The organism is Sphingobacterium sp. HJSM2_6 (genome assembly GCF_049316305.1).
Classification (GTDB): Bacteria; Bacteroidota; Bacteroidia; order Sphingobacteriales; family Sphingobacteriaceae; genus Sphingobacterium.
Genome location: NZ_JBMOXB010000001.1, coordinates 576,714 through 625,916, shown reverse-complemented (window position 1 = coordinate 625,916; position 49,203 = coordinate 576,714). Strand labels below are relative to the sequence as shown.

Annotated in this window: 43 protein-coding genes, 1 tRNA gene and 1 rRNA gene (1 of these 45 cut by a window edge); 22 read left to right on the top strand and 23 right to left on the bottom strand. The window is 36.9% G+C overall.

Annotated elements, in window-relative coordinates; genetic code table 11:
* Positions 1-136 precede the first annotated feature (136 nt).
* Positions 137-248 (top strand): 5S ribosomal RNA (rrf, locus tag ACFRAE_RS02550).
* Positions 249-1,482: 1,234 nt separating this feature from the next.
* On the opposite strand, the gene rpsT is transcribed toward rrf, so the two are convergent.
* Complete coding sequence (gene rpsT, locus ACFRAE_RS02545; RefSeq protein ID WP_422795544.1) at positions 1,483-1,737, bottom strand: 30S ribosomal protein S20; 255 nt, start codon at positions 1,735-1,737, stop codon at positions 1,483-1,485.
* Between the two features lie 117 nt (positions 1,738-1,854).
* On the opposite strand from rpsT, the gene ACFRAE_RS02540 reads away from it, so the two are divergent.
* Together ACFRAE_RS02540 and sucD are read left to right on the top strand one after the other, a co-directional pair.
* Positions 1,855-2,394: an RNA methyltransferase gene (locus ACFRAE_RS02540; protein WP_422795543.1), complete on the top strand. Its 540-nt coding sequence runs from the start codon at positions 1,855-1,857 to the stop codon at positions 2,392-2,394.
* A 74-nt stretch (positions 2,395-2,468) separates the two neighbouring features.
* Entirely contained in the window at positions 2,469-3,341 is an 873-nt protein-coding gene (gene sucD, locus ACFRAE_RS02535) for a succinate--CoA ligase subunit alpha (protein ID WP_422795542.1), read from the top strand.
* Positions 3,342-3,425: 84 nt separating this feature from the next.
* Here sucD and ACFRAE_RS02530 read toward each other — a convergent pair whose 3' ends face one another.
* The 6 genes from ACFRAE_RS02530 to ACFRAE_RS02505 all read right to left on the bottom strand — a co-directional run bounded on the left by ACFRAE_RS02530 (position 3,426) and on the right by ACFRAE_RS02505 (position 8,150).
* Positions 3,426-3,953, bottom strand: a complete 528-nt coding sequence (locus ACFRAE_RS02530) for a DUF4252 domain-containing protein (protein ID WP_422795541.1) — start codon at positions 3,951-3,953, stop codon at positions 3,426-3,428.
* A gap of 3 nt (positions 3,954-3,956) precedes the next feature.
* Positions 3,957-4,430 (bottom strand): DUF4252 domain-containing protein, encoded by a 474-nt coding sequence (locus ACFRAE_RS02525; RefSeq protein WP_422795540.1) that lies wholly within the window; start codon positions 4,428-4,430, stop codon positions 3,957-3,959.
* Between the two features lie 10 nt (positions 4,431-4,440).
* Positions 4,441-5,076 (bottom strand): hypothetical protein, encoded by a 636-nt coding sequence (locus ACFRAE_RS02520; RefSeq protein WP_422795539.1) that lies wholly within the window; start codon positions 5,074-5,076, stop codon positions 4,441-4,443.
* Complete coding sequence (locus ACFRAE_RS02515) at positions 5,054-5,557, bottom strand: RNA polymerase sigma factor (protein ID WP_422795538.1); 504 nt, start codon at positions 5,555-5,557, stop codon at positions 5,054-5,056. The genes ACFRAE_RS02520 and ACFRAE_RS02515 overlap by 23 nt, the downstream gene beginning before the upstream one ends.
* A 165-nt stretch (positions 5,558-5,722) precedes the next feature.
* Positions 5,723-6,214 (bottom strand): DinB family protein, encoded by a 492-nt coding sequence (locus ACFRAE_RS02510; RefSeq protein ID WP_422795537.1) that lies wholly within the window; start codon positions 6,212-6,214, stop codon positions 5,723-5,725.
* A 31-nt stretch (positions 6,215-6,245) separates the two neighbouring features.
* Complete coding sequence (locus ACFRAE_RS02505) at positions 6,246-8,150, bottom strand: CocE/NonD family hydrolase (RefSeq protein ID WP_422795536.1); 1,905 nt, start codon at positions 8,148-8,150, stop codon at positions 6,246-6,248.
* Between the two features lie 105 nt (positions 8,151-8,255).
* Here ACFRAE_RS02505 and ACFRAE_RS02500 point away from each other — a divergent pair, with 105 nt between their 5' ends.
* Positions 8,256-9,101, top strand: coding sequence for a TraB/GumN family protein (locus ACFRAE_RS02500; RefSeq protein ID WP_422795535.1), 846 nt, complete (start codon positions 8,256-8,258; stop codon positions 9,099-9,101).
* Between the two features lie 137 nt (positions 9,102-9,238).
* On the opposite strand, the gene ACFRAE_RS02495 is transcribed toward ACFRAE_RS02500, so the two are convergent.
* The gene (locus ACFRAE_RS02495; RefSeq protein ID WP_422795534.1) at positions 9,239-10,093 is read right to left on the bottom strand and encodes a 3-keto-disaccharide hydrolase; all 855 of its coding nucleotides are present in this window, start codon (positions 10,091-10,093) and stop codon (positions 9,239-9,241) included.
* Positions 10,094-10,103: 10 nt separating this feature from the next.
* Positions 10,104-10,916, bottom strand: a complete 813-nt coding sequence (locus tag ACFRAE_RS02490; protein ID WP_422795533.1) for an AraC family transcriptional regulator — start codon at positions 10,914-10,916, stop codon at positions 10,104-10,106.
* 343 nt (positions 10,917-11,259) lie between these two features.
* Between ACFRAE_RS02490 and ACFRAE_RS02485 the strand changes: the two genes are divergently transcribed.
* The gene (locus tag ACFRAE_RS02485; protein ID WP_422795532.1) at positions 11,260-12,747 is read left to right on the top strand and encodes a succinate CoA transferase; all 1,488 of its coding nucleotides are present in this window, start codon (positions 11,260-11,262) and stop codon (positions 12,745-12,747) included.
* Positions 12,748-12,800: 53 nt separating this feature from the next.
* On the opposite strand, the gene gldG is transcribed toward ACFRAE_RS02485, so the two are convergent.
* The 7 genes from gldG to ACFRAE_RS02450 all read right to left on the bottom strand — a co-directional run bounded on the left by gldG (position 12,801) and on the right by ACFRAE_RS02450 (position 20,078).
* The gene (gene gldG, locus ACFRAE_RS02480; RefSeq protein WP_422795531.1) at positions 12,801-15,218 is read right to left on the bottom strand and encodes a gliding motility-associated ABC transporter substrate-binding protein GldG; all 2,418 of its coding nucleotides are present in this window, start codon (positions 15,216-15,218) and stop codon (positions 12,801-12,803) included.
* Positions 15,219-15,472: 254 nt separating this feature from the next.
* Positions 15,473-16,048, bottom strand: coding sequence for a hypothetical protein (locus ACFRAE_RS02475; RefSeq protein ID WP_422795530.1), 576 nt, complete (start codon positions 16,046-16,048; stop codon positions 15,473-15,475).
* A 90-nt stretch (positions 16,049-16,138) separates the two neighbouring features.
* Positions 16,139-16,846 (bottom strand): ATP-binding cassette domain-containing protein, encoded by a 708-nt coding sequence (locus tag ACFRAE_RS02470; RefSeq protein ID WP_422795529.1) that lies wholly within the window; start codon positions 16,844-16,846, stop codon positions 16,139-16,141.
* A gap of 3 nt (positions 16,847-16,849) precedes the next feature.
* Positions 16,850-17,803 (bottom strand): glycerophosphodiester phosphodiesterase family protein, encoded by a 954-nt coding sequence (locus ACFRAE_RS02465; RefSeq protein ID WP_422795528.1) that lies wholly within the window; start codon positions 17,801-17,803, stop codon positions 16,850-16,852.
* Positions 17,800-18,318, bottom strand: a complete 519-nt coding sequence (locus ACFRAE_RS02460) for a shikimate kinase (RefSeq protein ID WP_422795527.1) — start codon at positions 18,316-18,318, stop codon at positions 17,800-17,802. The genes ACFRAE_RS02465 and ACFRAE_RS02460 overlap by 4 nt, the downstream gene beginning before the upstream one ends.
* Entirely contained in the window at positions 18,318-19,526 is a 1,209-nt protein-coding gene (locus ACFRAE_RS02455) for a BT_3928 family protein (RefSeq protein ID WP_422795526.1), read from the bottom strand. The genes ACFRAE_RS02460 and ACFRAE_RS02455 overlap by 1 nt, the downstream gene beginning before the upstream one ends.
* Positions 19,527-19,538: 12 nt before the next feature.
* A complete protein-coding gene (locus ACFRAE_RS02450) occupies positions 19,539-20,078 on the bottom strand; it encodes a DUF1599 domain-containing protein (protein WP_422795525.1) in 540 nt (179 codons plus the stop codon).
* Between the two features lie 298 nt (positions 20,079-20,376).
* Between ACFRAE_RS02450 and ACFRAE_RS02445 the strand changes: the two genes are divergently transcribed.
* From ACFRAE_RS02445 to cysM, 4 genes are read left to right on the top strand one after another with little or no spacing between them, the layout of a single operon-like run.
* Positions 20,377-21,174 (top strand): HipA family kinase, encoded by a 798-nt coding sequence (locus ACFRAE_RS02445; protein WP_422795524.1) that lies wholly within the window; start codon positions 20,377-20,379, stop codon positions 21,172-21,174.
* The gene (locus ACFRAE_RS02440) at positions 21,152-21,535 is read left to right on the top strand and encodes a DUF3037 domain-containing protein (protein WP_422795523.1); all 384 of its coding nucleotides are present in this window, start codon (positions 21,152-21,154) and stop codon (positions 21,533-21,535) included. The genes ACFRAE_RS02445 and ACFRAE_RS02440 overlap by 23 nt, the downstream gene beginning before the upstream one ends.
* Positions 21,536-21,563: 28 nt before the next feature.
* Positions 21,564-22,373 carry a serine O-acetyltransferase gene (locus ACFRAE_RS02435; RefSeq protein ID WP_422795522.1) on the top strand — a complete coding sequence of 270 codons (810 nt, stop codon included), beginning with the start codon at positions 21,564-21,566 and terminating at the stop codon, positions 22,371-22,373.
* Positions 22,373-23,245 carry a cysteine synthase CysM gene (gene cysM, locus ACFRAE_RS02430; RefSeq protein ID WP_422795521.1) on the top strand — a complete coding sequence of 291 codons (873 nt, stop codon included), beginning with the start codon at positions 22,373-22,375 and terminating at the stop codon, positions 23,243-23,245. The genes ACFRAE_RS02435 and cysM overlap by 1 nt, the downstream gene beginning before the upstream one ends.
* A 69-nt stretch (positions 23,246-23,314) precedes the next feature.
* Here the strand turns inward: cysM and ACFRAE_RS02425 are convergent, their stop codons facing one another.
* Positions 23,315-24,010, bottom strand: a complete 696-nt coding sequence (locus ACFRAE_RS02425) for a hypothetical protein (RefSeq protein WP_422795520.1) — start codon at positions 24,008-24,010, stop codon at positions 23,315-23,317.
* 221 nt (positions 24,011-24,231) lie between these two features.
* Between ACFRAE_RS02425 and ACFRAE_RS02420 the strand changes: the two genes are divergently transcribed.
* On the top strand, positions 24,232-25,671 hold the full coding sequence (locus ACFRAE_RS02420; protein ID WP_422795519.1) for a DUF3943 domain-containing protein: 1,440 nt from the start codon (positions 24,232-24,234) through the stop codon (positions 25,669-25,671).
* A 116-nt stretch (positions 25,672-25,787) separates the two neighbouring features.
* Here the strand turns inward: ACFRAE_RS02420 and tig are convergent, their stop codons facing one another.
* Both tig and ACFRAE_RS02410 read right to left on the bottom strand, forming a co-directional pair.
* A complete protein-coding gene (tig, locus tag ACFRAE_RS02415; RefSeq protein ID WP_422795518.1) occupies positions 25,788-27,128 on the bottom strand; it encodes a trigger factor in 1,341 nt (446 codons plus the stop codon).
* Between the two features lie 69 nt (positions 27,129-27,197).
* Positions 27,198-27,279 (bottom strand) — tRNA-Leu (locus ACFRAE_RS02410).
* A gap of 645 nt (positions 27,280-27,924) precedes the next feature.
* Between ACFRAE_RS02410 and ACFRAE_RS02405 the strand changes: the two genes are divergently transcribed.
* The 5 genes from ACFRAE_RS02405 to ACFRAE_RS02385 all read left to right on the top strand — a co-directional run bounded on the left by ACFRAE_RS02405 (position 27,925) and on the right by ACFRAE_RS02385 (position 33,131).
* Positions 27,925-28,545, top strand: a complete 621-nt coding sequence (locus ACFRAE_RS02405; protein WP_422795517.1) for a hypothetical protein — start codon at positions 27,925-27,927, stop codon at positions 28,543-28,545.
* Entirely contained in the window at positions 28,542-28,844 is a 303-nt protein-coding gene (locus ACFRAE_RS02400) for a winged helix-turn-helix domain-containing protein (protein ID WP_422795516.1), read from the top strand. Before ACFRAE_RS02405 ends, ACFRAE_RS02400 begins: the two co-directional genes overlap by 4 nt.
* 52 nt (positions 28,845-28,896) lie before the next feature.
* Positions 28,897-29,406 (top strand): Coq4 family protein, encoded by a 510-nt coding sequence (locus ACFRAE_RS02395; RefSeq protein WP_422795515.1) that lies wholly within the window; start codon positions 28,897-28,899, stop codon positions 29,404-29,406.
* Positions 29,396-30,886, top strand: coding sequence for a cell envelope integrity protein CreD (gene creD, locus ACFRAE_RS02390; protein WP_422795514.1), 1,491 nt, complete (start codon positions 29,396-29,398; stop codon positions 30,884-30,886). The genes ACFRAE_RS02395 and creD overlap by 11 nt, the downstream gene beginning before the upstream one ends.
* 139 nt (positions 30,887-31,025) lie before the next feature.
* Entirely contained in the window at positions 31,026-33,131 is a 2,106-nt protein-coding gene (locus ACFRAE_RS02385; protein ID WP_422795513.1) for an alpha/beta fold hydrolase, read from the top strand.
* 74 nt (positions 33,132-33,205) lie between these two features.
* Here the strand turns inward: ACFRAE_RS02385 and ACFRAE_RS02380 are convergent, their stop codons facing one another.
* Genes ACFRAE_RS02380 through ACFRAE_RS02370 form a run of 3 tightly spaced genes read right to left on the bottom strand, consistent with a single transcriptional unit; the run spans position 33,206 to position 36,008 of the window.
* Complete coding sequence (locus ACFRAE_RS02380) at positions 33,206-34,153, bottom strand: MlaD family protein (protein ID WP_422795512.1); 948 nt, start codon at positions 34,151-34,153, stop codon at positions 33,206-33,208.
* Between the two features lie 54 nt (positions 34,154-34,207).
* Entirely contained in the window at positions 34,208-35,119 is a 912-nt protein-coding gene (locus ACFRAE_RS02375) for an N-acetylmuramoyl-L-alanine amidase family protein (RefSeq protein ID WP_422795511.1), read from the bottom strand.
* 4 nt (positions 35,120-35,123) lie between these two features.
* A complete protein-coding gene (locus ACFRAE_RS02370; RefSeq protein ID WP_422795510.1) occupies positions 35,124-36,008 on the bottom strand; it encodes an N-acetylmuramoyl-L-alanine amidase family protein in 885 nt (294 codons plus the stop codon).
* Positions 36,009-36,226: 218 nt separating this feature from the next.
* Here ACFRAE_RS02370 and ACFRAE_RS02365 point away from each other — a divergent pair, with 218 nt between their 5' ends.
* The 3 genes from ACFRAE_RS02365 to ACFRAE_RS02355 all read left to right on the top strand — a co-directional run bounded on the left by ACFRAE_RS02365 (position 36,227) and on the right by ACFRAE_RS02355 (position 41,592).
* Complete coding sequence (locus ACFRAE_RS02365) at positions 36,227-38,824, top strand: putative LPS assembly protein LptD (RefSeq protein WP_422795509.1); 2,598 nt, start codon at positions 36,227-36,229, stop codon at positions 38,822-38,824.
* Between the two features lie 24 nt (positions 38,825-38,848).
* On the top strand, positions 38,849-40,108 hold the full coding sequence (locus ACFRAE_RS02360; RefSeq protein ID WP_422795508.1) for a competence/damage-inducible protein A: 1,260 nt from the start codon (positions 38,849-38,851) through the stop codon (positions 40,106-40,108).
* A 98-nt stretch (positions 40,109-40,206) separates the two neighbouring features.
* Positions 40,207-41,592: a dihydrolipoamide acetyltransferase family protein gene (locus tag ACFRAE_RS02355; protein WP_422795507.1), complete on the top strand. Its 1,386-nt coding sequence runs from the start codon at positions 40,207-40,209 to the stop codon at positions 41,590-41,592.
* A gap of 97 nt (positions 41,593-41,689) precedes the next feature.
* Here the strand turns inward: ACFRAE_RS02355 and ACFRAE_RS02350 are convergent, their stop codons facing one another.
* Positions 41,690-43,045, bottom strand: a complete 1,356-nt coding sequence (locus ACFRAE_RS02350) for an MATE family efflux transporter (RefSeq protein WP_422795506.1) — start codon at positions 43,043-43,045, stop codon at positions 41,690-41,692.
* 153 nt (positions 43,046-43,198) lie between these two features.
* Here ACFRAE_RS02350 and ACFRAE_RS02345 point away from each other — a divergent pair, with 153 nt between their 5' ends.
* The 4 genes from ACFRAE_RS02345 to aspS form a co-directional block, all read left to right on the top strand.
* Positions 43,199-43,717, top strand: coding sequence for a Sec-independent protein translocase subunit TatA/TatB (locus tag ACFRAE_RS02345; RefSeq protein ID WP_422795505.1), 519 nt, complete (start codon positions 43,199-43,201; stop codon positions 43,715-43,717).
* A 68-nt stretch (positions 43,718-43,785) separates the two neighbouring features.
* Complete coding sequence (locus ACFRAE_RS02340; protein ID WP_422795551.1) at positions 43,786-46,008, top strand: Tex family protein; 2,223 nt, start codon at positions 43,786-43,788, stop codon at positions 46,006-46,008.
* 239 nt (positions 46,009-46,247) lie between these two features.
* A complete protein-coding gene (locus ACFRAE_RS02335) occupies positions 46,248-48,404 on the top strand; it encodes a DUF5722 domain-containing protein (RefSeq protein ID WP_422795504.1) in 2,157 nt (718 codons plus the stop codon).
* A 207-nt stretch (positions 48,405-48,611) separates the two neighbouring features.
* Positions 48,612-49,203, top strand: partial view of an aspartate--tRNA ligase gene (gene aspS, locus ACFRAE_RS02330; RefSeq protein ID WP_422795503.1) — the 5' end (the start) only. 1,163 nt of this gene lie beyond the right edge of the window; 592 of the gene's 1,755 nt are visible here — the first part of the coding sequence; its start codon is at positions 48,612-48,614; its stop codon lies beyond the right edge, outside the window.

Sequence of the window (49,203 nt, the reverse complement as noted above, 5' to 3'; positions counted from 1 at the left end):
TTGCAGATAGTTCTGTTGTCTTCGCTCTTTTTGTCCTTTTTTCTTCCAATTACATGTCAATTATGTAACTAATTGGTGTTTGCTAGTAGGTTTATTAACCTATGATTAGTATACTTCTTAGATTACTTAAAGATATTCAGGTGCCTATATCGGCGGTGTCCACCTCTTCCCATTCCGAACAGAGAAGTTAAGCCCGCCAGAGCCGATGGTATTGCCGTAACAGGTGGGAGAGTAGGTCGGTGCCTAATTTTATACGGAAAGCCCGTGATCATATGATCATGGGCTTTTTGCGTTTTATACCTTTATCGTTAAGACCTTAGTACATACTTGTGAACCTTGGGATGGGAGTTGTTAGACATAAAGTTAAAGGCTTAGGTATATTAAGTCTTGTAGATTCAATAAGTTGGGATTATATTCATTAATGGGTATATGCTCTCCACTTTTAGCAATTTATAGCGTGTCTAACATCGCTTTGACACCTTGGGGTTGGATTAGGCTACTGTTAATACTTATTGACTATGGAGCCTTATTTTAGCTCATAAAGTTGAATTGTAAAAAAAGTATTTTCTTAAATGAGTTATTGCTATTTATAATCAATTGGTTATAGATGGCGTATAATATTTTGGAGCTTATAAGTGACTCCATATTTGGATTTGCACCTAATTATAGAATTTTTATTAACGCTATACAGTGTTTCAAGCGCCGATTCATGAAGGTTTCTTTTTTATTTGTATACCCGATGCTTATTGTGCTGATTAGATGATTTGGATAATTTAAAGGCTATTGTACGGGAGATGATTCTATAGTCATATTACTCATGATTTGTAAATCATGGTCTAAGCTACTTACTCTCCTTGAATGAGTCTAGCATATGGATGAGTAATTATCAATTTGTACAACCTGTTGTTCAGAAATTATTTATTTGAAAGAGTTGATAAGATTTCAATTGCCTTTAATGGATGCTGGGAATATTGGAATTTATAGTAAGTACTTTTCTATCGCCCTATTGACACGTAAAATGGGATGCTTTTAAAGCGAGCAGGAGCGACGGAAGGATTGTGACGACAAGAGTACTGAAAGCAGTTCGATTCGTTGTTAAACAGCTTCTTTTGTTGTCTCATGGGGATTGACGGTGAAAGATGTCATCGGTGTTTCGGTCTTTCGGATAAAAACCTTGTTTTTTTGGGATCACTCAAGCAACCGAATGCTGCTTTATTTAAGGGGATCATCTATTGATATTCTATTCGACTTAGCGTATTTCCATAGTATTTTTATTCAATTCATAAATCTTTATCGAGTGCTTTTATTAATCTAATACCTAATGTATTCGAACAAAAGTTGATTTACTGGAATAATTATCCAAATAAAGCAAAGACACTATTGAAAGGAAATGCTAGTTGAAATTTAGGATTATCAGGTAGGTACAAACAAGAAAAGGGATGTGAAAACATCCCTTACATATCTTGAAGGAAAAGCTTTAAATTAAGCTAGTTTGTTAACAAACTTTGTTAGCTTAGATTTGTTGTTAGCTGCTTTTTTCTTGTGAATAACGTTCTTCTTTGCTAAACGATCAAGCATAGATACTACACGAGGTAATAATGCTTTTGCTTCTTCTGCAGAAGTTGTAGTACGTAATTTTTTGATTGCGTTACGCGTAGTTTTCGCTTGGTAACGGTTTCTTAGACGCTTCGCAGCGTTAGTTCTAATTCTTTTGATCGCTGATTTATGATTTGCCATTTCTCTTAGCTATATAATATTTTAATCTTTTATACTTAAATTCGGACTGCAAAAATAACATACATAATCTAATAATCAAAATCATTTTTAATTTTTCCAATTTCTTATCTTTGCAAAATGCATAAATTATCCATGGATCAACTGAATAGAGTTGACGTAGACACCTTCAAAACACAAGCTAAAACCCCTATAGTATTAGTTTTAGACAATGTTCGCAGCATGCACAATGTAGGATCAGCATTTAGAACGGCTGATGCATTTTCTATAGAAAAAATAGTTTTGTGTGGCATTACTGGTACCCCACCGCACCGTGAAATTGAAAAAACTGCCTTAGGAGCAACACAATCTGTTCAATGGGAATATCAAAAATCTACATTGGATGCAATTACTTCATTAAAAAATGAAGGATTTACTATTCTTTCTATTGAACAGGCCAAAAATAGTGTTTCTTTAGAATGCTACCAGCCCAAGGAAGACGCTAAGTTTGCATTAGTATTTGGTAATGAGGTGAATGGGGTGGAGGAAGAAGTGATTAAAGCCTCAGATCATACCTTAGAAATCCCTCAATTTGGCACAAAACATTCGTTCAATGTTTCCGTAACAATTGGAATTGTTCTTTGGGATTTTGTAAATAAAATTAAGTTTATCAAAAAATAACAAAAATACCTAGACTAATGATTTTTAGAAGTCAGTTCAAAATGGTAGATTTGCGTTGCAAAAAATAAGACAAAATGAGTGTATTAGTAAATAAAGATTCTAAAGTAATCGTTCAAGGTTTTACCGGAAACGAGGGTACTTATCATGCATCTCAAATGATTGAGTACGGAACAAACGTTGTAGGTGGAGTTACTCCAGGCAAAGGTGGACAAACTCACTTAGATCGCCCAGTATTCAATACAGTACAAGATGCTGTCGATGCTACTGCTGCTAACGTTTCTATTATTTTTGTTCCGCCAGCATTTGCTGCCGATGCTATTATGGAAGCTGCTGCTGCTGGAATCGCACTTATCGTGTGTATTACTGAAGGTATTCCTACCAAAGATATGATTCAAGTAAAATCTTACTTGAGCGATAAAAATTCCCGTTTAATTGGCCCTAACTGTCCAGGTATTATCACTGCTGAAGAAGCTAAAATTGGTATTATGCCAGGCTTTATCTTCAAAAAAGGTGAAGTAGGTGTGGTTTCTAAATCTGGAACCTTAACATACGAAGCTGTGGATCAAACGGTGAAAGCTGGATTAGGAATTACAACTGCTATTGGTATTGGTGGTGACCCAATTATCGGAACGACTACGAAAGAAGCGGTAGAGTTATTAATGAACGATCCAGAAACCAAAGCGATCATCATGATTGGTGAAATCGGTGGAGGAATGGAAGCTGAAGCTGCTCATTGGATTAAAGAAAATGGTACTAAGCCTGTAGTAGGTTTCATTGCTGGCCAAACAGCGCCTCCAGGACGTCGTATGGGACATGCTGGTGCTATTGTAGGTGGAGCTGATGATACAGCTGCTGCTAAGATGGCAATCATGCGTGCTTGTGGTATTCGCGTGGTTGAATCACCTGCTGAAATTGGAAAAGCTATTGCAGAAGAATTAGCAAAATAAGCTTTTTAAAATATACTAAGCGAAAGGCCGAAACAACTCTGTTTCGGCCTTTTCAGTTACTAAACAACAAACTACTAATTAATCTTAATCAGTTTTTGACTTTTTATTGCTTTGCTCCTCATAGTAGGTAGCAAGCTGACTTAATTCGTCTATATTTATATCTGTCTTTAAATCAACGAATACATAATCCTCCCCATCGTTGATGCCTAACATGACATTTCTTATTCGATCTTTTTTAGTTAGGGCATTGATTGTAATTTTAGATCCATTGCTATACAAGCTCATCATTTCTTCAAAATTATTTTTCACAAGGTAATTGCTGAAGTTTTGATGTATTTGATCATCTTTAGTTCCTTCTATGGTCATCATTTTCAAACCTTTGATTTTTTTTAAGGCCAAAGCCATCATTGGATCTTCTGCTTTTATTTCACGAATTTCTTTCCTAAGAAAACTTTTCAATAGAAAACTAGGGATTTTAATGGATACAACCTCCGACTGTTTGGAAAGATTTTTTTTATCTACAAAAGCCATGTTTGGTCTAGTTTTAATAAAGCAGCTTTGCAAGCTTAGCAAGAAGAAGGCAACAGCAAATAATTGGATTAAGCGTATCATAAATTAATTTTTAGTGTTAACAAGGGCATTTAAATCATCGTATTTTAAAGTTCCATCTAAGATCATAAAAATGGTATCTTCCTCCGAATTAATACTGAGCAACAGATTGGAAAGAAAATCGCCATCTACATTTTCTGCAAGAAATTTAATTTTATTTCCTTCAGAATTTATCACCATTAATTCTTCATAGTTCAATTTTCCAATGGCTTTACTCACTTCAGCTTGTAATTCTGGATTTTCACCTTCCATAATCAGCATTCTTATGGAATTGATTTTACCAAGTAGAGGTTTAATCACATCCACTTCAGAATCGTTTAATTTCATTTTATTCAACATCTTGAACATGGGTTTACCTATTTTGATGGAGGTGATTCCTTTTTGTTCTTTATAGGTTTCGAATATGTTATCCAACTTCGAAATTTGAGCCTGTGCCATACTCACTATAAGCAGAGACACAATTATTAGTACAGTTCTCATAAGCATCTATTTATATTTCAATATTTAAGTATTTTATTTTTTCTACACCTTTCATTCCAGCTTTCAAGTTGTTGGAGGCAAGGTGGATGGCTGTTTCCGTAATTTGTAAAGCTTCTTCCTCATCGTATATTTTGACTCCGTTTACTTCTACGTAAGCCTGTTCTGCTGGAACTTGCTCAACTGCAGGTTTAAGTTTACTTTTAATGCGGTGTTGCTTTCCTTCTATTATATTTTGATTCTCGTTTATAGAAGCAATAGCATCTGGTATTTCTATCGCAATTTCGCGAGCCTTCGGTTCCTCTATCGCACGATTATTTACATGGGCCATTTCCGGCTCTTGAACCCAATTTTCTTGATCTACAGTAGGCTTGAAAAAATAAAATCCTACTATTAAACTGGCAGCAATCGCGCTGATAACACTAACTTTTCTATTGAGTTTGAAGATTGGTTTATGGATTTGCGGTTCAGCCCTATGATCAGCTTTCTCGATAAAGTCTTCAAAATCCCAATCCATCGTCGTATCATCTTTTTTCAAATGATGGAAAAACGGTTCCCCCAATTGATCTTTTAAAATTTTCTCCTCCTCTAAAGAAGATTTTCCAGACCAATAGTTTTCTTTTAGCTTATCCAATTCTTCTTTTTTCATATTCAAATATTTTATTAAGCTGTATTTTTATCGTGTTTCGAGCTCTAGAGAGGTTAACACGAACTGCATTCTCTTCCATTTTTGTTAATTCGGCTATGTTTTCAATTTCATATTCTTCGATGTCTCTTAAATACATCACCGTACGTTGTTTTTCAGGTAAGCTATCAATCAACTTAAGGATTAATTCCCTTGTTAGCTCTGGGTATTTTTCCGATTGGCTATCATTAGGCAATTGTTCCAAATACGTTGCTTGTCTCTTGGCCTTATCAATTTTGTTAAAGGCCAAATTTCTCACCATGTTCATTGCATATCCCTCTATGCTCTTAATATTTTCCAGTTGATGACGTATTTCCCATAGTTTTAACATCACCTCTTGCACCACATCAAAAGCATCTTCCTGGTAAGCAAAAAACCTAGTGGCAAATCGGTACATCTTATCTTTATGGATAAATACCGTATGTTTAAAGGTCTCTTGATTCATAGTATTAATAGATGCTCAGTTATAAGGAAGACAAACTTACTGCTCCTTTTATTACATGTAAAATGAAAAAAAATCAAATTATCTTTTAAAGTGTTTAATTTCAGTGTATTAAAAAAAATGGTCAACGAAGTTTCGCTGACCATTTTTTTGTTTTAGAGCAGAAGACTATTGCTCATCTGCAGAAGGTCCATACAGACCAGGAAGTGGAATATTCAGAAGGCGCATATATACCGTTGCTTGGCCTCTATGGTGGATCAAATGATTGTTAATAACATATCTTAGGGTTCCCACTTTTGGCATCTGAGCAATCACATGGTCTCCTGCCTGCATAGACCAACCCGTAAACCAGTTGTTTTCATCAAAATTCTCCAAGAAGGATTTGTTTTTTATTAAACCCTCTTCTAATGCGTCTTTAAGCTCCTGTACCGTCGTCACTTTAAAAGGCGCGTAATCCTTATGGAAATCAAAAATATCCTTACCTAAGGCTTTATGCACCCAATTATGAAGCTCTACGATGTGCGCAAGAAGATCTCCTAAACTCATGGACTTTTCATGGGGTTTAAAAGACAAATGCTCATCACTTACTCGGTCCAATAATAACCTGCTGTTGTTGGTCTCCCGGTTTAATTCAAATAAATAACTCTCTTTAATACTCATATTTTAAATTGTATAGTTAATGCTCTTGTCATTATAGAATAGAAAAACGCATCTTACTGGGATGCTCTTTGCTGAAATATATTCTATGTTGGTTTTTTATATAGTCACTTGCTTTTGCTTGAAAGATGTCCATAAATTGATTCGGATTGCGATCCGTCAATGGAAACCAGCTATGCTGTATCTGAACCATGATTTTGTGGCCTTTCTTAAAAGTATGAGCTACATCAGGTAAAGATACTTTAATCGGAGTAATTTCGTTTGGAATAAATGGTTCAGGTTTACTGAAGCTATTTCTAAATTTCCCTCTTAGGATATCGGCTCTCACTAGCATTTGATAATTTTGCATCACCATAGTCGAATCCACTGCTGAAGAGATGTTCGTATTATTCGGAAACACATCAATTACTTTGACTATAAAATCAGCATCTGTACCTGACATGGAAATGGATAATAAGGCCTCAATGGGGCCAGCCATAGTTATATCTTCCGTTAAACTGTCGGATTCAAATACGATCACATCAGGTCTGTTTGCTACAAACCGTTGATCCGCTATCATGTATTCCCTGGATCGACTGCTGATAATTCCATCTTGAAAAGGGATTGGTTTTGCTGGGTCAACACTATATTCTACAAAATTCGCTTTAGAAGTTTCAGGACTAATGCTTAGTTTACCTCCAGCATTCAGATACCATTCTTGGCTCTTTATTTCTTTTGCTGGCCATTGATCAAAAGTTTTCCATTCATTACTTCCCGTAAAATAAACGGAAGCTTCTGCAGATTTAAAATCGCCTTTACCTTTCAAATAATATTCGAAAAAGGGCAACTCAAATTTCTCTTGGTAAGTTTTGCTCGTTTTTTCACCAAAACGAATATCACCAAAACTACTGCCATCCGAACGAACCCATCCCCCATGAAACCAGGGTCCCATCACTAAAATGGAATTATTCGCTGGGTTTCTTTTTTCAATCTGTTTATACGTTTCAAATGTTCCATAGGTATCTTCCGCATCGTATAGCCCACCGACCACCATCACAGCAGGTTTTACCTCGTTCAGGTGATGAGTGATAGTTCTATTCATCCAAAAAGTATCTAGCGTTTGGTGTTTTGCTAAATTATCCCAAAATTTTACCGTGTGATTTAAGTATTTGCTTTTAAGGTCGGCTAATGTGGGATTCTCCATAAAGAACCTATACCAGTCTTTTGAAGTTAATTCAAAACCTTTAGGACCTTCTAAATTGGTGATTGGTTTCGGTCTTGCAGCGTCAAAAGTATACATGAACCGAAAAGCATCCGCTAAAAACAATGCCCCACCATGTCGGAAATCATCTCCGATAAACCAGTCCGTCACTGGAGCTTGCGGGGATACTGCTTTCAATGCCGGATGTGAACCTATTAAACCAGCAGTAGCGTAAAAACCGGGATATGAAATACCGTACATGCCCACTTTTCCATTATTTCCTTCGATTTGATTCAATAACCAATCAATGGTATCGTAAGTATCGGTACTTTCATCGATCTGCTGTTTATTTTCTTTTGTTTTAGTCGGTCGAATATCTTCAAAAGTACCCTCACTCATCCATTTTCCCCGTACATCTTGGTACACGAAAATGTATCCAGCTTTCATCATTTCAGGAAAATTTCCTAAACTACTTTTATAGTTATCTTCCCCATAAGGTGCTACGGTGTAGGGTGTCCTATTTAATAAAATGGGGTATTTCTTCGATTGATCTTTAGGAATATAAATAGAGGTGAATAATTTGGTGCCATCACGCATCGGGATGTACCTTTCAATTTTGCTATAATGATCTTTTACATACGCCTCATTATACTCTTGAGATTTGCCCACACTTCCAGTGAGAAGTAAGATAAATAGGCATAGAAGGAACGATTTATTCATGATATATTGTACTAAAAATGGGAATTTAAATATACTCATTATCAATAAATCTTAATCAAAATTTGAAATGATATCATAAATTTTCAAACCAGTGTAACATTTTAACTGTTTATGATACTAATATCATACACTAAATCACAAAACATGAAGAAAATTACCTTGTCAATTTTTGCCGTATTACTCTCCATTGGCGTATTTGCACAGAACCAAAGTTTATTATGGAAAGTATCTGGAAAAGGACTAACCAAAGACTCATATGTATTAGGGACTATACATATGGCTTGTAAAGAAGATTTTATTTTAAAAGAAAAAGTGAAAAATGCAGTTCAAGCTGTAGATGCATTGGCTTTTGAAGTGGATTTATCAAAACCAGAGGCGATGCAAAAAATCCAACAATACATGAAACCAGATCCTGATTTCTTTAAAGGCTATGATCCTCAGAAGAAAAAAGTAATAGATAGTATCATGACAAGTTACAATCTTCCTCCAGCAGTTTTTGATCAAATCTCTCCTGTTGGTGTAATTTCCTTATTGACCATGCGTTCTTTTGCATGTAAAGGAATGGAAGATATTAAAATGATGGAGCGTGAGATTCAGACATTAGAAACGGCCTCCGGCAAACCAGTCGTGGAATTGGAAACTCCAGAATTCCAATTTGAATTGCTTAAAGAAATTTTTACACCCGAGGATTTTTATTCGTATTTAACACATGAAGGGGCTGAGTTGGAAATTAAAAAATTGGTGAAAGCATATTTTGCAGAAAATGTAGAAGAATTAGAAAAATTACTAATTAATACAAGCTACATGACCGCAGAAAATCAAGCTAAATTGTTAGATACAAGAAATCACGCTTGGTTGGAAAAAATGCCGAATTTGATGAAAGAAAAATCTTATTTATTTTCTGTTGGCGCTGCTCATTTACTAGGTGAACATGGCGTTCTAAAGTTGCTTAAAGATAAAGGGTATAAGCTTACCCCAGTTTTAGATTAATGTTGTTGAGCTTGAAGGTTCTCTTGCTGTTTAGCGGACCTTCAGTTTCTTAATCATTCCATTGGAATGAACAAACTAATCCATAAAAAAAGGTTGCCAAACTTCTGTTTAGCAACCTTTTTTTATGGCTATAGTTTTTATTTCTTGGTTATAGCATCCACAATTTCTTTAATTTTTTCAGGACTTGATTTTACCTTACTCAAATCATAGAGTTCCACTTTGCGGAAATCTATAGGATGACTTTCACTTTGAAGGTAAATAAATCCATTGCTCAATAATTTGCCATCTTGTTTTTGATTTGGATCATGATTATCTACATTTTCGGAACCAATTTGTGGCTTATTATATTCCAATACCACTTGACCTTCTAAAATATGCTGAATTAGAGAATCTCCTAATACTAAGAAGTCAGCAGTTACCCATTGATCTCCATGGTAAGTTTTAGATGTTGAGCTTAAACAATGTGGAGTAAATAACTTGTCTTTGATCACGACATTTGTACCAGGAGTACAAAGGTTGGATGTGGTACGCGCATTGGTCCCATCACCACCCAACAACTGACCTTCAATAGATATCGGGAAATCTTGATCTTTTAACATTGTTTTTGGATCTTGACCGTGCAACATTGCACCACTATTTCTCCATGCCCAGCCTTCTCCTCCTTTGGACTGCTCTCCAACAAAACGATATTCTACGCGTAACAAATAATAACTAAAGGCTTTTTTATAAGCGATATGTCCGTACTGTTGTTTGAAATCGTCGTATCCATCATATCGTACTTTCATCAAACCATCTTCGACACGAAACGTATTGGCATAGTTGTCTCCCACTTCATGAAGCCTTATTTTAGGGGTCCAATCTTTTAAATCTTTCCCGTTAAATAATTGGATTGGTTTGGGTACGGCTACAGATTTCTTTTTTACTTGTGATTGTACACTGCAAGAGAATAGTGTTCCCAAAGCTAGTGTGGCAATAAAAATGTTGAGTTTCATGAAATGAGGTTTATAATAATAAATTTCTGTTTTTAACGTATTCGCTTGGTCTTACACCAATGACCTTATTAAAGGTATTGCTGAATGTTGGAAGACTATTATATCCAACGCGTAAAGCAACTTCATTCACACTTAATTTTTCATCCAAAAGTAATTTTAAAGATGTAAGCATTCTTAAAATAGTGAAATACTGTATGTAAGACATGCTTAATTCTTTTTGGAAAAGCCTAGCTAATGTTCTTTCAGAAATATCAAAATGCTCCGCTAAACTTTTAAAACTGATGTTTTCAGAAATATTATGTTCTAGGTAGGTGATGATTTGCTTTAATTTATCATTTTTTGGGTAGGGTAGTGCCAAGGGTAACTCGGTTTGCGATAATTCTGGCAAAATGAGTTTAAATGCTTTTGCAATGGAATACTTAGGTTCCTCCTCAGGAAAGATATTTCCATTCCATCGATTGGTGAACATGATTAATTCAATTAATAAATCATTCACCGGATAAATATTGACTTTGTCAAAAAAATCCGTGTCCGTATCGAACTTTGGAAAATACAAATTTCGCATGATCACTTCAGGACTGCTCGGATGGATACTATGCTGTACATTGGACGGTATCCAAATGTAATGGCGTGCGGGTAAAAAGTAAGATTTTTCCGCAGTTTTTAAAAATACCACGCCCCCCTCTGTGTATAAAAATTGACCTTTCTTATGGGAATGTTCTGTGATATAATTTTCACCCATCACTGCGTGGTGGCAATAAATACTGGTATCAAAAGAATCTACTTCCGTGATATAATATTTGTCAACATATTCTTTTTGCATGCAATTTGACGTGTATGTGATTTATAAATTTCTATTTTTTATTTGATAAAAGCAAAATAACTGCCAAGCATTCCAACTTAATCACTTAAAATTTTATTTATATCTGCGTTTTCATTTGTATATTTAAGTGATTTGAAGGAAGATTAGGGGATATTTTGTGCTATTTAGCAGCTTAAAAGCCCTTAATTTTTATTTTTTAAAATAGTAAAATTTACTATAAGTAATCACTTACTTTTATTGATGCAAAATAGTAAGTAACTGTCTACTATGGATAATTTATATCCTAAAAAAATTGGTAATATTGCCTCGCTCTTTGGAGATTAATAAATAAAGTACGACTATTATGATGGATAGAGTTCGTCTTGAAAGACTGAAAGAAAAAATTACTACTGTTGAAGAAGCAGTAAAATTGATTGAAGATGGTATGGTGGTAGGCTCTAGTGGATTCACTAAAGCTGGCGATAGTAAGGTGATTTTACCGGCATTAGCTGAGCGGGCAAAAACTGAAAACATTAAGATTACCTTAATGACAGGCGCTTCCTTAGGTCATGGTACCGATGGTAAATTAGCCGAGGCAGGTGCATTAAAAAAAAGAATGCCTTTCCAAGTAGATCCCATATTAAGAAAGAAAATTAATAGTGGTGAAGTCTTATTTATAGACCAACACCTGAGTGAAAGTGCAGAATTATTGCACAATAAAAATCTACCTCCTGTGGATATTGCAGTACTTGAGGTCGCTTACATTGATCGAGACGGCAGTATAGTGCCTACAACATCGGTTGGGAATTCCGTAACCTTTGCTTCATTAGCAAAAAAGGTTATTTTGGAAATCAATACTTCAGTGAATGAAAATGTTTATGGAATACATGACATCTATCAAGCTGAGGATTACCCACACAGAAATGTTATTCCTATTGTCGCTCCTTGGAATAAAATAGGGAGAAGATCTATTCCTCTAGACCCCAATAAGGTAGCCGCAATTGTTTTTACAAATCAATTGGACAGTCCTGCGGACATTGCAGCACCTGATGAAAAAACAACCAATATTGCCAAGCATATATTAGCATTCTTTGAAGAAGAAGTTCGGTTAGGACATCTTACAGATAGGTTGTTACCTATTCAAGCAGGGATTGGTAAAGTTGCTAATGCCGTGTTAACGGGTTTTATGCATAGTAATTTCTATGATTTAACTATGTTTTCCGAAGTGCTACAAGACTCAGCATTTGACTTAATCGATGCTGGAAAATTAAGCTTTGCATCTGCATCTTCTGTCACGGTATCTAAAGAATGTTACGAGCGTGTGTTTGGAGATTTACAGCGATATCGTGATAAATTTGTTTTGCGCCCTCAGAATATTTCCAATACCCCTGGCTTAATCCGTCGATTAGGGATAATTGCTATAAATACCGCTATTGAATTTGATATTTATGGTAATGTCAACTCTACCCATATCGGAGGAACAAAAATCATGAATGGAATTGGAGGTTCCGGAGATTTCGCAAGGAACGCATACCTAAGTGTTTTCGTAACTCAAGCGGCATCCAAAGAAAACAACATATCGCATATTCTACCTATGGTCTCCCATACGGATCATACAGAGCATGATGTAGACATCTTGGTTACCGATATAGGCTTAGCGGATTTACGTGGTTTAGCGCCTAGGGAGCGCGCTCAAAAGATTATTGACAACTGTGTTCACCCAGATTATAAAGAAGAATTACAATCCTATTTTGATCGTGCTTGCGAGCGTGGAGGTCATACTCCCCATTTATTGGAAGAAGCCTTTAGCTGGCATATCCGATTCAATGAGACAGGATCTATGAAAAAATAATGCATTAAATAAGAATAAGAAAGAGACCAATATGTTGATTATTGGTCTCTTTTTTATTTAATATTCTTGACAATGGCATATTTTTTACGTCGTAGAAACTGTTGTATGATGGCCAATAGCATCAAAATGACCAATGGTAAAATGACATTAATGAGTTGCCAGCTTAGTTTATCATCGGCTACCTTTCCTTTATCCAGCAGTCGCAATTTAACTTCCTTATTTCGGATGTCAATTAAAGATTCATCGTATAAAAAATAATCAACAAGATTTAACAAGAATGTTTTATTCGCAAATTGTTGATTCGTATATCGATCCCAACCCAAGGGGAAAGGAGACTGGTCAGAATGATTCACCTGGTTTAATAGCCAATCTCCATCACCGATCACCAACATCTTGGCGGGTTTAGAGATCGCAGAAAGATCTTTTCCTTCTTTGATTCCTACCGGAGTAGGCCTGTTTTTAAATACATAGGGAAAATTTCCACTTAATAATACAGCAACGGGAATCGCCCGAGATTTATAGTTTTTAGGGTCTAATGGTTCATCAATCAGTTGAAGACTTATCATCGATGGAGGATTTATTAGCTTATTAAATGGAGAACTAGTTAATAACAGCTCTTTCTTAATACGCGTATCGCCCACGGTATCCACAGGACTGATAAATTCAGTACGAATACCATCTAGATTTTTGATTATCGGTTGCTTGCTGGTTGGCATTAGAATTGGGAAAAATACCCAAGGAGCTAATTGTATTTGATTTTGTCCAGCCACAGTAGCGCTGTTTATGGGGATTTGCCCACTATTCAAATCTGCAATTAGTTGAGGATTGATTCGTGCCCCATAAGTAAATAAGATATCCTCTAAATTTAATTGATGGTCAATCAATGGTTGACTGCCTGTTTTTCTTAAATGGTCCAGACTCGCATCTATAGGATCTATAGCCCAAATGACATGCCCACCGTTTCTTACAAAATAGTCTATCTTATATTTATCATGTTCAGAGAATGGTTTCGTAGGCTTTGCAATAATCATCAATGAAAGCTGATCTAAGGAAGCAAAATCCATAGCCTCTAATTGAATTCGACCAACTTGTGCATTCGACATTAAGCTTTGCATCGCATCAAATAATGCGATATCCGAGGGCTCCCCATGTCCTTCTGTAAATCCAATAATAGCTTGTTTCTGTTGCGTTATCTTTTTTATGGCACTGATTAAACTGTACTCTAAATTTTGAATGGAATTATTTAGCACCTCTTCCGAAGAAAGTCCCATTTTCGTTTGCAATAAATTAATAGCGACTTCACGATCACCTAACCCTAAGGTTGCCCAAGGGAAAATGGCTTTTTGAGAAATGCCTGTTTTGCTCTTTACATTTAGATTTGTCGGATAAAGCCCTTGGTCAATTAATTGTTGGCTCAACTGTTCCCGATCTGAATTTGAACCTCCATACGGATCGATGAGTTGATAATCAAACTTTCCGTTGCTAAAGGATTTCATCGCTTGAATCATTTCAATCGTCGAATTGCGCAATCTTGTAAATCCATTCGGTAAGTCCCCATCTAAGAATAAGGTAATATGAATGTCTTTTTCGAGCTTGGACAATACTGCTCGACTTGTTTCGCTTAAAGTAAAGCGCTGGTCTGCTGTGAAATCAATGCTTCCCATTGCTCGAGTAATCACGGGTAAGTTGAGCACAGCGAATACTAAAAAAGTAAGCGCATAGTTTAGATAAACGGATTTTTTCTGAACATATATTCGATTTAAATAGGCAATACTAGCACTAATAAAAATGCAGGTTATAGAAAAGAAGTAGATGAAATCCTTGGCTTGGAGCACCCCTCTACTTAAACTACGGTAGTGTTCATAAAAACCGAAATCTTTGATCGTTGCCGCATATTTCCATAAGCTTGTCATAGCACTGACAGCTTCAAAACCATAATAAAACAGAAAACAAAAGAAGGCAGAGCAAAAGAATGCAATTAGACTATTTGGAGAAATGCTAGATGAAAATAAACCAATACTAACAAATGCAATCCCAAGAAATATTAAGCCAAGGTAAGAGCCAATAATCGCTCCAATATCCACATTCCCTACAGGACTAGCTAAGTAATAAATGCTAAATAGATAGGTTATAGAGGGGATTAGGGCGAGTAATAGAACCAGGCAGCTCGCAAGAAATTTGCCGAGTATTACCGCAGAAATTGATATTGGCTTACTCAGTAATAAGTGATAAGTTCCATCTCCACGTTCACCAGCAATACTACGCATGGTGATTGCTGGAATTAGAAACATAAACATATAAGGAGCGATATCAAAAAATCCATCCATATTGGCATAGCCAAATTCCAAGATGGAATGCTCCGGGAATACCCAACATAATAATCCTGTAAATACTAAAAATAGGGCTATTGCTAAATATCCTGTATACGAATTGAAATAGCTGGCAATCTCTTTTCTAAAAATGCTGAACAAAGTGCTTGTAAGTTTTGTGTCCTAAAATAACTAAACAGAATTTGATAGGCAAATATTGTGTCATTAATGTAATGCAAATACGAGCGGAATAAATCAGGAAGGAAAGGTAAAGATTTACTAGCGTAAAACCCTTATCGATTAAATGATTGCAGTCTAGGAATAAAAAAGGCTGCATGATGTTTATTTCATGCAACCTAAAGTTTGCAGTTCCCCAAAATTCAAGGAAACAATGATTCAATGTTTCCTTAAAACTATTATCTTTTCCCAGGTAAATAAATTTGGAATCCTAATCCAACGCCTAAGCCTGTCGCTTTATCTCCAGCATTGATGTTGGCTTTTGAATAATTATATCCTAAAGTTGCTTCTAAAGCAACAGTTTGAGTAATAAAATGTGCATATCCCACATTAGCGCCTACATTCAGAGATACATTATCTCCAGCTGAACTACCTCCAATACCGATGTCACCTTGGCCAAAAAATCGACCTGTAGCACTAGCTCCTCCAGGGAAATAATATCGGACAAAAGGTGAAATCCCGTAACCCCACTCATTATCTAGTCCGCTTACCGCTTTTAATCCCAAATTTGCTTGGGCACCAATAGCAATACCATCTGACACAAAATAACCAGCTCTAGGCATCAATTGAATATTAAAGGATTCGGCTTCAAAACTGTAGCCTATATTACCAATAGATCCACCTACCATCCAATTTCCTTTCTTTATAGGTTTCATCCCTACATCGGCAGAAGATTGCGGTACGGTGTTAATTTGAGCGTTACTATACAATAAAACTCCGGATACGAATACAAGTGTAAGTAATAATCTTTTCATGTGATCTTTGTTTAGTGATACAACAATAGATTCGTCGAAAAGTTTGAAATTAATACGCGAAAAGCAAATGAAATTCGTCTTCAGTGGTAATTAATGCGTGAATGCACTAAAAATATCAGCTAAAGTTTTACCTGGAAATAGTTCTTCTTGTTTCGATTTTTCAAAATGAGTCATTAATTTTCCTTCATGAATAATGATGATTTCATCGCAAATAGCCTCTACTTCTTGCATGATATGTGTAGAGAGAATAACCGTTTTTTCCTGACTTAAATCCTGGATGAGTTGTCGGATTTCTAAAATTTGGTTGGGATCCAAACCTGTTGTTGGTTCATCTAGTATCAGCACTTCAGGATCATGTAAGATAGCGATGGCTAAGCCCACACGTTGTTTATATCCTTTTGATAGTTGATGAATTTTTTTGTGTTGTTCTTTCGCTAATCCCGTTAGCGCTATGATTTCGGAAATGCGTTTCTTTTTATGGCGTATTTGCTGTATATCTGCTTCGAATGCTAAGCATTCTAGCAAGTATAAATCCTGATATAGGGGGTTGTCTTCCGGTAAATAGCCAATTATTTTTTTAACCTTCATTCGGTCTTTCTGTATATCCATGCCATGAATATTCAGTTCTCCCTCATCGGGAACTAAAATGCCTGTTGCAATCTTCATAAACGTGGATTTTCCTGCGCCATTTGGCCCTAAAAAGCCAATAATTCGACCTTTGGAGCAAGAAAAAGAAAGTTGTTGCAAGGCGGCTTGTTTACCGTAATACTTGGATAGATTTTTTACCGTAATTCCCATGGATTAAAGTATAAAAGGCGATCGAAGATTTCGTTGATCGATATAATATGTCAATGCTTTCATCGCTTCGTAAGGACGATCTGTAGATAAGATATCTGCTCCACGTGTTATAAATTCTGCATAACGCTGATAGCCTGCCCGATCTGCAGATCGGTCTAAGTTGCCAATCGTTCCCAATATCGATTTTATGCCATGTTGTCTTAAGGTGCTATAAACACTGGAATCAGCCTCTGTCGTACCTACAAATGCAACTAAGCGGTTGTCAGGAATGCCTAGGGTATTCAATCGGTTCAAATCATCTACTTTTTTTATACTTGCAGAGATCATGAGTTCAGGTGCCAACCGATTGACAACAGCGGCTTGATTTGCCGAGTAGGTGATGATTATACTATTTGATTCAGCTTTGGTTTTTTTTATCAAATCAATGACTAGGCCATAGGGTACCTGTTGTTTGACATCTAAAGTATAAATCACGATTCCTTTTCCCCACAGGAGCGCTTGCTCTAAAGTAGGAATCCGAAATCTTGTTTCTTGTCCTTCACTATCTTTTAAAAATAAGCTGCTTAATTCATCAAAGGTCTTATCCTTAATTTTTCCTTTCCCGGTACTGGTTCGTTGTAAAGTTTCATCGTGCATTAATACGAGTACAGAATCTTTACTCATACGCACATCACATTCAATGATAAGCGGCATTTTCGACGCTAGTTTGGCAAAGGTTTGAATGCAATTTTCAGGATATCCTTCCATAAATCCTCCTCGATGAGCACTGATTAAAGGATAGGATTGATCTGTATAGGTCAGGAATTGGTAAAGATCCTCGACCGATTGAATATTAAAGTTCGTTGAAACCTTCGGGAACTGATCCGTATTGTCCGTTTTATTTTCCAAAAAGCAACTTTGAAAAAATAGCAAAGAACAGAGGAGTCCAATTCGATGTATCGCTTTTTTATTTATCATAATTCATGCTGCAAGCTTACTTGTTCGATTAATTCCTCCAAACTTGTATTTATTTGATCGACATGGATATGTGCCTTTTCATAATAGGGGGATCGCTCATCTAATTTTGCACTAATGAATGCGAATAAGTCATCCCCCTGCAATCCTTTCAATGCTGGTCGTTTATTTACATCCGATTGGCTTAACCGTTGAAATAGGGACTTTGGGCTATGCTTAAGATAAAGCACAGTACCATGCGCTAAAAGCCAGTCCATATTGTCAAAATAACATGCTGTACCTCCTCCAGTAGATATGATGCCATTCGCATGTTGCAAGGAATGTAGGACTTCTTGTTCTAACTTTCTGAAATTTTCTTCTCCGTTTAATATAAAATAATCAGCAATAGTCATTTGGATCTTATCTTCTATAACATGATCTAGATCAATAAAAGGCACAGTTAATGCATTTGCGATTTTTTTCCCCCAAGTGGTTTTCCCACTCCCCATAAATCCAACAAGAAAAACTGGTTTTTCCATTATTCTTCGTTTGATAAATAATTTTCAATTAATTCTTCCTTACTTGGGAAATTAGTACTGGACCATTTTTTTACCACGGTACCATTTAATAATAATAGTACTCCTGGATTAGACCTTACCATACTCTTAAGTGGAACTTTATCGGCATAAAATGTTTCAAGGACTAAATCCATCTGATCATTCAAGTAACTGACTTCATCGGACGAAGAGGCCGTCGCTAGAATCGCGCGAATATTAAAATCAACCGCGATATCTCGAATAGTAGTATTTATTTGATCCAACTGTTTTAAATCGATTGGACTCATTTTACCTAAGTCCGTACTGACAACGATGAAATTGTAATAGGGATTTTGAATGATTTCATCCGTTTTGTTATTTCCCTCCGAATCACTTAAAATCAAATCGGGTATTTTAAGTTCAAATCCTTTTTTTACCAATGTGCTTTTTGGTTCGCCAATGATTTCCCAATCCTCATCTTCCCAAAGTTTTTCACTCATATAAACTTTGTCATTTACTTGCTTCGTTTCATTGGTTTTCTTATGCTTCATTTCGTAAATGTGTTCATACACATCCGGCTCTGCACCTTCTGGAATTTTCATCAAAGCGGGTAAATTATTTCCAACTTTATAAGGTAAAAAATCAATAAAAGGTAAATAATACAAGGTGAAAATCCCTATCCCAAAAGAAGCAATTACAATAAATAATGTCAATAAGTTACGCGTAAAGGAAGAGGAAATTAAGGGTTGAATGGAAGAACGATGAATAAAGATATAGATAATGAAAATCAATAAAACGATATCCTTAGCAAAAGATTGCCAAGGAGTAAGGGGTATTGCATCTCCAAAACAACCGCAAGAGGTCACCACCTTAAAAAACGCAGAAAAAAAGGTTAGAAAGGTGAAAAATAAAATCAATAGAAGTAATCCCCAAGCCACGGTTCTTCCCGCCACTCCGATGATTAATAATGCCCCTAAAATGATTTCCAATGCACAGAGGAATATAGCTATCCAGGCACTAAAATCGCCTAAGAAAGACAAGTGAAACACATGGAAATATTCTTCCAACTTATACCCAAAACCCATGGGGTCATTGGCTTTAATTAATCCGGAAAAAATAAATAATAGTCCCACAAATAGTCGAGCTATCCAGAGTACATAGTTCGTTTTTTTAGGGCTATTAGCGGTGGTAAAGCTTGCGTTGTAAGTCATATGGGTACAGGTTTATTTGGCCAGTCCTAATTTGATTAAAGCAAAAACAGCATAATTCAACATATCCTGATAATTCGCTTTTAACCCTTCAGAGACTAATGTAAAACCATTATTATCTTCAATTTGTTTAACTCGTTGTAATTTCATTAGTATCATATCGGTCAACGAGGATACCCGCATATCCCTCCAGGCCTCCCCATAATCATGGTTTTTAGCCAGCATCAAATCTCGGGTTTCCTGCACAAATTTTTGGTAGGATGCCTCTACTTCATGCAGCGGTAATTGCTCATCCGTTGATTCACCAAGTTCCAGTTGCATCATAGCTATAAGGCAATAGTTGACAATAGCAATGTATTCTTCGAGAATACCCTCGCCAACTTTGGATACTTTTTTAACTTCTAGAGTCCGGATACGTTGAGCTTTGATAAATAATTGATCAGTAATGGAAGTAATGCGCATAATCCGCCAAGATGTTCCATAATCCTTGGTTTTCTTTAAAAATAAATCCCTACAATGATCAATTACCAGGTTGTACTCTGTATTGGTATCCATACTATTTTAACTATTTTTTTCGTGTATGACAAATATAGGTAGAATATGCATAACCTTTAAGTCACATTTGTGTACAATTTATCAAGTCTTTACCCAATTAAATTTCTATCTTTTACATTTGCGTAAAGTGCTTAAAGTTGATAATGATCATATGCTAACGCTAGTGTTTGGGCTAGGCATAGTTTATTTTTATCCTATTTTGGCATGGATTGGATAGGATTTCTTCCTTTAAAATATAGAATGGACCTGGAAGTATGGAAAATCCAATGGAGCAATTAATAATACTTAAATTAGCATAATGGAAATAAACAATCTGGAGATACGTAAAGTCCATATTACTCGGTACATTCAGCCTTTCCGCGAAGGGGGCTCCTTGCCAGGTTTAATGGATGCAGATGATGGATTTAGCTATGTGATTAAATTTAGAGGTGCTGGTCAAGGCAAAAAGGCTTTAGTCGCAGAATTTATTGGTGGAGAACTTGCTCGCCTCTTAGGGCTACGAGTTCCTGAGATGGTTTTTGCAGATTTGGATGAAGGTTTTGGACGAACAGAACCCGATGAAGAGATTCAAGACCTACTAAAGTTTTCTGTAGGTCAGAATCTAGGTGTTAGCTTTTTGAATGGAGCGATAACATTTGATTTAAATGCCGATTTCATCAGTGAAGAAGAGGCGTCTAAAATTGTTTGGTTGGATGCGCTATTAATGAATGTAGATCGAACGGTGAAAAATACCAATATGCTCATGTGGAATAGAGAAGTTTGGTTGATAGATCACGGAGCTGCCTTATACTTTCACCACAGCTGGGACAATTGGGAAGAACATATACCTAAACCTTTTGTGCAAATTGCGAATCACGTCTTATTAAAACGGGCCAGCATGGTCGATCAAATTAATAATACCTACAAGACCTTGATGTCCGTTGAAAACTTAAGGCCTATTTTAGCGGCAATTCCTGACGATTGGTTATTGGATGAAATTAGAAATTTATCTGCTCAAGAGGTACGCCATGTTTACATTGAATTTTTAAGTAGACGGGCAACAGATTCTGAAATTTTTGTAAAACAAATTCAAGATGCAAGAAAGAACACTTTATGAGTACGCCACAGTTAGGCTAGTTCCTCGGGTGGAGCGTGAGGAATTTGTGAATATTGGGGTCTTGTTATTTTGCAAAAAACAACGTTATGCGCAATTGTTGTATCACATTGATTCCGATCGCTGTGCCTTGCTTAGTCCTGAAATTGATTTTGAAAAATTGAAAGCTCATTTGGAATCCATGCAAGATATTTGTTTAGGCAATAGGGCAGGAGGCGCATTGGCAGCACTAGACCAAACCGAACGTTTCCGATGGTTGACTGCAAAACGTAGTACCTGGTTACAATGCTCTCCAGTGCATCCAGGATTATGTTTGGATGCAGCAAGTACCCATAGCGAATTATTTCATAAATTAGTACTTTAAATCACTTAAACGCAATTGTATTTTCCTCATGAAGGATTTTTATCAACATATTTACCAAAAACAACGCGAAGTGCAAGATATGCCTAGTAATAAGCATATTGCACAATGGGCAACGGCTTTATTGCACCTGTTATTTCCAGAGCGCAATTCGAAAACTTATCATAGTGTAACGGATGTAGAGGCTGCATTCTTAGTAGCTGAAGAAGAACTTTTCCAATTATTATATAAAACGAAAGCTTGTTCCACCTGCGATATTAAACAAATTGCCAAGGAATTTTTTGAGCAATTGCCAAATATTTATCGGGTTATGCTCACGGATGCGCAGGCTATCATGGATGGTGACCCAGCGGCCAAAAGTTTAATGGAGGTTATACGAACCTATCCAGGCTTTTTAGCGATAAGTATTTTCCGATTGGCACATGAATTACATGTGTTAGGCACCCCGCTTATTCCACGTATTTTAACTGAATATGCACATTCTAAAACGGGAATAGATATTCATCCAGGCGCTAGCATCGATGAATACTTATATATTGACCACGGAACTGGAATTGTTATTGGCGAAACTTGTATTATTGGTAAGCGAGTGAAATTATATCAAGGTGTTACCTTAGGGGCCTTGAGTGTGGAGAAAAACTTAGCAAATACCCAAAGACACCCTATTATAGAACATGATGTTATCATTTATGCAGGGGCAACGATTTTAGGAGGTGAAACTCGTATAGGTCACCATTCCACCATTGGTGGAAATGTTTGGCTGACCGCTAGTGTAGAACCTTATACCACCGTCTACCATCTGCCGAATTCTAAATTTATTGACTCAAAACCTATTGTTTAATGGCTGGAATAATCGAAACTATTGGAAACACGCCTTTGGTGGAAATCACCCGATTTCATCAAAATCCAAAAGTTAAAATATATGCAAAATTAGAAGGTAATAATCCTGGTGGATCAGTTAAAGATCGAGCCGCTTTAAATATGATTAAATCAGCTTTAGAACGTGGTGAAATCGATCAACACACTAAACTAATTGAAGCCACAAGCGGGAATACAGGTATTGCTTTAGCGATGATCGCCAGCATGTATGGCTTATCATTGGAATTAGTCATGCCTTCAACCTCCACCCGAGAACGTACATTAACGATGGAGGCCTTTGGGGCAAAGGTTACCTTATTGGAAAACATGGAGATTTGTAGGGACTATGCCGAAGAAAAAGCAGCTTCCGGAGCTTATTTTATCCTGAATCAATTTGCTAATCCGGATAATTATAAGGCACATATTAAGTCCACAGGTCCAGAAATCTGGAGGGACACCCAGCAGCAAATTACCCATTTCGTAAGTGCCATGGGCACCACAGGAACTATAATGGGCTGCTCCATGTACTTAAAGGAACAAAATCCTGCGATTCAAATTGTCGGTTGTCAACCAACCGAGGAATCTTCTATCCCCGGAATTCGAAGATGGCCTATCGAATATTTACCTAAAATATTTGATGCCTCTCGTGTGGATAGAGTGATTGATATTGCGCAGACAGATGCGACGCAAAAAGCAAGAGAATTGGCTAGACAAGAGGGAATATTTGCTGGAATGAGTTCAGGAGGTGCATTTCATGCAGCTCTACAACTAGCAAACGAATTGGAAGAAGGACTTATTGTATTCATTGTTTGTGACCGTGGAGATCGATACCTAAGCTCTGATTTATTCGGATAATGTCCTTTTAAAAAGCTAAAAAAATAAGAGCCCAATATTTGGGCTCTTATTTTTTTAAGGATTGTTTTGTTATTTCTTTACGGAATCTACCGACCATATTTCATGGATTGGATCACCTTTGGAACTTAATCCACTATGATGCCAAGCACCATCTTTAATTTCTCCATCAAAAACTAATTTAGCTCCAACCCTCGAATTGTCTCTAGAGAAGAACACGATGTTTTCGGTGTATTTTTTATCCTTAAATGTATAGGTTCCACCACCTGTACCATAGAAACCCTTTTCTGCTGGATTTATAGCTATCCATTGGAAATATCCAGCGACCAATATTTTAATCGTTTTACGATCACCTCTAGTGATGGTCGACATTTTTCCTTCATTCATGCGTCCAGTGATTCTCCACAAGCCATCTAAATCTTGTTCGCCAGCTTTCAACTTTTTGAAGTTTAGATTTTTCCAAGAAAATCCATCTTTAGCTACTTTGGCATTTATACGTTGCTCTGTACCAACTGTAGCTGGTTCCTTTTCATTGTATTCGATTTTTATGATTAAGTCTTTATCGTTCCCTGCATAAGGACCACCCCAGGTGTTAAGGTATTTTTGATCTTCATACGTTATGTAAGAACTATAACCATCAACAAAAAGCCATAAATGATTAATTCCATCCGCTTTGGCAAGATATGCGCCTTCCGTTGGAAACTTTTGTTGTGCGTTTGCTATTACGACAAATAATAACAAGTATACTGTGTACATTAATCTTTTCATTTGTTTTTTGTTTGGTAGAACTTTAAATATAATAAAAACGTTTTTAAATCAAAAGTGTTTTAAAATCAATTAATTAGATCATTCGATTTGTCTAGGTATCCTTCCATATTCCTAATAAAACCGTTTGATTAGGAAATAACTAAGAATAATTAACTTTAGAAATAAAATTGATACGTTTGAAATTAGGGCAGTTTATAATAATTAATTTTTGCTTGACTTTTGTGCTGTTTTTATTGTCTTTAAAGATACTGAATGCACAGTCTTTAGGTTCATTTTCTGCTTATGAGCAGAGGCCATTAAGCCAACTTGAAATTGCAGATCTATTGCATAAAGACCTAACTTTTGGAAAAGATTCTTTAATACGAAAACCAACTCCAATACGTGAAAAGCATTTTTTTCGCGCAGGGACCGAATGGTTTCTTGCGCAAGCATTTCCCGCATCTTTTAACCGTTTTATTCGCAAAGACCCTTATTCGTATATCTCTTTTCAAAATTTTATAGATCATCAACGATTAAGTGCTTGGGATTGGGATGATAATCAATTTACCACCAATCAAATTGACCATCCATTTCATGGACAAATATATTTTAATGCTTTTCGTAGTAATGGTTATCATTTCTATCAATCGAGTTTGGCTACACTGGCTGGAAGTTATATCTGGGAGACTGCTGGAGAAACACAGCATCCTTCCATCAATGATTTAGTCAACACCAGCTTTGGTGGAATAATTCTTGGGGAAATGATGCATCGGGTTTCTCGAAATATCCTATCGAGGAGTAAGCATGGCCATAATCGAATAGGCAATGAAATAGTTGCAAGTATAGTCAATCCAATCAATGGCTTGAATAGGCTGTTGGCTGGTAAATGGGGTAAAATTACAGATGAATATGATCAGGTTGATTCCTCTATGATTAGTGCTGCAATTGATGTAGGCCTAAGGAGGTTTGATGCTAAAGAGAATGACTTTTTAAATGAAGGAAAAAATGCTTTCTACGCAAGGTTGAGATTTAATTATAGCAATGGTGAGCATAATTTCAAGAGGCCATTTGATCAATTTAATGTAAATCTGGAAATGGGAAATGGGGACAGTAGTTTTATCAATGCGGTGAATGTACATGCTTTACTTTATGGAGCTAAATTTTTTAAATCTAAAAAAGGCGATCATTATGGAACGTTAAATGCTCATTATGATTTTTACAATAACGATGCTTTCTTTTATGGCGCACAAAGTGTCAATTACAATTGGCTATCGGAGTTTCGATATAAAAAGGATAATCGATTGGACATCAGTGTTGGAGCAGGAGCGGTTTTGTTGGCGGCAGTTCCAGACCCGTATTTGCTGTATGGAGCGAGTAGAAATTACAACTATGGTTCCGGATTGTCTTATCGGTTCAAAGGAGTGCTGAGTCTGCTGAAGGCATTCAAATTAAGTGCCGATTATAATGGGGGTGTTTTTTATACGATCTCTGGTAATGATTCGTATTATATATTACATGGACTCAACCTCGAGGCCAGTTTAAGGCTATATAAACGCTGGTCCGTTAATCTTAATTCAGGTTATTTCAATCTGCAAGGACATTTCAAAGAAGATAAATATCCAGATTTTAATAGAGCGTATCCTTTTGGAAGACTATCTGTAGGGTATAATATTTATTTTTAGATAGGGGAGCTGTGGTTTGAGCCATGGGATGTTGAAGCAGGGAGAAAATTTGTAATTTCTCTAAATGAAAAAGGCCAGCATTGCTGCTAGCCTTTGACTTATTATCGTGAAATAGCTTATTTGCTATCTAATTTTTCAAATTGATCGAAATCGATTTTTTCAGTTTTGATTTTGATTGAACCTTTCAATTGATCAAAAACTTTCAATGCTTTTACCTCTTCGAACAAACGGTTGGCTTGCTCTCTATCAGCTAATAACTGCATAGCAAATTGTTGCAATTGCTCATCTGTAGGCTCATCATTCATGTTGTACATTTTGATTTGTGCATAGATACGTTCTTTCGCCAAATCAACAACTTCATCATATTTTACCTCTAAGCTATTTGCTGTTACGATGCGGTTTTCAATGATGGTCCATTTCAAGTTACTGATGAAATCAGCAAAACCTTCTTCGATTTCTTGTTCTCCTAAGTTCGGATTAGTTGCTTTTAACCATTTCTTAAGGAAAGCTTCAGGGAATTGACCATCTACTTTTTCCATTCCATAAGTATACAAGTCATTACGAAGACGTTGCGCAGAATTTTGTTTAAATAAATTTTCTACTTCTTCTTTTACTTTCGCATTGAACTGCTCTTCGGTGGTTACATCACCTTCTGGGAATAATTTATTGAAGAATTCCTGATTCAAGTCAGATTCTTCTAAGCGGTTGATGTTTTTAACCGTTAGGGTAAAAGAAGTCACGTCTAATGCTTCAACTTCTTCCTCTTTCAATCCTAAGATACGAGCTAAATCAGCCGTTTTGAATGCTTTTTTCAAGTCAATTTTAACGGAATCATCTTTCTTTAATCCTGCTAATGACTTTTTGATTTTTGCATCTTCTACAAGATCGGTACGAATAGAAGTAGTTTTCTCAATCGCTTCTTCTTCTTTTTCTTGAACAAGTGTAGCATATAATACGTCACCTTCTTCAGAAACTTCCGGATTAGTCATTTTACCATAGCTGCGACGTAAGTTTTTGATACGCTCTGCTAAAGTAGCTTCATCCGCTTGAATTTCATATTCTGTAAATTCAGTTTCCGCTGTAAAAGGAATTTCAAATTCAGGAGCTAAACCAATTTCATAACTGAAGTTAAAGGTATCTTTATAATCCCAGTTGTATTTTCCATCGGACTCATCATCAGTAGGCAATGGTTGTCCAAGCACCTCTAGTTTTTGTTCTGCAATGTATTCTGCAATTTTATCGTTGATGATTTTATTGATTTCATCAAATAAAATAGATTTTCCATACATGCGTCTGATATGGCCTGTAGGTACCATACCTGGACGGAATCCAGGCAATTTAGCTTTTTTTGCTTGGTCCTTAATTGCTTTATCAACCTGTGGATTATAGTCCGCAGGAGCTATTTCCACTTGGATATTAGCGTTGATATTGTCAATGTTCTGATGTGAAATATTCATACTCTTCTTTTAGCTTTTCGCATTTATAAAAAAAATCCTCCCGATAAGTTGTTTCGGGAGGACATCAAGTGCGGAAGAAGGGACTCGAACCCCCACGCCTCGCGGCGCCAGATCCTAAGTCTGGTGCGGCTACCAATTACGCCACTTCCGCAGTTAGGATTTTATTGAGCCACAAAGATAGAAACCAAACCTATATTTGTCAAGCATTTTCTTCTTTTTTTGTCTTTTTTATCGTAACTCTTTGTTTCCTAATCTAGTAAATTTTTAAAACGACCGTTTTCTTTAGGAATTAAGCCCTTATCTTGTTGTAATAGATGCTCATGAATCTATTTCTGCAGCCCCTAATGCCTTGATACTAATCCTGTATACTTCTTTTTGGATGGCTCAAATTTTAGGTGGAAAGAAATTTAGCTTTCAAAAGGTTATGGAGGCACTTATACTTCGATTATAACTGGATATTGAATGGATTTTGTTTGAAGCTTTTGAAGCAATATCCGTTGAATGTCCGATTGATATCCGAAGGAGATCCGTGTTAGTGCCAAGCCAGCATACTGATGATCAGTATAAATTTTCGTGAATTAGCAGCATTTAGACATGCCCGGCAGGCGGGGTTCTCATAAGTATCGCACAGCTATATAAGAAACTTGTTTACTAAATATAGCCTTTACCTATCCGCATGGTCAATCGGCTCCAACGATAGTTGATGGAGCTTTATGTGTTAGGAAAATAAAAAAAATGAAAATAGGTATTGCAGAAGTCAAATTTTCTCCTGTACTTTGAAACACAAAGTACTTTTATGAAGCAAGAAGATTTAATTCATGAAATAGGTCAGATTCGGTCCATGATGGAGCGTTCTTCCAAATTTATGTCCATCAGTGGATTATCTGGAGTATTAATAGGATGTGTAGCATTGCTTGGGGCGCTGCTTGGCTATTATATGGTTTATGGTACCAAAAGTGAGTTTGGTTATCGCGATTACTATATTCTGGATACAGGCATTATTTTCAAATTAGCATTAATTGCCATCGTGGTTTTATTAATAAGTGTCGCCATAGGGGTGCTTATGGCGAAAGCAAAAGCAAAAAAAGCGGGCCAAACGATTTGGAATACGACCAGTAAGGCTTTATTAAAAGCCATGGCCATTCCATTAATATCAGGCGGTTTGTTTTGCCTTATTTTAATGAGTCAGGGGGATTATGGATTGATAGCCTCTAGTTTATTAATTTTTTATGGCTTGGCGCTAACAGCGGCAAGTGTATTTACGTTTAAGGAAGTTCGTGTATTAGGGATTTTGGAAATTGCTTTGGGCTTATTAGCTTTGGCACTTCCTGGCTACGGAATCTGGTTTTGGGCTTTAGGTTTTGGTGTTTTACACATCATTTATGGTATGATTGTTCATGAAAAATACGAAAAGTGAGTTTAGATTTGTCGTTATATGATAAAGTTTTAGAAAATAGAGTCAGGCTACAGATCATGAGTATCTTAATGGCTAATGAATCCTATGATTTTATTTCCTTGAAAGAATTACTCGGGGTAACCGATGGAAATTTGGCTTCAAACCTAAAAAGTTTAGAGAAGGAGGGCTATATTTTAGTTAGCAAAACTTTTATTGACAGAAAACCAAATACGAGTTATAGTAAGACTCGAACAGGACAACAAGCATTTGAAAATCACTTAATTGCCTTGGAAAATTTAATTAAGAGTAATTACGAATAAATTTTTTTTACAAATCAACTTTGAAAAACAAAGTACTTTTAAACCATATGATATGAGAGGAATTCGTTTAAAATTTATGTTATGGCTCTATAACTGGTCCAGTAGGTTGTATGCAACTGTATTTAAACAGCATAAACAAGCTTGGGGTTTGAGTAAGGAAGACTTTTCCAGCTTTCCAAAAGATTCATTAGGTCAGGCATTATGGTTTTTTTATGAGGAGAGAGGATTTGACGTGATGCCTAAATTGGAAAATCATGATGTATTTCATGTGCTTACGGGGATAGATACTGCGATTCAAGATGAAATAGCCATGCAATATTTACTCTTAGGGAATGGCAAAATCAGTGTATACCTCGTAAGTATGCTATTAATAGGTACTTTCTTATTTCCTGAATATGCTAAGTATTATTTAGATACCTATTCGCGCGGAAAATCGATGAACAAATTTTACAACCTAGAATTTAAACCCTATTTATCCTATTCGGTTAAAGAAATGCAAAAGGCATTAACGATAAACAATTTATTTATATATCAACTTACACAATATAATCATGGAAAATAATCTTTCAAAACCAGAATTTACGCAAACCGCAGATACCTTATTCGATCGAATAAGTCGTTCGGTAATTTTAAAAATTGCAGTCATATTTTTCATCACGCTCATCTTACTTATTCCCATGAATATGGTGCATGATTTAATTTCAGAGCGAAAAAACAGGGAAGATATCGTAGCAAAAGAAATAGCCTCGAAGTGGGGCTTAGATCAAGTCATCAGCACTCCTATTTTAGCGGTGCCATATCCCGTGCTTAAAGAAAATAGTATTAAATCTGCTGATGGCACCCAAAAGTTAGTCGAATTGCTGGAGACCGAATGGGCTTTTCTAATGGCCGATCAGGTGGCAATAACAGCTGAAGTTAATCCTGAAGCCCGGAAAAGAGGAATCTATGAAACGGTGGTATATACGAGTCAAGTGAAAATTAAAGGTAATTTCTCCAAATTTGATCTTGATAAATTAAAATTAGACAGCCAAAAATTAAATTGGAAAGAAGCTAAACTCGTATTTGGTATAGAAGATTTTAAAGGACTTGCCAAAAACCCGATATTAAAATGGAAGGAAAAAGAATACGAATTGACCAAGGATCACGTGGACCTTAACCTTTTTCCGCAAAGTTTATATGTCAATTTACCCCTCGAACAAAATGAAGATGCTGCAGCAGGTTTTGAAATTAAGATGGATATAAAAGGTTCCAATACGCTAAATTTTCTTCCATTAGCCAAACAAACCAGTATCACGACCTCTGGAACCTGGAAAAATCCTAGCTTTTCAGGCAATTTTATTCCTGATCAACGAGATGTCAATGAATCTTTTTCTGCCCAGTGGAATATTCCATCGTTTAGCAGGAAGATGCCCCAAGAATGGAATGGTTCTTCCAATAGAATTTATGAATTTATGGGTTTGGAATTAACAACAGAACTGTCGGCGCAAGAATATGAACAAATCGATACAAGACATGTCGATTTTTCCAAATCTAATCAAGTTAATCAGCAGCTGTTGTCTAACGATTGGGATATGGTGCAGGTGCGATTCTTACCTCAAGTAAATAATTATCAAAAAACAACTCGTGTTACAAAATTTGGTATATTAGTAGTCGCATTATCTTTTGTTTCTTTAATATTTTTAGAAATAATTAAACGGAAAAAGATTCATTTAATCCAGTACATTTTAATTGGATTTGCCATGGTCTTATTTTATGCATTATTATTAGCTATTTCTGAACATATAGGATTTAATTGGGCGTACGTCATTGCTTCCTTATTAACCATAACCTTAATTTCAAGTTTTGTCGGAACAATAACAAAGAATTGGCAATCATCTTCTATATTTGGATTAATATTGAGTACGTTTTATGTATTCATATTTGTCCTTCTACAATTACGGGATTATTCACTTATCGTAGGGACGATAGGTATTTTTGTCATTCTTGCGATTTTAATGCGATTATCAACCAAAATTGATTGGTATCAATATGAACAAAAATGATTAAATTAAGTAAAACATCAATTCGGATTTATTTAACCAGTATCTGGTTGTTGATCATTACAGGCAGAAAGTAATATTTAAGTCTATAATTCAATTTTACCTGTCAATTTAGTAATTTGGCAGGTAAAATTGAATTCATATGTTTAGAATTACGAGCATAGTAGCATGCTTATTGATTAACAATATGCTGAACGCGCAAACCAGAAAAGAAGTACCTCAGAAGGTCGACAGACCTCTTATTGCCGTAAAGGGAACCCCTTCCTCAGGCACAGAACCTTTAAGCCCTAAAAAACTTTGGGAACTCGGACGAGTGAATGCAGAAGGATTGACTGCCGATGGAAGTCAATTGATTTTTGCAGTTTCCAATTACCAGTTTGAAGAGAATAAATCTGAAAAAAATTTATTTGTCATTCCGGTGAACGGGGGAGAAGCCAAACCATTTACAAACAGTATTGGTGGAGAATCCGTATTGCAGGTAAATGCAAATAATGAAGTTTTGTACCTGCATAAAGGACAAATTTGGTCAAAAAACTTAGGAGATTCCGAAGCGAAACAATTGACGAATGAAGAGTCCGGTTTGGAGAATGTAAAGCTTTCGCCAGATGGTAAATACATACTCTATAGTAAACCTGTGTTGCTCAAAAATTACCACAGTGTAGATAAATATAAGGATTTAACAAAATCGAATGTTTATATCTATGATAATTTAGATTATAGGCATTGGGATACTTGGAATGATGGAAAATTTAATCACCCATTTGTGGCTAAATACGATCAAGGAAAGCTTTCTGATCCTGTAGATTTAATGGAAGGAGAGCTATTTTCATCACCACAAGCACCTTTTGGGGGATCGGAAGATTTTACTTGGTCTAGCGATAGCAAATCCGTTTTGTATGTTGCGAAAAAGAAATTTGGAACAGACTATGCGGTAAGTACCAATACCGATATATTTCAATATGATTTAGCTAGCCGCCAAACACGTAACCTAACTGAAGGAATGCTTGGTTATGATACCAACCCACAATTTAATAAAGAAGGTAATTTATTGACTTGGTTAAGCATGAAAACAGATGGGTATGAGGCTGATAAAAATGATATAATCGTATGGGATCCTCAATCCAATCGAAAAGTTAATTTAACCGCGCATTGGGACGGCACTGTAAATTCTTATACCTGGAGTAAGGACAATAAAAAGATCTTTTTCACTGCAGCAAGTAAAGGGACAGTACAATTATTTGAAATCGATATAAACAAAGGGGATTGGTCAAAGCAAACGACAGCTGTTAAACAACTTTCCGCTGGAGAATTTGATATTACCGGAATTGTGGGAGAGACTAAGGAAGGATTAATCGTCACTTCTACGAAATTGACTCGTGCCGCTGAAGTGTTTTTGTTTTCTTTTAAAAATAAAAGCTTAAAGCAAATTACTCAAGTAAATGATGCAGCCTATGCCCAAATTTCAGAAACTAAGGTGGAAAGCCGGGTGACGAAAGCATCTGATGGTTTGGATTTGTTTTCATGGGTTATTTATCCACCTGATTTCGATCCAAGCAAAAAGTACCCTACTTTATTATTCTGTCAAGGTGGACCACAAGCTGCAACCACTCAATCGTATTCATTTCGCTGGAATTTTCAATTAATGGCAGCTCAAGGATACATTGTGATTGCGCCCAATCGTCGTGGGATGCCGGGATGGGGCGTAAAATGGAACGAACAAATATCTAAGGACTGGGGTGGGCAATCTATCAGGGATTATTTATCTGCCATTGATGATATTGCGAAGGAATCTTATGTAGATAAAGACCGGATAGGTGCTGTTGGAGCTAGTTACGGAGGTTATTCAGTATTTATGTTAGCAGGAGTTCATGAGGGTAGATTCAAAAGTTTCATTTCTCATTGTGGCTTATTTGATATGGAATCCTGGTACGGTACAACGGAGGAATTGTTTTTTGCAAATCATGATTTAGGCGGGCCATATTGGGAAAAAGGTAATGAGAAAACCTATCATGATTTTAATCCCATGCGCCATGTGAATGCATGGAATACGCCAATCCTGATCTTTCAAGGGGGCAAAGATTATCGAGTTCCTATCGGACAAGGACAGGAAGCATTCCAAGCGGCTCAACTGAAAGGTATAAAAAGTAGATTTGTGTATTTACCGGATGAGAACCATTGGGTATTGTCTGGACATAATGCCCAAGTTTGGCAACGTGAATTCTTTACTTGGTTGTCGGAAACACTATAATCGAAATAGGAATTTTAGTAATAAAAAAACGTCTGTAAGAATTTTACAGACGTTTTTTTTATTGCTGATTTTTATTATTTGGTATCTTTTTTACCAAAAATGGAAATCTTCAAATATTTGCCTGGATTATTTTTAAGATCGAAAATTAATTGATCTAAATTTTGCGAAGCATTATTCAAGTTATTATATAATTGCTCATCATTTAATAATAAACCAATTGACCCTTCGCCTTTATTAATCTTGTCGGTAATGGATTTAACATCCATCATGGCTTGATTTGCATTGTCAATAGTTTCTTTGATTTGAGTTTTTGCTAACTGATCAGACATTTGATCCAGATTAGTTAATATGGAATTTATCTTTTGGTCGTTGTTTTTGAAATTGGTGGTGATGGATTCTAAGTTGCTTAATATGTTCGTTAATTTAGAACGTTCTTGCCCCATCAACCCGTCTACATCTCCTGTTATTTTTTCAAGGTTTTTCAATGAAATGGAAATACTATGGACGGAACTTTTGAAATCACGTTGGAAGTTAGCATCCAATACCGAATTGACTCCGGATAAAACGGAATCTAGTTTTACCACGAGGTTTTCAATTTTCTTTTGAAGAGGTTCTACTTTTTCTAATAGATTGGCCTGTACATCGGATAGTAGCGGGTCTCCATTTCTTGCCATGCTGGTGCTATTTCCCAGCTCAAAGACAATGGCCTTACTGCCTAATAAATCGGCACTAACGATTCTGGCTACACTATTCGATGGAATAGCATAATCTTCTTTAATTTTAAACTCCGTCTTAATTTTACCGTTAGGTTGTAAGGTGAGATTCGAAACACGTCCGATTTGGAATCCACTAACCAGTACGGGCTTGGATACTGCCAAACCTTCTACATTATCATATTCCGTATAAAAAGTGTTTTCACTACTGAATACATTATTCCCTTTTAAAAAACTATATCCTATAAATAGAATGGCAATGGAGATGCAAGTAAGCGCACCAACTTTAGTCTCATTTGTTATTTTCAAAATGCAAGAATTTAAGGATACTAAAATTTATTTACCAGCAAGTTAATAAAAAGATTATTTTTCTACGTTTTTTCTATACGTATTTAGTGCATTAAATAAATCTTTTACAATTTCTTCTTGTCCATGGGCAGACATCATGAACTTTTCTTCATCGGGATTACTAATAAAACCAATTTCAGTTAGAACAGCTGGCATACCTGCTGTGGCAAGTACGGCTAAGCCTTGTTCTTTCACCCCACGGTCAGTGCGGTTGGATGCGGAAAATTGATCTTGCATGCAAGCCGCAAGGCGAATACTCTGTTCACGGTATTTTCTTTTCATCAGGGAAAACACGAAATAGGAGGAAGGATCCTTGGGATCAAAGCCACCATAGTTTTCTTTGTAATTGTCTTCCATAAGGATGGATGCGTTTTCCCGAATGGCAACGTCTTGCTCTCCCGTACGGCTATATCCTAAAACTAAGGTTTCTGTTCCTTTGGCGGTGGTATTCAACACGCTTTGGGTAACATATCGTCCTCTACTGTTTTTCACACGTCTTTTAGTTGCACCACCAGAATTACAATGGATGGAAATAAATAAATCGGCATTGTGTTTATTGGCTAATGCTGGACGTTCGTATAATTTGGGATAAACATCGGTTGTTCTCGTATAAATAACTTTTACCCCTGGAAGTTCTTGTTCGATTTTTTTACCAAGCTTTAAGGTCACTTGTAATGCAAGATCTTTTTCTTTAGATTGTCTTCCTACAGCCCCAGAGTCATGTCCTCCATGACCTGCATCCAACACAATAACTTTAATTTTCTTTTGACTTGTTTTGTCCGCATCTTGAGCAATGCTGAAACTCGTAAAGCAGATTAATGCCATGCATGTTAATCCTAAGCGGATAATGGGATAAGGATTTTTAAATCTAACTGTTGTAAACGTATGGATACTCAATGTTGTTAATGTGTTAAGTAATCTAATCATTCAATTAAAGTTTTTCCGAAGACTCTTTATATCGTTTAATGGCATCGACCAAATTAGCTACTATTTCTGCTTGTCCAGCCTCCGAAAGCATGAAGTTTTCTTCATCAGGATTGCTTATAAAGCCTATTTCTGTTAACACAGCGGGCATACTAGCATGAGCTAAAACAGCTAATGAAAGTTCTTGAACCCCACGGTTAGGGCGGCCTTTTTTGACATACTCGTCTTGTAAGTAGCTTGCAAACTTAATACTTTTTGAGCGATAAGTTCTTTTTAATAGGGAAAATATAAAATAGGTGGATGGATCATTCGGGTCAAATCCCCCATAATTATCCTTGTAATTTTCCTCCACTAGAATGTCGGCATTTTCACGTATTGCTACATTGGATTCACCTTTTTGTAAACGATTGTAACCGCATACAAATGTCTCCGTTCCACTGACATCTGGTCTGCGGATAATTCGCGTGGAATACTTCCCATTGCGTCCCCTTACTCTGCTTTCGGAATCGGCAGAGTTGCAGTGAATAGACATGAATAAATCGGCTTTGTTTTTATTAGCAATATTGGAACGTTCGTGAAAAGGTACATCAATATCTGCATCTCTTGTTAACATAGCTTTCATGCCGGGGATTTCTTTTTCTATAGCTACTTGTAGTTTTTTGGAAACCTGCAGCACGATGTCTTTTTCTGCAGAAATGCGACCTCGTGCACCGGGTAAATTACCTCCATGTCCTGGGTCAATGACAATTAATTTAATTGCTTTGTTATGTCGTGTTGAATCTTGTTGTCCTTGAACTATAGGGTCTTGTGCCGAGCGCACAGTTTGGATTAATAACAAACTTGGGATAAATAATCCTAAAAGTGAAAATAAGATTTTGGTAGATTTCTTCATATGCATTACACTAATCCTGATATTGTTGCCTTATTGCATTCTTAAAGTAAACTGTTAAATATGCTTAACTTTATGAAAATCCTAATCTTTGTTATGGATTTTTGACTATTTTTGCCTTCAAGAGTTTAAAATTAGCACAAAAATAACATTCATATTTCATTTTGAAGGCTTTAAGTTGTTTTTTCCTTTCGGTAATACTGATAATGTTAGGGCTGTCCATGCTGCATGCCCAAGAAAAAACCACTTCCAAAGAACTCGGATCTAAACAAGATACCAGTAAAAACAGCATACAAGATACCACTCAAAACAATTTCAAGGAAGTTTCTGGACAAGATACTGTAAAGATGAAAGATGAGGATGGATTGGAAACAGTAGTTACCATTACAGCCAATGATTCTTCTTGGAATGAAATCAGTAAAAACATTCTTCACTTATACAATGGTGCGAAAGTAAAATACGAAGGATTCGAGTTGGCGGCGGACTATATCCGGCTGGATCGTAACACTAATATTTTGTTTGCTAAAGGGGTGATCGATCATACAGGAAAATATATCGGCAGGCCTGTTGTTATCATGCCTGGAGAATCGCCTATCGCGGTCGATTCTTTGCTTTACAATTATAAAACTCAGGTCCCTAAAACTTTTGGGGTCATGACAGAAATGGGCGGAGGTTATATACAAGCTAGAGAAGTACGCAAGAATATTTATGATGAAATGTCATTTTATTCGGGATTATACAGTACTTGTGACCTTCCTGAACCACATACTCACTTTGGTATTCGAATAACGAAAGGTTTAGCGACTCAAAAACAAATTATTGCGGGACCTTCCTATTTAGTGGTACAAGGTATTCCTTTGAAGTTTTTGGCAATTCCATTTGGATTTTTTCCAAAACAAGATAAAAAAAGCTCAGGGTTTTTATTTCCTTCTTTTGGAGAAGATGCCGCTCGGGGTTTTGCAATGCGTGATTTAGGTTGGTATTTGACCTTTAATGATTATTGGGATTCTGAAATTCGTGGTAATTTATACTCAAAAGGAACTTGGGAAGCTAGTGTTCGTACGCAATACTTAGTAAATTATAAATTCAACGGAAATTTCAATTTGCGCTACGGTTCCTTCGTGGAAGGGGTAGAGGGTACTGCTAATTTTGGTCGTTCCAAGGATTTTAACTTTACTTGGAACCATACGCAACGACAAGAAGCGAATCCAGGAACCTCTTTTTCTGCATCGGTTAATTTTGGTACGAGATCCTATTTAAAAAATTCTGCCGCAGGCGGAACGTATGATCCTAGGGCATTAACGAATAACCGATTGAATTCATCCGTAGCTTATGGTAAAGTGTTTGCAGATGGTAAGGTAAACTTCACTTCCAATTTAAGACATGAGCAAGATTTAACGACAGGTCGTGTTTCTTTGGATTTACCAAGTTTCAGTTTAAACGTTGCTACCTTCAATCCCTTCGACTCTAAAGACCGGATCGGGGAGCAAAAATGGTATCAGCGCATCACGGTAGGTTATAGTGTGCAAGGACAAAATAAAATTGTAACGGGAGATTCGATATTATTCAGAAAGGAATCGCTTAAGAATTTCACCAATGGTGTTCAGCATAGTATTCCAGTTGGTTTAAGTTTAAGTGTATTGAAATACTTCCAATTCAATACTTCCATGAATTATACAGAACGTTGGTATTTACAATCGGTGCGAAACCGACTTGCCAATGAGGTGTATGGGTATCGCAGTGTGCGAGACACCATTCAGGGTTTCCGTAGAGCTTATGATTATTCGTTCTCGAGTGGACTATCTACGAAGGTGTATGGTATGTACCCAAAAATGGGAAAAATTGAAGCCATGCGTCATACCATTACGCCATCTATCAATGTGAACTACCGTCCTGATTTCTCGGATGCGAGGTATGGATTTTACCGGGATTTTACAGATGAAAATGGACTATATCGGAAGTATTCTATTTTTGAAAATGGAATTTATGGAGGTCCCTCAGCAGGTAATTCCTTTGGTATAGGCTTTTCTGTCGACAATAATATTGAAGCGAAAATCAGGGATGATAAGGATTCTACCGGAACAGGATTTAAAAAAATACCGATTATTCAAGGCTTGACCTTTAGTGGAAATTACAACATGGCAGCAGACTCTTTGAAGCTGTCCAGCATAGGATTTTCTGGAAGAACCTCCGTGTTCAACCAAAAGATTAACATCAATTTTAATGGTGCTTTTGACCCTTATTCGTACGATACTTATACAGGTAATCGAATCAATCGATATGCCATTAAGGATGGTTCCTTGGCAAGGCTGACGAACTTTGGTTTGTCTTTCGATTACAGTTTCAATCCGAATGCGAATAAAAATAGAAGTAATAATATAGACTCTATTCGGAATGATATGCCGAATATGACTCCTGAACAGGCGCAAGCACTTTCTAGAATCAGTTCGGATCCTAATGCTTTTGTGGATTTTAATATACCATGGAATTTGGCCGGATCATTCAGTATGAATTACGCCAAGGTATTTAATTCTACGGAACGCAGAATGGATACGCGACTCACCAGCACGGTAAATATTCATGGTGATTTTAATGTGACTCCAAAGTGGAAGGTTCAATTTAATACAGGCTATGACTTCGTTCAAAAGGAAGCTTCGATGACCAATATTAGTATTTATAGGGACTTGCATTGTTGGGATATGTCGGTAGGATGGGTTCCTTTTGGTCGATATAAAAGTTATAATATTACAATCCGGGCTAAATCATCCATATTACAAGATTTAAAACTATCGAAGCGTAATAGCCATTTTACATTTTAACTGATAACCAAAACCTGCTGTACTATGAATGTAGAAATAATTACCATCGGTGATGAAATTTTACTAGGGCAGATTGTTGATACCAATTCAGCATGGATTGCTCAAAAATTAGTAGATCTTCAACTTCCCGTCCTTCAAATAACTTCCATAACCGATCGTGAAGAACATATCCTTCAAGCTTTAACGAATGCTTCTGCTAGAGCATCGATTATACTATGCACTGGAGGATTAGGGCCAACAAAGGATGATGTCACGAAAGCTACTATCGCCAAATTTTTCAATAGTCCATTAAGGCATGATGAAGAAGTGATGAACCATGTGAAAAAAATCTTTGAACGTTTTTCTCGTACCATGCCTGAGCGTAATTATGGGCAAGCTGAGGTATTGGAAAAAGCAGAGGTGTTATTTAATCATTGGGGTACGGCTCCAGGCATGTGGATAGCGCATGAAGGAAAGATTTTTGTTTTTTTGCCGGGAGTACCCATGGAAATGAAGAATCTAATGACTTTTAGTGTTTTGCCAAAGCTACAGGCTTTTAATCCGCTAGAACAAATTGCAATTCGCCATATCATTACTGTTGGAATTGGTGAATCGCATTTAGCAGAACGAATTGCGGATTTGGAGGAGGCTTTGCCTGCGTATGGGCATTTAGCCTATTTACCTAAAATTGGAATGGTTCGGTTAAGACTTACCTTCACAGGGAAGGACAAGCATCAAATGGAGGAAGAGGCTAGTCGGTATCAGCAATTGCTTGTAGACCGATTGGGTACCTTGGTGGTATCCATGGAAGATATTTCTTTTGAAGAGGTGATAGTTCAAGAATTTGTTGCGCAAAAAATGACGCTCTCTACAGCCGAAAGTTGTACAGGAGGTAATTTGGCGAAGCAAATTACGGCAGTGGTTGGAGCCAGTCAAATGTTTGTAGGGGCGATAGTTGCGTATGCTAATGAAGTGAAAAATCAATGGTTGGACGTTTCTGAGGAAACCTTAAATACACATGGTGCAGTGAGTGAAGAAACCGTCATTCAGATGGCTAAAGCGGTACAACAAAAAATGAATACCACCTATTCCATCGCGACAAGTGGAATTGCTGGTCCAGGTGGTGGAACCGCCGAGAAACCTGTGGGTACGGTTTGGGTTGCTATCGCTGGGAAAGCAACGGTGAAAACTAAGTTGTTTCACTTTCATAGCGACCGAGCGATCAATGTGGAACGTACTACAGCTCAGGCATTCTTGATGTTGTGGGACCTTTACCAATCGGAAAGGTTAACCCTCCAAAATTAAATTTCTTGTTATATAGCGTATAAAATATTTTATTCCGTTCACTTGTCTTTTGACTTTTAATAAGTAATTTAGTGCTCTAACAATCCAAATAAAAGTAGATGGCTATATATAAACTTATACTACCTAAGATGGGCGAGAGTGTGTCGGAAGCTACGCTGACCAAATGGGTAAAGCAAGTTGGCGATCCCATCGATGAAGATGATGCGGTGGTAGAAATAGCAACAGATAAAGTTGATTCTGAGGTTCCTTCACCGGTAGTGGGTGTGCTGAAAGAAAGATTGTTTGAAGAAAATCAAGTGGTTCAGGTAGGTGAAGTGATCGCGTTAATTGAAGTAGAAGGGGAAGAGCTAGATGATCCACAGCCTGAAGAAACACAGCAAGAAATTGAAACATCCAATCAAGAGGCGCCTAAAGAGCCAATATCAAGTACTTCAACCGATATTTTACCGGAAATCGAGGCGCGTATTCCTGGAGTTGAACAACTGCCAATCCTAGTGGAAAACCCCATGAAGGAAACGGCTGAATCTCCAATTTCTATTCGTTTTTACTCTCCATTAGTTCGGAATATTGCACAACAAGAAGGCTTAAGCCAACACGAGCTCGATCGTATTCCTGGAACTGGTGCGGAAGGTCGAGTAACAAAACAGGATGTGCTTGATTATTTACAGAGTAGAGGAGGTGTTCAAGCCAGTCCTTTGAATTCGCAAACGAATGGTTCTTCAGAAAAATCAGGAAATGTACCTACGAGTCCTGTTCAAATTATCAGCAACGCTAATGGCGATGAAATTATTGAAATGGATCGCATGCGTAGGCTCATCGCAGATCATATGGTTCATAGTGTGCATACTTCACCGCATGTGTTTTCTGTTGTAGAGGCCGATGTTACCAATTTAGTAAATTGGCGAAATAAAATTAAAGACTCGTATAAAAAAGCAGAGGGTGAAAATATCACCTTTACGCCTTTAATCATAGAGGCTATCGCTAAGGCCATTAAGGATTTTCCTTTAGTGAATGTTTCCGTCGATGGATATAATATCGTACGGAAGAAAAATATCAATATAGGTATGGCAGCAGCTTTACCATCAGGAAATCTAATTGTTCCGGTAATAAAGAATGTGGATCAATTAAGTCTTTCAGGAATTTCAAAATCGGTAAATGATCTAGCAAGTCGATCCCGAGCTAATAAGTTGAAACCTGATGATACGCAGGGGGGGACTTTTACGTTTACCAATATAGGTGCCTTTGGTAATATTTTTGGTATGCCAATTATCAATCAACCGCAGGCCGCTATTTTAGCGGTTGGCTCTATTAAAAAGAAACCGGCAGTATTGGAAACAGAATTTGGGGATGTAATCGCTGTGCGGCATATGATGTATATTTCCATGTCCTATGACCATCGAGTGATTGATGGCGCCTTAGGAGGATCCTTTATTCGTCGTGTGGCGGATTATCTTGAACAATGGGATGTCGATCGCAGTGTTTAACAGGTAAGGAATCAAAAGATACTATATAAAAAAGCAGGATGAAGATTTATTTTCATCCTGCTTTTTTTTAAGGGTATATTCTAGTAAATCTGGTTTTTTAAAGATTTAATCGGGTGCGAACGATGTGTCTATACCTAAAGAATAATAGGCAGGAGGACGTTAACAAACCTATGGTAAGGCCATACCAAATTCCTTTAACACCTAATTCTAACGTGATACCTAGTAAATAAGCGATTGGTAAACCTACCACCCAATAAGCAAAAAAGGTAATAAAAGTGGGAATGTTTACATCTCCAATTCCTCGCAGTACGCCTAATCCAACGACTTGGGTTCCATCAAATAATTGAAACATTCCTGCTATAATCAATAAAGGTGCCGCCAACGCAATAACTTCTAAGTCTTTAGATATTAAGTAGGGTAGGTATTGATTGAAAATTGCAAAGATTAATGCACAAATAATCATAAACACGATGACAAGGTGATAGGACACTGAGGCAAACTTTTGCAATCGGAAATAGTTCTTATTGCCGTAGCTATTGCCAATTTTGATGGTTGCAGCTGCTGCAATTCCACTCGCCATCATGTAGGTCATTGCTGCTAAAGTAATTGCGGTTTGATGTGCGGCTTGTTGAATAGCACCTATTTTACCAGCAATTAATGCAGCAGCAGCGAATGCTCCTATTTCAAATACATATTGCATGGCTACGGGTGCCCCAATCTTTAATATTTTTTTGATGCGGTTAATATCAATGAATTTAATCCTGAAATGATCGATATAACGCTTGAAGTTTTTAGATCGTAACACATACCATACCATTACCAACATCATCAATATCCGATCGATAAGCGTGGCTATACCTACTCCTTTTACGCCCATAGCGGGTATTCCAAACATACCTTTTACGAGTATAATGGCTAGTATGATGTTTAAAACATTACCCCAAATGCTGATATTCATCGCTTGTTTGGTATACCCTAAACCCTCAGCAAACTGTTTAAAGGTGTTGAATATCATCAAGGGAAGGATGGACATACTTAAAATCAACAAATAAGGTTTTGCGGTTTCCACGACCAAAGGGTCTTGATCTGCATGCTGCATAGCATACATGGATCCATAATATACGGTAAGAAATAAGAGGATGGCAGCAACAATATTTAACCAAAGACTATTGGAAAGTAATTGTGCACATTCTTTGAGATTAGATCTGCCGTTTTCTTGGGCAATTAATGGTGTTAGTCCGTAAGATATACCTAAACCGATAACCAGTACAACCATAAAAACCGAATGGACTAATGATACGGCAGCTAAGGATATAGTGCCTGCGAATTGACCAACAATAATGGTGTCAGCAGTTTGCACTAGCGTATGACCTAGTTGAGAAATCACAACGGGCCCGGCTAATGCTGCAGTGCTGAGGTAGTACATTTTGTTTGATTGGAACTGCTTGAACATGTATTTAATTTTAAAGGCCTCAAAGGTACAAAGTTAATTTAGGTATGACGGTCATGTTCGGGTTAAGTTTTTGTTTCGAAATAATTACAGGAAAAAATTGTCCATAATAAATAATAGACTTAACTTAGCCTAGTTAATAATATTGTAAGCGAGATGAATTTAGCATTTTTAAATATTGGTAGTCAAGAGATGATTTTAATCGTCTTAGTCGCGTTGTTGTTGTTTGGAGGGAAAAAGTTACCAGAATTAGCTAGAGGTTTAGGACGTGGAATTCGTGAGTTTAAGGATGCGTCTGAAGGTATTAAAAAAGAGATATCAGATCAAATAAATAATTTTGAGCGTGAAGTCGATGTCATTAAATCGGATATCGATCAGCAACCAACAACAAGTAATGCCCAAGCTGATACGACAAAACCGGAGACAGAAAATCCGGAAGAACAAGATCAACTTGCAAAGAGTGCTCCGCAATTTTCTGCAGCAGCAGGAACATACGAACACCAACCTTATAGCACACCTACAGCAGATGACTATTACAGTTATGGGTACAAAGATCATTTTGCAAGTGATGAGCCTGGTGCTGCACAAGAACCTTCCAAGGAAGAAACAGCAGACGCTGTTTCTACGATCGCCGTAAACGAGAAGGAATCAACCGAAGAAACTAAAAAAGTCTAAAATATACTTATCTACTATAGCAAGCTGTTGATATTCTTCAACAGCTTATTTTTTATTATTTAACTATGATGATTAGCCATGAACAGGTCGTTTCGCAGGAGTTGAAACTCAGCGAAAAGCAAGTGCGTACAACGATGGAGTTATTGGATGAAGGGGCTACAATTCCTTTTATTTCTAGGTATCGAAAAGAACTTACAGGAAGTTTAGATGAGGTCCAAATTACCAATATTCGTGATCGTGTACAGCAATTACGAGAATTAGATAAACGTAAGGAAGCTATTCTCAAGTCGATTAATGATCAAGGTAAGTTGAGCCCAGTGCTGGAAGAGCAGATTAAACAAGCTGCTACGATGGCTATATTAGAGGATATTTATTTACCCTATAAACCGAAACGTAAGACTAGAGCTTCGGCGGCTCGAGAAAAGGGGTTACAGGGCCTTGCTGAGTTACTACTGGAACAAGAACGTTTGGACTTGGACAATATAGTGCGGTCTTTTATAGATGCAGATAAAGGTGTGAATACCTTCGAGGAAGCATTGGCAGGTGCGAGAGATATCATTGCAGAGCAAATCGCTGAAGATGCGAAGGTTCGTGCGCACGCTAGAAAGGTGATTTTAGAAAAAGGTAGTTTTGTATCTAGGGTTGTTCCAGGAAAAGAGGAAGCCGCAATAAAATACAAAGATTATTTCGAGTGGACGGAGACATTGAAGGATGCTCCATCTCATCGGGTATTGGCTATGCGCAGGGGTGAGAAAGAAGAGTTATTGTACTTGGATATTGAAGCAGATGAGCATGCAGTCTTGCCAGGTATCGAGAAACAATATATCAAAGCGAATAATCCGGCATCTGATCAGGTACAATTAGCATTATTAGATTCTTATAAGCGATTGTTAAAACCTTCGATGGAGACGGAAGTGCGTGTGCTGACTAGGCAGAAGGCCGATGAAGAAGCCATTCGTGTTTTTGCAGATAATGTACGTCAGTTGTTATTAGCGGCTCCGCTAGGGCAGAAAAGATTATTGGCGATAGATCCAGGCTTCCGTACCGGATGTAAAACGGTGGTTTTGGATGCTCAAGGTAATTTAATGGAGAATACCGCTATTTTCCCGCATACTGGATCAGGTGGACTTGCGGAAGCTGAAAAAACTGTGAGGCATTTAATTTCCAAGTATGCAATTGAGGCGATTGCGATAGGTAATGGTACTGCAGGCCGTGAAACAGAAGAATTCGTGAGGAAACTAAGTATCGAAGGGGTAGATATTGTGATGGTGAATGAAAGTGGTGCGTCGATATACTCTGCGAGTGACACTGCCAGGGAGGAGTTTCCAGATCATGATATTACCGTTAGAGGTGCTGTTTCTATCGGTCGAAGATTAATGGATCCCTTGGCTGAATTGGTTAAAATAGATCCTAAATCTATTGGTGTTGGACAATACCAACATGATGTAGATCAGCATAAGTTACAATCCGCATTGGACGATACGGTTATGTCCTGCGTGAACGCAGTAGGCGTAGAATTGAATACAGCATCAAAACAGATTTTATCCTACATATCAGGTCTTGGTCCTTCATTGGCGCAGCAAATTGTCAATTATAGAAAGGAAAATGGGCCTTTTAAATCCAGAAGAGAATTAAAGAAAGTTCCTAGATTGGGGGATAAAGCATTTGAACAAGCTGCTGGGTTTTTACGAATTCGTCAAGCAGCGCATCCATTAGATGCGTCGGCAGTTCACCCGGAGCGATATGCTTTGGTGGAACGCATGGCGAAAGATTTAGGAATCAGTATTCCTGATTTAATGAAAGATGATCAACTTCGCAAATCGGTGAATTTGAAAAACTATATGAGTGAAGACGTGGGCTTGCCAACGCTGAATGATATCATGTCAGAACTCTCTAAGCCAGGGCTAGATCCTCGGGATCAATTTGAATCATTTTCTTTTACAGATGGTGTAAATAGCATTGCTGATTTACGTGTTGGTATGAAATTGCCTGGTATAGTAACGAACATCACCAACTTTGGAGCTTTTGTGGATATCGGTGTCCATCAAGATGGATTAGTTCATTTAAGTCAATTGGCTAATCATTTTGTGTCAGATCCACACGAGGTAGTGAAAGTACAACAGCATGTTCAAGTTACGGTTACGGAAATTGATGAACGAAGAAAGAGAATTGGTTTAACGATGAAAACTGAAGATAGACCTGTGAAAAAGAAATCTGAAAAACGAGAAAATCGTTCCAACGAATCGGATATGGCAAGTAAATTAGCCGCATTGGCAAGTAAATTTAAATAGGTAGAAACCTAAGTTTTTACACTTTAAAAAGGCTAATCACATGGATTAGCCTTTTTTTTGTGCAAGGAATTAGGCCTAGAATGTTGTATCGCTTTGCTAGGGTTGTCATCAACTGTTAGGACAGTGCATGATGGTTGTTCTAATAAATCTTAATACTTTCATAAGTGAAATTATAAACTTTGAAAATAACCTTGCTATGTCCTTCTATAAAAAGGATCTATCTACCTAAATCAAATTCTATGAAAAAATACCTATTTAGTTTATTGTATATTGTGCTGTTTTTACCCTCCTGTAAAAGTAAACCAGTTCAAGAACAAGTTGTTGTCAAAGAAACCAATTATAAAATATTTTTGGATGTAAAAACCGGTAATCATTTAGAGGCTACCGAGAAATCTGGCCAATATACCATCAAAACTACGGGTGCGGACCCTTACCTTTCTTCCAAACCATTAACAAGTAAACTGAAAGAAGCCAATTACGTTTTGACTTTCGAATATACCAGTTCAGCGAAATTGGGAATGCAAGTATTCTTTACGCCACCTACCACCGAAGGAAGGTCTGTAAACAATATTGTGGTGGAACAAAGCAATGCATGGAAAACGTTTTCCATTGACCTAGGGGAAAAGATTAAAGAATTAGGTTGGGGAAATACAGGTCATCTACTGCGTATTGACCTCGGGAATAAAGCAGGTACTAATATACAAATCAGAAATATAGGCTTCAGGGAACGTAACGAAGAGGAGTTGAAGAAAGCCAAAGAAAAAGAAGATTTTCTAGTAAATGATCAATTAACCAATGATAAACTAAAGAATTATTTAACCCAAACCTTTAATTCCAATATTACTGAAGTTAAAGTGGGTTTAAATGAGGTAAGTATACAGGGTAAAGTTCCAAACGCTGCTGATGGATATTCGCTTGTAGAACTTGTTCCTGGTACGCAAATTTTCAATTTTAAAACATTAGGTGCTGCAACGGCAATTACTTCTACAAACTTTGAAATCAAATTGCCAAGAACAAATACTGCGGAGGGATTGACCTACGACCGTGGTTTGTCTAGGTGGGCTATCGTAAAGGGGAGCGCGGGGAATTACCAATTACAATCTCATGCGCACTATGCGGATGAAGTGGCCGCAACCCGTAACTTGCCTCTAGAGAAACCGAAAACAAAAAAAGGCTTAGGTGGGTTCAATGTATCTAGGGGATTCTTAGGGGATATTGATGAATTGGGTATTACCTCTGCTACGGTTAATGTTAACTTGACGGGAATGATGCACCTGACCGATCCTGGTAATTCTATTGCCCATCAATACCAAGGCAAAACCTATTATTTCCAAAGGCCTAGTGTTGAAAACCTAGATAGAACTTTTAAAACGACTGCAGAAAAGGAAATTGTTGTAGCGGCGATTATTTTATTGCAAGGCGCAGCTCATAGTGCAGACCCTGCAGTAGGAGAATTATTAGAGCATCCTGATCATATACCTGGTGAGAATGTATTTTTTACAATGCCAAGAATGGACAATTTAGCAAGTGTACATTGTTATGCTGCGGCATTGGATTTTCTAGCTAGTCGTTACTGCCAAGAAGGAAATCCTTATGGAAGAATCCATCATTTTATTATGCACAATGAAGTAGATCAAGGTGTAGTTTGGACCAACATGGGTGATGGAAGACCATTGTACATTTTCTTGGATAACTATTACCATTCCATGAGATTAGCGCATAATATTATCCGCGGTTATGATGAGCATGCAGAGATTTTTGCTTCATTCACCCACTCTTGGAATGAATCTGCTACAGGTGGTGACTATTTTGCTGGTTTCTACACGACCAAGGAAATGGCAGAAGGATTGATCTCCTATTCACAAAAAGAAGGGGACTTTCAGTGGGCTTTAGCTTGCCATCCATATCCTGAAGATCTGAATGAACCTAAAACTTGGAATGATAAACGTGCAACGTTTAGCTTGAATAGTCCATTGGTTACATTTAAGAATTTAGAAGTGTTGGACACATGGATAAAATTGCCGAAAAATAAATACAAAAACTCCATTAAACGAACCTTATGGTTATCGGAAAATGGTACCAATTCTAGAACGTATAGTGAAAAAGATTTAAGTGAACAAGCGGCAGGATTTGCTTATGCTTGGAAAAAAATGGTCCAATTAGACGGGATAGATGGAATCCAATGGCATAACTGGATAGATAATCGTGGTGAATTTGGTTTGCGCATTGGTTTAAGAAGATTTCCAGATGATGCAGACGAACCAGGAGGAGCAAAACCTGTATGGTATCTATATAAAGCTGCTGGAACAGCAAATGAAAACACTGTCTTTGAACCCTATAAAGCTGTTATTGGCATCAGCAATTGGTCTGAATTAGATAAAAAGCCCGTTAATTAAGGGCAGTCTTTAGCCTTAAGCAAGATGTTGAATGATGGAAACAGGGGTTCAACAGAATTGAACTGAAAAGCGCAGGTTAGCATCATGCTAACCTGCGCTTTTCAGTTTATGATTTTTGGGAGAAAATTAAGAGTTTATCCCAATGATATTAATTTCTTTATTTTATATATAAACAGGTATTTTTGCAATTCCAAAAAATAAATAAGCATGCATAGAACACATACTTGTGGCGAATTAAGATTAGCAGATCTAGGTAAAACAGTTACCCTAAGTGGTTGGGTGCAGAAATCAAGAGATTTAGGAGGAATGACTTTTATTGATGTTCGGGATCGATATGGTATTACTCAACTGACTTTTAACACGGATGATGACGAATCACTGCGCAGTCAAGCACGTGAATTGGGAAGAGAGTATGTAATCAAAGTGACAGGAACTGTGATTGAACGATCTAGCAAGAATAATAAAATTCCTACTGGAGAGATTGAAATTAAAGTTACTTCATTAGCTATCCTCAATGAATCTAAACTTCCACCATTTACCATCGAAGATGAAACCGACGGTGGAGATGATATTCGCATGAAATACCGGTATTTAGATATCCGGCGTAATCCAGTAAAAAACAGCTTAATTTTCCGCCATAAAGTAACACAAGAAGTTCGTAATTATTTATCAGCATTGGATTTCTGTGAGGTGGAGACACCTTATTTAATAAAATCTACTCCTGAAGGTGCTCGTGATTTTATTGTTCCTTCACGGATGAGTCCAGGGCAATTTTATGCCTTACCTCAATCACCACAAA

Excerpts from the sequence above, each read along its gene's own strand:
- ACFRAE_RS02365 (WP_422795509.1), top strand. The coding sequence starts at position 36,227 with ATGCTGCATGCCCAAGAAAAAACCACTTCCAAAGAACTCGGATCTAAA.
- ACFRAE_RS02370 (WP_422795510.1), bottom strand. The coding sequence starts at position 36,008 with ATGAAGAAATCTACCAAAATCTTATTTTCACTTTTAGGATTATTTATC.
- ACFRAE_RS02375 (WP_422795511.1), bottom strand. The coding sequence starts at position 35,119 with ATGATTAGATTACTTAACACATTAACAACATTGAGTATCCATACGTTT.
- ACFRAE_RS02525 (WP_422795540.1), bottom strand. The coding sequence starts at position 4,430 with ATGAGAACTGTACTAATAATTGTGTCTCTGCTTATAGTGAGTATGGCA.
- ACFRAE_RS02510 (WP_422795537.1), bottom strand. The coding sequence starts at position 6,214 with ATGAGTATTAAAGAGAGTTATTTATTTGAATTAAACCGGGAGACCAAC.
- ACFRAE_RS02425 (WP_422795520.1), bottom strand. The coding sequence starts at position 24,010 with ATGAAAAGATTAATGTACACAGTATACTTGTTATTATTTGTCGTAATA.
- tig (WP_422795518.1), bottom strand. The coding sequence starts at position 27,128 with ATGAATATTTCACATCAGAACATTGACAATATCAACGCTAATATCCAA.
- ACFRAE_RS02520 (WP_422795539.1), bottom strand. The coding sequence starts at position 5,076 with ATGAAAAAAGAAGAATTGGATAAGCTAAAAGAAAACTATTGGTCTGGA.
- ACFRAE_RS02530 (WP_422795541.1), bottom strand. The coding sequence starts at position 3,953 with ATGATACGCTTAATCCAATTATTTGCTGTTGCCTTCTTCTTGCTAAGC.
- ACFRAE_RS02340 (WP_422795551.1), top strand. The coding sequence starts at position 43,786 with ATGATTAGCCATGAACAGGTCGTTTCGCAGGAGTTGAAACTCAGCGAA.
- ACFRAE_RS02515 (WP_422795538.1), bottom strand. The coding sequence starts at position 5,557 with ATGAATCAAGAGACCTTTAAACATACGGTATTTATCCATAAAGATAAG.
- rpsT (WP_422795544.1), bottom strand. The coding sequence starts at position 1,737 with ATGGCAAATCATAAATCAGCGATCAAAAGAATTAGAACTAACGCTGCG.
- ACFRAE_RS02350 (WP_422795506.1), bottom strand. The coding sequence starts at position 43,045 with ATGTTCAAGCAGTTCCAATCAAACAAAATGTACTACCTCAGCACTGCA.
- ACFRAE_RS02360 (WP_422795508.1), top strand. The coding sequence starts at position 38,849 with ATGAATGTAGAAATAATTACCATCGGTGATGAAATTTTACTAGGGCAG.
- ACFRAE_RS02490 (WP_422795533.1), bottom strand. The coding sequence starts at position 10,916 with ATGCAAAAAGAATATGTTGACAAATATTATATCACGGAAGTAGATTCT.
- ACFRAE_RS02345 (WP_422795505.1), top strand. The coding sequence starts at position 43,199 with ATGAATTTAGCATTTTTAAATATTGGTAGTCAAGAGATGATTTTAATC.
- ACFRAE_RS02505 (WP_422795536.1), bottom strand. The coding sequence starts at position 8,150 with ATGAGTATATTTAAATTCCCATTTTTAGTACAATATATCATGAATAAA.
- ACFRAE_RS02500 (WP_422795535.1), top strand. The coding sequence starts at position 8,256 with ATGAAGAAAATTACCTTGTCAATTTTTGCCGTATTACTCTCCATTGGC.
- ACFRAE_RS02495 (WP_422795534.1), bottom strand. The coding sequence starts at position 10,093 with ATGAAACTCAACATTTTTATTGCCACACTAGCTTTGGGAACACTATTC.
- ACFRAE_RS02455 (WP_422795526.1), bottom strand. The coding sequence starts at position 19,526 with ATGACTTACAACGCAAGCTTTACCACCGCTAATAGCCCTAAAAAAACG.
- creD (WP_422795514.1), top strand. The coding sequence starts at position 29,396 with ATGGAAAATAATCTTTCAAAACCAGAATTTACGCAAACCGCAGATACC.
- ACFRAE_RS02485 (WP_422795532.1), top strand. The coding sequence starts at position 11,260 with ATGATGGATAGAGTTCGTCTTGAAAGACTGAAAGAAAAAATTACTACT.
- ACFRAE_RS02440 (WP_422795523.1), top strand. The coding sequence starts at position 21,152 with ATGCAAGAAAGAACACTTTATGAGTACGCCACAGTTAGGCTAGTTCCT.
- ACFRAE_RS02385 (WP_422795513.1), top strand. The coding sequence starts at position 31,026 with ATGTTTAGAATTACGAGCATAGTAGCATGCTTATTGATTAACAATATG.
- sucD (WP_422795542.1), top strand. The coding sequence starts at position 2,469 with ATGAGTGTATTAGTAAATAAAGATTCTAAAGTAATCGTTCAAGGTTTT.
- ACFRAE_RS02470 (WP_422795529.1), bottom strand. The coding sequence starts at position 16,846 with ATGGGAATTACGGTAAAAAATCTATCCAAGTATTACGGTAAACAAGCC.
- ACFRAE_RS02395 (WP_422795515.1), top strand. The coding sequence starts at position 28,897 with ATGAGAGGAATTCGTTTAAAATTTATGTTATGGCTCTATAACTGGTCC.
- ACFRAE_RS02460 (WP_422795527.1), bottom strand. The coding sequence starts at position 18,318 with ATGGAAAAACCAGTTTTTCTTGTTGGATTTATGGGGAGTGGGAAAACC.
- ACFRAE_RS02355 (WP_422795507.1), top strand. The coding sequence starts at position 40,207 with ATGGCTATATATAAACTTATACTACCTAAGATGGGCGAGAGTGTGTCG.
- ACFRAE_RS02405 (WP_422795517.1), top strand. The coding sequence starts at position 27,925 with ATGAAGCAAGAAGATTTAATTCATGAAATAGGTCAGATTCGGTCCATG.
- ACFRAE_RS02335 (WP_422795504.1), top strand. The coding sequence starts at position 46,248 with ATGAAAAAATACCTATTTAGTTTATTGTATATTGTGCTGTTTTTACCC.
- ACFRAE_RS02450 (WP_422795525.1), bottom strand. The coding sequence starts at position 20,078 with ATGGATACCAATACAGAGTACAACCTGGTAATTGATCATTGTAGGGAT.
- ACFRAE_RS02465 (WP_422795528.1), bottom strand. The coding sequence starts at position 17,803 with ATGATAAATAAAAAAGCGATACATCGAATTGGACTCCTCTGTTCTTTG.
- cysM (WP_422795521.1), top strand. The coding sequence starts at position 22,373 with ATGGCTGGAATAATCGAAACTATTGGAAACACGCCTTTGGTGGAAATC.
- ACFRAE_RS02445 (WP_422795524.1), top strand. The coding sequence starts at position 20,377 with ATGGAAATAAACAATCTGGAGATACGTAAAGTCCATATTACTCGGTAC.
- ACFRAE_RS02475 (WP_422795530.1), bottom strand. The coding sequence starts at position 16,048 with ATGAAAAGATTATTACTTACACTTGTATTCGTATCCGGAGTTTTATTG.
- ACFRAE_RS02540 (WP_422795543.1), top strand. The coding sequence starts at position 1,855 with ATGCATAAATTATCCATGGATCAACTGAATAGAGTTGACGTAGACACC.
- ACFRAE_RS02435 (WP_422795522.1), top strand. The coding sequence starts at position 21,564 with ATGAAGGATTTTTATCAACATATTTACCAAAAACAACGCGAAGTGCAA.